56 protein-coding genes and 3 tRNA genes (1 of these 59 cut by a window edge) are annotated in these 55,317 nt (G+C 72.4%); 34 read left to right on the forward strand and 25 right to left on the reverse strand.

What is annotated here, in order from left to right:
- Window positions 1-633, reverse strand: partial view of a GntR family transcriptional regulator gene (locus tag O7619_RS02910; protein ID WP_282285505.1) — the 5' portion only. It extends 153 nt beyond the left edge of the window; the window shows 633 of its 786 coding nt (coding positions 1-633); it begins with the start codon at window positions 631-633; its stop codon lies off the left edge, out of view.
- A gap of 205 nt (window positions 634-838) precedes the next feature.
- Between O7619_RS02910 and O7619_RS02915 the strand changes: the two genes are divergently transcribed.
- From O7619_RS02915 to O7619_RS02975, 13 genes are all read left to right on the forward strand, one after another.
- Entirely contained in the window at window positions 839-1,237 is a 399-nt protein-coding gene (locus O7619_RS02915; RefSeq protein WP_282285506.1) for a transcriptional regulator, read from the forward strand.
- Window positions 1,237-1,452, forward strand: a complete 216-nt coding sequence (locus O7619_RS02920) for a hypothetical protein (protein WP_282285508.1) — start codon at window positions 1,237-1,239, stop codon at window positions 1,450-1,452. The genes O7619_RS02915 and O7619_RS02920 overlap by 1 nt, the downstream gene beginning before the upstream one ends.
- A gap of 594 nt (window positions 1,453-2,046) precedes the next feature.
- On the forward strand, window positions 2,047-3,693 hold the full coding sequence (locus O7619_RS02925; protein WP_282285509.1) for an FtsK/SpoIIIE domain-containing protein: 1,647 nt from the start codon (window positions 2,047-2,049) through the stop codon (window positions 3,691-3,693).
- A complete protein-coding gene (locus O7619_RS02930; RefSeq protein ID WP_282285510.1) occupies window positions 3,690-4,001 on the forward strand; it encodes a spread protein in 312 nt (103 codons plus the stop codon). Before O7619_RS02925 ends, O7619_RS02930 begins: the two co-directional genes overlap by 4 nt.
- 25 nt (window positions 4,002-4,026) lie before the next feature.
- A complete protein-coding gene (locus O7619_RS02935; RefSeq protein WP_282285511.1) occupies window positions 4,027-4,215 on the forward strand; it encodes a hypothetical protein in 189 nt (62 codons plus the stop codon).
- Window positions 4,212-4,469 carry a hypothetical protein gene (locus tag O7619_RS02940; protein ID WP_282285512.1) on the forward strand — a complete coding sequence of 86 codons (258 nt, stop codon included), beginning with the start codon at window positions 4,212-4,214 and terminating at the stop codon, window positions 4,467-4,469. Before O7619_RS02935 ends, O7619_RS02940 begins: the two co-directional genes overlap by 4 nt.
- Window positions 4,451-5,059 carry a hypothetical protein gene (locus O7619_RS02945; protein ID WP_282285513.1) on the forward strand — a complete coding sequence of 203 codons (609 nt, stop codon included), beginning with the start codon at window positions 4,451-4,453 and terminating at the stop codon, window positions 5,057-5,059. The genes O7619_RS02940 and O7619_RS02945 overlap by 19 nt, the downstream gene beginning before the upstream one ends.
- A complete protein-coding gene (locus O7619_RS02950; protein ID WP_282285516.1) occupies window positions 5,056-5,202 on the forward strand; it encodes a hypothetical protein in 147 nt (48 codons plus the stop codon). Before O7619_RS02945 ends, O7619_RS02950 begins: the two co-directional genes overlap by 4 nt.
- Window positions 5,203-5,283: 81 nt before the next feature.
- Window positions 5,284-5,730, forward strand: a complete 447-nt coding sequence (locus tag O7619_RS02955) for a hypothetical protein (RefSeq protein WP_282285517.1) — start codon at window positions 5,284-5,286, stop codon at window positions 5,728-5,730.
- A 6-nt stretch (window positions 5,731-5,736) separates the two neighbouring features.
- Window positions 5,737-5,958, forward strand: coding sequence for a hypothetical protein (locus O7619_RS02960; protein ID WP_282285519.1), 222 nt, complete (start codon window positions 5,737-5,739; stop codon window positions 5,956-5,958).
- Entirely contained in the window at window positions 5,955-7,715 is a 1,761-nt protein-coding gene (locus O7619_RS02965; protein ID WP_282285520.1) for a replication initiator, read from the forward strand. Before O7619_RS02960 ends, O7619_RS02965 begins: the two co-directional genes overlap by 4 nt.
- A complete protein-coding gene (locus O7619_RS02970) occupies window positions 7,712-7,918 on the forward strand; it encodes an excisionase family DNA-binding protein (protein WP_184680303.1) in 207 nt (68 codons plus the stop codon). Before O7619_RS02965 ends, O7619_RS02970 begins: the two co-directional genes overlap by 4 nt.
- Window positions 7,918-9,150, forward strand: coding sequence for a site-specific integrase (locus tag O7619_RS02975; RefSeq protein WP_282285525.1), 1,233 nt, complete (start codon window positions 7,918-7,920; stop codon window positions 9,148-9,150). Before O7619_RS02970 ends, O7619_RS02975 begins: the two co-directional genes overlap by 1 nt.
- Before the next feature lie 76 nt (window positions 9,151-9,226).
- On the opposite strand, the gene O7619_RS02980 is transcribed toward O7619_RS02975, so the two are convergent.
- Together O7619_RS02980 and O7619_RS02985 are read right to left on the reverse strand one after the other, a co-directional pair.
- Window positions 9,227-9,299 (reverse strand) — tRNA-Arg (locus O7619_RS02980).
- 36 nt (window positions 9,300-9,335) lie between these two features.
- Window positions 9,336-9,426: transfer RNA gene (locus O7619_RS02985), tRNA-Ser, on the reverse strand.
- A 134-nt stretch (window positions 9,427-9,560) separates the two neighbouring features.
- Here O7619_RS02985 and O7619_RS02990 point away from each other — a divergent pair.
- Window positions 9,561-11,132 carry a hypothetical protein gene (locus tag O7619_RS02990; protein WP_282285527.1) on the forward strand — a complete coding sequence of 524 codons (1,572 nt, stop codon included), beginning with the start codon at window positions 9,561-9,563 and terminating at the stop codon, window positions 11,130-11,132.
- On the opposite strand, the gene O7619_RS02995 is transcribed toward O7619_RS02990, so the two are convergent.
- The gene (locus tag O7619_RS02995; protein WP_282285529.1) at window positions 11,093-11,866 is read right to left on the reverse strand and encodes a CPBP family intramembrane glutamic endopeptidase; all 774 of its coding nucleotides are present in this window, start codon (window positions 11,864-11,866) and stop codon (window positions 11,093-11,095) included. The two genes, O7619_RS02990 and O7619_RS02995, sit on opposite strands and share 40 nt — an antisense overlap.
- 121 nt (window positions 11,867-11,987) lie before the next feature.
- On the opposite strand from O7619_RS02995, the gene O7619_RS03000 reads away from it, so the two are divergent.
- Complete coding sequence (locus O7619_RS03000) at window positions 11,988-13,109, forward strand: globin domain-containing protein (RefSeq protein WP_282285531.1); 1,122 nt, start codon at window positions 11,988-11,990, stop codon at window positions 13,107-13,109.
- A gap of 116 nt (window positions 13,110-13,225) precedes the next feature.
- On the opposite strand, the gene O7619_RS03005 is transcribed toward O7619_RS03000, so the two are convergent.
- Window positions 13,226-14,758 (reverse strand): peptide deformylase, encoded by a 1,533-nt coding sequence (locus O7619_RS03005; protein ID WP_282288654.1) that lies wholly within the window; start codon window positions 14,756-14,758, stop codon window positions 13,226-13,228.
- Window positions 14,759-15,076: 318 nt separating this feature from the next.
- On the opposite strand from O7619_RS03005, the gene O7619_RS03010 reads away from it, so the two are divergent.
- Window positions 15,077-15,853 (forward strand): ferric iron reductase, encoded by a 777-nt coding sequence (locus O7619_RS03010; protein WP_282288655.1) that lies wholly within the window; start codon window positions 15,077-15,079, stop codon window positions 15,851-15,853.
- Window positions 15,854-15,860: 7 nt separating this feature from the next.
- Here the strand turns inward: O7619_RS03010 and O7619_RS03015 are convergent, their stop codons facing one another.
- Window positions 15,861-17,630, reverse strand: coding sequence for a hypothetical protein (locus O7619_RS03015; RefSeq protein WP_282285532.1), 1,770 nt, complete (start codon window positions 17,628-17,630; stop codon window positions 15,861-15,863).
- 208 nt (window positions 17,631-17,838) lie between these two features.
- Between O7619_RS03015 and O7619_RS03020 the strand changes: the two genes are divergently transcribed.
- Window positions 17,839-18,543, forward strand: a complete 705-nt coding sequence (locus tag O7619_RS03020; RefSeq protein ID WP_282285533.1) for a class I SAM-dependent methyltransferase — start codon at window positions 17,839-17,841, stop codon at window positions 18,541-18,543.
- Window positions 18,544-18,627: 84 nt separating this feature from the next.
- Here O7619_RS03020 and O7619_RS03025 read toward each other — a convergent pair whose 3' ends face one another.
- The 3 genes from O7619_RS03025 to O7619_RS03035 form a co-directional block, all read right to left on the reverse strand.
- The gene (locus tag O7619_RS03025) at window positions 18,628-19,161 is read right to left on the reverse strand and encodes a YbhB/YbcL family Raf kinase inhibitor-like protein (RefSeq protein WP_282285535.1); all 534 of its coding nucleotides are present in this window, start codon (window positions 19,159-19,161) and stop codon (window positions 18,628-18,630) included.
- Window positions 19,162-19,206: 45 nt separating this feature from the next.
- Complete coding sequence (locus O7619_RS03030; RefSeq protein ID WP_282285537.1) at window positions 19,207-19,545, reverse strand: DNA alkylation repair protein; 339 nt, start codon at window positions 19,543-19,545, stop codon at window positions 19,207-19,209.
- A gap of 128 nt (window positions 19,546-19,673) precedes the next feature.
- Window positions 19,674-19,760: transfer RNA gene (locus O7619_RS03035), tRNA-Ser, on the reverse strand.
- Window positions 19,761-19,832: 72 nt separating this feature from the next.
- Between O7619_RS03035 and O7619_RS03040 the strand changes: the two genes are divergently transcribed.
- Window positions 19,833-20,807, forward strand: coding sequence for an NAD(P)H-quinone oxidoreductase (locus O7619_RS03040; RefSeq protein ID WP_282285538.1), 975 nt, complete (start codon window positions 19,833-19,835; stop codon window positions 20,805-20,807).
- A gap of 4 nt (window positions 20,808-20,811) precedes the next feature.
- Here O7619_RS03040 and soxR read toward each other — a convergent pair whose 3' ends face one another.
- Window positions 20,812-21,255 carry a redox-sensitive transcriptional activator SoxR gene (gene soxR, locus O7619_RS03045; protein ID WP_282285539.1) on the reverse strand — a complete coding sequence of 148 codons (444 nt, stop codon included), beginning with the start codon at window positions 21,253-21,255 and terminating at the stop codon, window positions 20,812-20,814.
- A 46-nt stretch (window positions 21,256-21,301) separates the two neighbouring features.
- Between soxR and O7619_RS03050 the strand changes: the two genes are divergently transcribed.
- Both O7619_RS03050 and O7619_RS03055 read left to right on the forward strand, forming a co-directional pair.
- Window positions 21,302-21,985, forward strand: a complete 684-nt coding sequence (locus tag O7619_RS03050) for a transketolase (protein WP_282285540.1) — start codon at window positions 21,302-21,304, stop codon at window positions 21,983-21,985.
- A 10-nt stretch (window positions 21,986-21,995) separates the two neighbouring features.
- Window positions 21,996-22,880, forward strand: coding sequence for a transketolase (locus O7619_RS03055; protein ID WP_282288656.1), 885 nt, complete (start codon window positions 21,996-21,998; stop codon window positions 22,878-22,880).
- Window positions 22,881-22,966: 86 nt separating this feature from the next.
- On the opposite strand, the gene O7619_RS03060 is transcribed toward O7619_RS03055, so the two are convergent.
- The 6 genes from O7619_RS03060 to O7619_RS03085 all read right to left on the reverse strand — a co-directional run bounded on the left by O7619_RS03060 (window position 22,967) and on the right by O7619_RS03085 (window position 28,379).
- Complete coding sequence (locus O7619_RS03060) at window positions 22,967-23,671, reverse strand: glycosyltransferase family 2 protein (protein ID WP_282285541.1); 705 nt, start codon at window positions 23,669-23,671, stop codon at window positions 22,967-22,969.
- Between the two features lie 79 nt (window positions 23,672-23,750).
- Complete coding sequence (locus tag O7619_RS03065; protein ID WP_282285542.1) at window positions 23,751-24,350, reverse strand: hypothetical protein; 600 nt, start codon at window positions 24,348-24,350, stop codon at window positions 23,751-23,753.
- Between the two features lie 56 nt (window positions 24,351-24,406).
- The gene (locus tag O7619_RS03070) at window positions 24,407-25,855 is read right to left on the reverse strand and encodes a HAMP domain-containing sensor histidine kinase (RefSeq protein ID WP_282285543.1); all 1,449 of its coding nucleotides are present in this window, start codon (window positions 25,853-25,855) and stop codon (window positions 24,407-24,409) included.
- Window positions 25,848-26,534: a response regulator transcription factor gene (locus O7619_RS03075; protein ID WP_282285544.1), complete on the reverse strand. Its 687-nt coding sequence runs from the start codon at window positions 26,532-26,534 to the stop codon at window positions 25,848-25,850. Before O7619_RS03075 ends, O7619_RS03070 begins: the two co-directional genes overlap by 8 nt.
- Window positions 26,535-26,603: 69 nt before the next feature.
- Complete coding sequence (locus tag O7619_RS03080) at window positions 26,604-27,116, reverse strand: hypothetical protein (RefSeq protein ID WP_282285545.1); 513 nt, start codon at window positions 27,114-27,116, stop codon at window positions 26,604-26,606.
- 90 nt (window positions 27,117-27,206) lie between these two features.
- On the reverse strand, window positions 27,207-28,379 hold the full coding sequence (locus O7619_RS03085) for an acetyl-CoA C-acyltransferase (protein ID WP_282285546.1): 1,173 nt from the start codon (window positions 28,377-28,379) through the stop codon (window positions 27,207-27,209).
- 98 nt (window positions 28,380-28,477) lie between these two features.
- On the opposite strand from O7619_RS03085, the gene O7619_RS03090 reads away from it, so the two are divergent.
- The gene (locus O7619_RS03090) at window positions 28,478-28,912 is read left to right on the forward strand and encodes a PH domain-containing protein (RefSeq protein ID WP_282285547.1); all 435 of its coding nucleotides are present in this window, start codon (window positions 28,478-28,480) and stop codon (window positions 28,910-28,912) included.
- Between the two features lie 386 nt (window positions 28,913-29,298).
- Here the strand turns inward: O7619_RS03090 and O7619_RS03095 are convergent, their stop codons facing one another.
- A complete protein-coding gene (locus O7619_RS03095; protein ID WP_282285548.1) occupies window positions 29,299-30,240 on the reverse strand; it encodes a rhomboid family intramembrane serine protease in 942 nt (313 codons plus the stop codon).
- A gap of 25 nt (window positions 30,241-30,265) precedes the next feature.
- Window positions 30,266-30,796, reverse strand: coding sequence for a peptidylprolyl isomerase (locus O7619_RS03100; RefSeq protein ID WP_281585929.1), 531 nt, complete (start codon window positions 30,794-30,796; stop codon window positions 30,266-30,268).
- A 59-nt stretch (window positions 30,797-30,855) separates the two neighbouring features.
- Here O7619_RS03100 and O7619_RS03105 point away from each other — a divergent pair, with 59 nt between their 5' ends.
- Window positions 30,856-31,701, forward strand: coding sequence for a hypothetical protein (locus O7619_RS03105; protein ID WP_282285550.1), 846 nt, complete (start codon window positions 30,856-30,858; stop codon window positions 31,699-31,701).
- A 90-nt stretch (window positions 31,702-31,791) separates the two neighbouring features.
- Here O7619_RS03105 and corA read toward each other — a convergent pair whose 3' ends face one another.
- Both corA and O7619_RS03115 read right to left on the reverse strand, forming a co-directional pair.
- Window positions 31,792-32,940: a magnesium/cobalt transporter CorA gene (gene corA, locus O7619_RS03110; RefSeq protein WP_282285551.1), complete on the reverse strand. Its 1,149-nt coding sequence runs from the start codon at window positions 32,938-32,940 to the stop codon at window positions 31,792-31,794.
- 291 nt (window positions 32,941-33,231) lie between these two features.
- Entirely contained in the window at window positions 33,232-34,326 is a 1,095-nt protein-coding gene (locus O7619_RS03115; RefSeq protein ID WP_282285553.1) for a PLP-dependent aminotransferase family protein, read from the reverse strand.
- A gap of 194 nt (window positions 34,327-34,520) precedes the next feature.
- Here O7619_RS03115 and O7619_RS03120 point away from each other — a divergent pair, with 194 nt between their 5' ends.
- From O7619_RS03120 to O7619_RS03130, 3 genes are all read left to right on the forward strand, one after another.
- Window positions 34,521-35,399, forward strand: a complete 879-nt coding sequence (locus tag O7619_RS03120; protein ID WP_282285556.1) for a 3'(2'),5'-bisphosphate nucleotidase CysQ — start codon at window positions 34,521-34,523, stop codon at window positions 35,397-35,399.
- 104 nt (window positions 35,400-35,503) lie between these two features.
- Complete coding sequence (locus tag O7619_RS03125; RefSeq protein WP_282285558.1) at window positions 35,504-37,144, forward strand: hypothetical protein; 1,641 nt, start codon at window positions 35,504-35,506, stop codon at window positions 37,142-37,144.
- A 259-nt stretch (window positions 37,145-37,403) separates the two neighbouring features.
- Window positions 37,404-37,805, forward strand: coding sequence for a hypothetical protein (locus O7619_RS03130; protein ID WP_282285561.1), 402 nt, complete (start codon window positions 37,404-37,406; stop codon window positions 37,803-37,805).
- Between the two features lie 86 nt (window positions 37,806-37,891).
- On the opposite strand, the gene O7619_RS03135 is transcribed toward O7619_RS03130, so the two are convergent.
- Genes O7619_RS03135 through O7619_RS03150 form a run of 4 tightly spaced genes read right to left on the reverse strand, consistent with a single transcriptional unit; the run spans window position 37,892 to window position 40,876 of the window.
- A complete protein-coding gene (locus O7619_RS03135) occupies window positions 37,892-38,806 on the reverse strand; it encodes a glycosyltransferase family 2 protein (protein WP_282285562.1) in 915 nt (304 codons plus the stop codon).
- A complete protein-coding gene (locus tag O7619_RS03140) occupies window positions 38,803-39,804 on the reverse strand; it encodes a sulfotransferase (protein ID WP_282285563.1) in 1,002 nt (333 codons plus the stop codon). Before O7619_RS03140 ends, O7619_RS03135 begins: the two co-directional genes overlap by 4 nt.
- Complete coding sequence (locus tag O7619_RS03145) at window positions 39,801-40,379, reverse strand: glycosyltransferase (protein ID WP_282285564.1); 579 nt, start codon at window positions 40,377-40,379, stop codon at window positions 39,801-39,803. Before O7619_RS03145 ends, O7619_RS03140 begins: the two co-directional genes overlap by 4 nt.
- On the reverse strand, window positions 40,379-40,876 hold the full coding sequence (locus tag O7619_RS03150; protein WP_282285565.1) for a UDP-N-acetylglucosamine--LPS N-acetylglucosamine transferase: 498 nt from the start codon (window positions 40,874-40,876) through the stop codon (window positions 40,379-40,381). The genes O7619_RS03145 and O7619_RS03150 overlap by 1 nt, the downstream gene beginning before the upstream one ends.
- A 479-nt stretch (window positions 40,877-41,355) precedes the next feature.
- Between O7619_RS03150 and O7619_RS03155 the strand changes: the two genes are divergently transcribed.
- From O7619_RS03155 to O7619_RS03195, 9 genes are all read left to right on the forward strand, one after another.
- Window positions 41,356-43,170, forward strand: a complete 1,815-nt coding sequence (locus tag O7619_RS03155; protein WP_282285566.1) for a Wzz/FepE/Etk N-terminal domain-containing protein — start codon at window positions 41,356-41,358, stop codon at window positions 43,168-43,170.
- Complete coding sequence (locus O7619_RS03160) at window positions 43,167-44,174, forward strand: DUF3048 domain-containing protein (protein ID WP_282285567.1); 1,008 nt, start codon at window positions 43,167-43,169, stop codon at window positions 44,172-44,174. The genes O7619_RS03155 and O7619_RS03160 overlap by 4 nt, the downstream gene beginning before the upstream one ends.
- Complete coding sequence (locus tag O7619_RS03165; RefSeq protein ID WP_282285569.1) at window positions 44,171-45,658, forward strand: O-antigen ligase family protein; 1,488 nt, start codon at window positions 44,171-44,173, stop codon at window positions 45,656-45,658. Before O7619_RS03160 ends, O7619_RS03165 begins: the two co-directional genes overlap by 4 nt.
- Window positions 45,658-46,863 carry a hypothetical protein gene (locus O7619_RS03170; RefSeq protein ID WP_282285570.1) on the forward strand — a complete coding sequence of 402 codons (1,206 nt, stop codon included), beginning with the start codon at window positions 45,658-45,660 and terminating at the stop codon, window positions 46,861-46,863. Before O7619_RS03165 ends, O7619_RS03170 begins: the two co-directional genes overlap by 1 nt.
- Window positions 46,864-46,880: 17 nt before the next feature.
- Entirely contained in the window at window positions 46,881-47,744 is an 864-nt protein-coding gene (locus O7619_RS03175; protein ID WP_282285571.1) for a sulfotransferase domain-containing protein, read from the forward strand.
- Window positions 47,732-49,324 carry a polysaccharide biosynthesis C-terminal domain-containing protein gene (locus tag O7619_RS03180; protein WP_282285572.1) on the forward strand — a complete coding sequence of 531 codons (1,593 nt, stop codon included), beginning with the start codon at window positions 47,732-47,734 and terminating at the stop codon, window positions 49,322-49,324. The genes O7619_RS03175 and O7619_RS03180 overlap by 13 nt, the downstream gene beginning before the upstream one ends.
- A 31-nt stretch (window positions 49,325-49,355) precedes the next feature.
- The gene (locus O7619_RS03185; RefSeq protein ID WP_282285573.1) at window positions 49,356-50,288 is read left to right on the forward strand and encodes a sulfotransferase; all 933 of its coding nucleotides are present in this window, start codon (window positions 49,356-49,358) and stop codon (window positions 50,286-50,288) included.
- Window positions 50,289-50,432: 144 nt separating this feature from the next.
- Window positions 50,433-51,473: a glycosyl hydrolase gene (locus O7619_RS03190; RefSeq protein WP_282285575.1), complete on the forward strand. Its 1,041-nt coding sequence runs from the start codon at window positions 50,433-50,435 to the stop codon at window positions 51,471-51,473.
- A gap of 215 nt (window positions 51,474-51,688) precedes the next feature.
- On the forward strand, window positions 51,689-54,745 hold the full coding sequence (locus O7619_RS03195) for a malectin domain-containing carbohydrate-binding protein (RefSeq protein ID WP_282285577.1): 3,057 nt from the start codon (window positions 51,689-51,691) through the stop codon (window positions 54,743-54,745).
- Between the two features lie 68 nt (window positions 54,746-54,813).
- Here O7619_RS03195 and O7619_RS03200 read toward each other — a convergent pair whose 3' ends face one another.
- Window positions 54,814-55,206, reverse strand: a complete 393-nt coding sequence (locus tag O7619_RS03200) for a CBS domain-containing protein (RefSeq protein ID WP_282285578.1) — start codon at window positions 55,204-55,206, stop codon at window positions 54,814-54,816.
- Window positions 55,207-55,317 lie beyond the last annotated feature (111 nt).

Genomic DNA, 55,317 nt, shown 5'->3' on the forward strand with positions numbered 1-55,317 from the left:
GGCTCCCGTCGGCAGCTCCAACGCTGCTGCCTCTTCGGCCGTGGGAAGCCGGGAAAACCAGTGGTCGCGGGCGGTGGCGTAGCGCTTGCCGCTCAGCTCTTCGATGCAGAGGAACAGGGCTTTCGGCACCACCTTGGGCTCTTCGAGGTAGGTACCGCCGGCAACCTCGGTGAGGATGTAGCTAGCGCCGATCTCCTCAGGCCGACCGGTCTCGCGGTCGTAGAGGTGCCGACGACGGACCACTACCTCTGTGCCGGCTGGCAGATCCATCGCTGCGGCAATCTCACCTACGACCGGCGCCCGGCCTGCAAACACGATCTCGTGACGCAGATGAGCAGTGAGCAGCTTCTGATCGCTCCTGGCCCGTCCGTACCGGTGCCGCGAGCGGCGTTGAAGGCGCCGGCTTTCACGCACGAACGTGCCGACCCCATGCCGGGACTCGATCAGCCCTTCTGCTCGAAGAACGCCAATGGCGTTACGCAGAGTGATCGGACTGACTCGGAAGCGCTCGGCCAATGCCGTCTCGGCCGGCAGACGTTCCCCCGCCTTGATCTGGCCATCGCGGATACTCCGCCGCAGCTCTGCTGCGATCTGTAGATATTTAGGCGCTTTAGCGCCCAGGTCGTCGGTCATCGCCGTCCTAACTCGGTCCGTCCTCTCAAGGACAACCCCTCTACTTCACTCTACGTGCGTTGAACGTCTAACGCATCGACCCTTCTCGCACCTCACGCCAAACACACTCCTATAGAGGACTTGTGAAGGTGCCATCGCTGCGCTACGGTCCTCTATAGGTCTACATGAGTAGACGAAGCGTCCCGACGCATGGAGGTAAAGAGCGATGGCTCTCCGTGGTGGTACTCGGTTCTCGGTTCCGTTCGAGGCGGTCTTTCCGCATGGCGCGGTGTTCGTGCCGGACTCGATCGCGGAGGCGCAGGACTTCAACGAGGTGACTCGTCAGCGGACGCCGGCGAAGGACAAGGTGACGGGGCAGCGGGTGTGGCAGTGCCGGGTGATGGACATGGACCCGGAGTTGGGGTCGCGGTCGCGTGAGGTGGCAATCAAGATCCTGGCCGATGTGCAGCCGGTGCCGCCGGTGGGTCCGTTCGAGCGGGTGGAGTTCGAGGGCCTGAACGTGACGCCCTACGTGGGTAGCAACGGTCGGCTCGCGTTCTCGTACCGGGCGACCGGACTGGTGGCGCCGAAGACGCTGGCGGAGTCGCGTGGGAAGGCCGCCTGATGGCCGGCGGGGCGCACATCACGGCGAACGTGCACGTGAGGCCGGACACGGAGTTGTCGTTCTCGCTGTATCCGACGCAGGAGCGGGTGACGGTGCAGATCGGCGGTGCCGATGGTGACGTGACCCTGTTCCTGCCGCGCAGCGAGATCGACCGGTTGGCCGGTGTGCTCGCTGACGCCGGTGAGTCCTTGTCGGTCGGGCTGGCCGCGGCCTGACCTGCTGGCGGGGTGACTGGTGTCGCCGCACGCCGGGCTTCGATTTCGGTTCGGCGTGCGGGGCGAGGTCAGTCAGCCGACTGGCTCAAAGGGTGGTCCGCCGAGAGTTGCAGCTCCCGGCGGACCGGTCGGCAGGACACGGGAGGTCCCACCGATGGCTAAAGGTACTCGCCCGCCGTCGTGTACGTGCGGCAACTCGGGTGCGTGTGGCTACTGCCCGCAGATCGCGGTGATCGCGACCCGGCAGGGTCAGGTGTCGGGCTCGGGTAGCGCTGGCAAGGCCAGCCGTGACGCGGCGGCTCGCATCGAGCGGCGTCACCGCTGACAGCAACTGAAATTGATGGCGCGGGGCGGTCTCGGCCCTAGGAAAGCTTGACCGCCCCGCTGCCCTCACAAAACCCTCTCGGCCTGGAAGGGCAGGTTCATCATGCCTGTTGTCCTGGACTGGACGCGTGGTGCGGGTGCCGGCGATCCGGTTCCGTGTGTCATCTGCGGTAAGCCCGCGATCTGCCGGAGCCCGTCGGGTAAGCCGGTGCACAAGGGCTGCGCTGAGGCGTGGATCGAGCAGCGCAACAGCCGTCGGGCGGTGGCGTGATGGTGCGCGCTCCGCTGGTCAACTTCCGCCGGTTCCAGATCACCGCGCCGTGGCCGCTGCTCTGGACCGTCACCGCGCTGTTCCTCCTGTTCCGCCTCCTCACCGCCGTGGTCCGCCTGGGCGTGTTCGTGCTCCGGCACTGGCGGGCGTGGCCGGCTGTCGCCCTGGTCCTGTTCGCCGTCGACACCTACCGGGCGCACGGGTGGTGGCCGCACCTCCTGGTCGCTGTCGTCCTCAGCACGGCCGGCGGCTGCTGGTGGTGGCGTGGTCGGGACTCGTTCCACCGCCACGTCGTCCTGCGCGGCGTCTCCATCTGGCGGCGGTTGTGGGTGTATCGGCGGCAGTGGCACGAGGTGATGTCGCTGTGCGGGCTGGTGAAGAAATACGACGGCGGGGAAGTCGTGCCGCGGCTGTTGTCGCTGCGCTGCTCCTACGCCACCGACGAACTCGTCCTGCGGATGCCCAAGGGCCAGAACCCGGAGGTGTACCACAAGGCCGCCCGCGACCTGGCGTACTCGTTCGGTACCCGGCACTGCCGGGTCTTCTCCACCCGCCGCCACCCCATCCCCCACCGTGCTGGTCGTCTCGCGTTCGTGCTGCGGCTGATCGACCGGGTGCGCCTGCGGGACCGGCCCCGGCACGTGTGGCTGGTGTTCATCCGCCGCGACCCGCTGACCCGCATCGTCGCCCCGCTGCCGGTGCCCGCTCGCCCGGACTTCACCGCCCTGCCCCTGGGGCTGCGGGAGGACCTGGCCGTCTACGCCTTCCGGCTCCTCGCGACGCACGTGCTCATCGGCGGCGCCACCCGGATGGGCAAGGGCTCGGTCATCTGGTCCCTGCTCCGGGCACTGGCGGCGGGGATCCGGTCGGGGCTGGTGCGGGTGTGGGCGATCGACCCGAAGGGCGGCATGGAACTGGCGATCGGCCGGCCGCTGTTCTCCCGCTACGTCGACGACGACTGGACCCGCATGGCCGACCTCCTCGACGACGCGGTGGCCCGGATGCGCGCCCGCCAGCAGATCCTGCGCGGCAAAGCCCGCGTCCACACCCCGACCGTCGATGAGCCGCTGATCGTCGTCGTCATCGACGAAATCGCCGCCCTCCTGGCCTACCTGCCCGACAGCGAGATCCGGACCCGGATCACGCAGGCGCTCGGGCTGCTGCTGTCGCAGGGTGCCGGCCTCGGCGTCCTGGTCGTCGCCGCCACCCAGGACCCCCGCAAGGAAGTCGTCTCCGTCCGCGACCTGTTCCCCACCCGCATCGCCCTCGGCCTGACCGAACGCGGCCACGTCGACCTGCTCCTCGGGGACGGCGCCCGCGACCGCGGCGCCCTCGCGGATCAGATCCCCCTGTCCGGCAAGGGCGTGGCCTACGTCCTCCTCGACGGCCAGCCCGAACCGGCCCGGGTCCGGTTCTCCTACCTCTCCGATGACGTGATCCGGGAGATGGCCGCGACCTTCCCGGCTCCGCCGGAGACGCAGCCGGAACCCGTCATGCAGCCGGCGGCGCCCATGCCTCGCGCGAGCACTGGCAACGGTCGGCACATCTACCGACCCACCCCGAAGCAGGGTGCGCCGCTGCTGCCGTCGTCGCTGCTCAACGCCCTTGACCTCAACGGCACCACGAACGGGAGTGACCCCCGATGACCCACGAGCAGATCCCCGAGGGCGCTGCGGTGCGGGTGCCCTACGCCGACGAACCCGACCAGCAGACCCCGGAACCGCGCCGCTTCTACCGGCTGCGCGCCCCGCACGTCGACAAAGCCTCCGTGCCGGTCACGGTCCGGGTCACCCCGGACGCCGACCTCTACGTCGCCGTGGGTGCCGGCCGGCGGCGGATGTACCTGACGCCTGCGGAGGCGTGGGCGCTGTGGCGCTGCCTGTCCGAAGCCGTCGCCTCCACCGGCGAGCCACCGGAGTGGATCCGCGTGCACGTCAACCCCACCACCCGCTAACCCGCCTGCCTCCTTGGAGATCCCGATGGCTACCCGTCGTCTCAACCTTCGGCCGATCCGCCGGACCTGCCTCGACCTGCTCCACGTCGACCCCGACCAGACCTGCCCCTACTGCGCACCCGACCCCGACAGCACCGACGTCATCGCCGCCGCGCTGCGCCAGCACGCCGAGATCGCCGCCGAAGACGCCGAAGCCTGGGGGTGGGCGGCATGACCGGCCGTTCCGGACGCGGTCCGTTCGCGCTGCCGGTCGCGGTGTTCGTCGTCGGCTGGGGCGGCCCCTTGCAGCTCGTCACCGACCCGGATGACTGCTCGCTGTGCCAGCAGCGCGGCGAGGTGCAGATCTGGAACCCCGAGATGACCGACGGCCTGACCTACGAACTGACCTCGCCGGCTCACCGCATGTGGAAGGTCCCCTGCCCGGTCTGCCGGCACGCCGACTTCACCCGATGGGAGGCCCCGAAGTGAGCGCCACCCGACTGAACACGAGCCGACTCGAAGCCCTCGCCCTGGTCCTCATCCTCCTCATCGTCGCCGGGACCGCCGGGTGGGCGTCGTTCTCCCACGTCCACGACTGGACCATGCGCCACGTCCCCGACGGCACCCCCGACGCCTTCGGCTGGGCCAACGCCGTCCTGTCCGACCTCGTACCGGTCGCCTGCCTGCTCGACATCCGCCGACGCCGACGCCATCGGGACCCGATCGGCTATCCGGTGTTCCTGATGCTGGCCTTCGCCGCGTTCTCCCTCGCCGCGCAGCTCGCCGTGGCCGATGCGAGCCCGTCGGGGTGGCTGCTGTCCGCGCTGCCCGCCCTGGCGTTCATGGCCCTGACCAAGCTCGTCTTCACCGGCACCCCCACCCCAGCAACCGCCCCCGCCCGGCCGACCCCGGCTCCCGCGCCGGGCCGGGAGCCCGTCGACGCCGAACCCATCGACGTGCCCGCCGCCGCGGCACCCGTGTTCACCCCGCCGACTCCCGCTCCGGTTCGGTCGGCGCTCGTGTCGTCGGTCGTTCAGGCCCCGCGCAACGGCCACATCGTCTCGGAGGTCACCCGATGAACCAGCCCACGCAGCCACCCCTGATGGACACGTGCGCCGTGTGCAACGGCCCCATCGAGTACGTCGACGTCAAGGACCCCTACTGGCGGCACACCGACATGCGCAACCTCGCCAAGCCCCACGGCGCCCACCCCCGCCGCTAGCCACCGACCACCGCTGCGGCGCGGCCGACCCACCCACGACCGCGCCGCAGCACCCCACCGAGCCAGAGCAGGAGAACCCTGATGCCGTCGCCCACCCGCACCGCTCTCGCCCACCGCACCGGCCCCACCACCCTGACCCGCCGCGTCATCGGCACCCCCGCCGAAGTCGCCGCCGCCCTCGCCGTGCTCCGCGACTCGGGCCGGCTGATGTTCGCCGACCGCCCCCGCCAGCACCCCGACGGCCGGGTCACCGTCACCGTCCGGTTCCTCGACACCGCCCGCACCAACCCGCCACCGGTAGTGCGTCGGCTGCGCCGCGGCCGGGTCATCGCCGCCACCGCCATCACCGCCACCGCCGTCGGCGCCCTGGCCGGCATCGGCTACCTCGCCGCCCAGGTCGCCCACACCGTCCAGCGCCACGCGCCCACCGCCGTCGGCGTCGTCCTGGTCCTCATCGTCCTGGCCGTGTTGCTGCTGCGCCGCAAGACCACCTGCGCCGGGCTGCACTGCTCGGGATGCCGGCACTGACCGCCCATGAACACCGGTCGGCCCACCTACTGCGCCCGCTGCCACAGGTGGGCCACCGCCCTCATCGAAGCCGGCCACCCCGGCACCGGCCGCTACCGCGCCGAAACCGCCTGCGCCCGCCACGAACCCACCGCCCGCCGCTGGGCCAGCCACGCCGGCTCACCCCGCACCACCCCTATCGGCGGCGCACCCGCTGTCCTGTTCGAGCTCCCGGAGGTGACCCGATGACCGCCCCGACCCTGCCCGGCCTCACCCCCGACCCCACCCCGCCGACCGCCGGCCCGGTCGCCCCCGTTCCCCCCGACCTCACGCCGGCGCCCGGCACCCGTGCCGCTCGCCTCGCGCTGCCGATGTCGCGGAAGATCGTCACGGAGATGGCCGCCGAGTACGGCGTGTGCCTACACCCGGTCACCCTGCGCCGCACCGACCTACACACCGGCCACACCGAAGTCGTCGACCTGCCCTGCGGCTCCACCCGCGACGACAAGTGCGAACCCTGCGCCAAACGCGCACGCCGGCTACGCCAAACCCAGATCCGGGAAGGCTGGCACCGCACCGACGAACCGGCGCCCGGACCGAACCCGGCCACTGATGCGCAACGGGAGCTGATCCTGCTGCGCGCCCATTTGGAGTTCGCCCGCGACGAAGCCCAACGCGCCGCCCAGTTCGACCAGCTCCCCGACATCGACGACGCCATCAGCGAAGTAGAGGAAGCCATCGCCGCCGAAGGACTACGCGGCGCCGTCGCCCCCACCCACGACCAGGACGACGACGACAACCACGGCCGACGCAAGCGCTCCACCCGCCGCCGCCAAGACGCACCCGACCTACCCCGCAAGAAGGTCGAGCCCCGCACGGTCGGGAAGGTCTACACCGCCCCCGACGGCACCGAACACCGCCCGTCCATGTGGCTGTCGCTCACCCTCGACACCTACGGCCGGGTCCTACCCGACGGCACCCCCGTCAACCCGGACACCTACGACTACCGGCACGCCGCGTGGGACGCGGTGCACTTCGCCCGGCTCCTCGACCGGTTCTGGCAAAACCTCAGGCGGTGCGCGGGCTGGAACGTCCAGTACGCCGGCTGCGTCGAGCCCCAACGACGCCTCGCCCCACACGCACACTTCGCCATCCGCGGCACCATCCCCCGCGCCGTGCTGCGGCAGGTCGCCGCCGCCACCTACCACCAGGTGTGGTGGCCCGCCGCTGATGAACCGGTGTACTCCTTCGACCGGCCTCCGGTGTGGGACGCCGACCGCGCCGAGTGGATCGACCCCGACACCCGCGAACCGCTGACCGCGTGGGCTGACGCCCTGGACCTCATCGACACCGACCCCAACGCCCAACCCGCGCACGTGGTCCGCTTCGGTCCGCAGGTCCATGCCGAAGGCGTCACCCCCGGCACCGTCCACGCCAACCGCACCATCGGCTACATCACGAAGTACATCACCAAGAGCGCGGCCGACTGCCACAAGCCCGACACCGACCGACAGCGCGACCACCTCGACCGGCTCTGGCACCAACTCCGGGTCACACCGTGCAACGAGCGGTGCGCCAACTGGCTGCTCTACGGCATCCAACCCAAGAAGGCACACGGACGCCTGCAAGCCGGCCGCTGCAAAGGCAAAGTCCACCAACGGGCCACCCTCGGCATCGGCGGCCGGCGCATCCTCGTCTCCCGCGACTGGTCCGGGAAGACCCTCGCCGACCACCGGGCCGACGCCCGCGCCTGGGTCCGCAACCTCCTCGGCGTCACCGTCGGCGCCACCGACGCAGACGCCGTCGATCAGGACGACCCACCCGCCTACGCCTGGGAACTCGCCCGACCCGACGACCCCGACCTACCGCCCCTGCAACACCGACTCCTCAAAGCCCTGTCGCAACGCGCCCAGTGGAAGGCGGCACTGCTCGCGGCGAGAGACAGAGCGTCAACAGGTTCCGCCTACCCGCCGAACAGACCGCCTGACGGAGAGAGGACACCATGAGCACCCGTTCCCAGCTCTTGGCCCCGAAGTGGTACTCGCCCGCTGAGGTTGCTGCCTTGCTCGGCTTCGGCTTGTCGAAGGTCAAGATGAAGATTGCCACCGGTGAGCTGCGCTCCGTGAAGGACGGCAAGTACCGCCGGATCCTGCCGGAGTGGGTCGACGAGTACATCCGGGATCAGGTCGAGCGGCAGGAGGCGGCCTGATGACCGGACGCACTCGCGCCAACGGCGAAGGATCGATCTTCCCCTACCGCAACGGCTACGCCGCGTACGTCTGGGTCAACAAGCCGGACGGCAAGCGCGATCGCAAGTACGTGTACGGGCAGACCCGGGAGATCGTCCACGAGAAGTGGCTGAAGCTGCATCACCAGGCCAAGGCCGGCCCGGTGGCCACCCGCGTGCCGACTCTCGCTGGATACCTCGGCTACTGGCTGGAAGAGATCGTGAAGCCGAACCTCGCGCCGGCTACCTACGTCTCGTACGAGGGTTTCACTCGCCTCTACATCGTGCCGGGCATCGGGGCGAAGCGGCTCGACCGTTTGCAGGTCAAGGACGTGCAGACCTGGATCAACAAGGTGGCGCGGACGTGCCAGTGCTGCGCTCAGGGCAAGGACGCCGCCAGGCCGCTGACCAAACGACGCTGCTGCGCGCTCGGCGCCTGCTGCAACGCCGTCCCGTCCGACAGTGCGATTAAGGGGCTGCGGGCGACGCTGCGAGCCGCGCTCTCTCAGGCCGTGACCGAGGAACTGATCAGTAAGAACGTGGCGGCATTGGTCAAGCTGCGCACCACCCGCAAGAGGCCCGGCACGGCGTGGGACAGCGACGAGGCACGTCGATTCCTGGAAGCGACACGGGCTGATCAGGACCCGATGTACGCGGCATGGGCGTTGCTGCTGGTGCTCGGGCTGCGTCGCGGGGAACTGCTCGGCCTCGGCTGGGACGACGTCGACCAGGCGGCCAGCGAAATCAACGTCGCCTGGCAGCTCCAGCGCATCGGCGGACAGCTCGTGCGCCGGGAGACCAAGACAGCGGAATCCGATGCCTCTATCCCCTTGCCCGACATCTGTCGGACCGCCTTGGCCATCCGACGCGCGGAACAGGCGGCGGACCGGAGAGCGGCCGGCGAGGTGTGGCAGAAGTCGCCGCTGGTGTTCACGACCCGCTTCGGTACGCCGATTGAGCCGCGGAACTTCAACCGGGCGTGGGACGCTCGGGTCCACCGCTACGGCCTGCGGAAGATCACTCCGCATGGCGCCCGGCGGACCTGCGCGAGCATCCTGGCGGATCTCGACGTGCATCCACGGGTGGCGATGCAGATCCTGCGGCACGCCGATTTCAAGGTCACGATGGAGATCTACACGCGCGTCAGCTCGAAGCAGACGCGGGAGGCGTTGAAGCGCCTGGGCGACCGGATGAACGGCACGGAATCGGCATGACCGCTGCTGTACTTTGCTGCTGTACGGCACGGAAAAGGGGCCGTATCGGCTTCCCGAAACGACCCCTGACCTGCTGTGCGCCCGAAGGGACTCGAACCCCTAACCTTCTGATCCGTAGTCAGATGCTCTATCCATTGAGCTACGGGCGCTCAGTGCTCGGCCAGTCTACACACCCGGCTTTTGCGCGGAGACTCCGGGATTCGAACCCGGGAGGGGCTTTAAGACCCCAACCGCATTAGCAGTGCGGCGCCATAGACCAGACTAGGCGAAGTCTCCCCGGTGCCCCGAAGGCCACCGCGCCCGAGGATACAGGTCCGCCCCCACCGGGAGCAAAGCGACTACCGGCGCCCGGCCGGGCCGTCGTGTTTCCACCGTGTGCCAGGTCACCTCCGCGACTACGCTCCATCGATATGCAGGAGCAGCCGCCGAGCGATCCCCCCGCCGCCAAGGCCCGGCGGAGCCGCTCCCCCCGACCGACCTTCAGCCCGCCGCCCGCGCCCGAGCCGACGCCGCCCGACGCGACGGGCGACATCCCGCCACGGAAGCGGGCACGCCGGGCCGCACCGACCGTGCTCTTCCAGCCGCCCGCGCCGGCCCCGGACGACGCGCCGGCCCTCGACGGACCGCCGGCTCCACGCCCGCGTCCGGCCGCGGAGACGTCCACCACCGATCCGGGTACGCCAGCCGGCGCGCCGCCCGCAGAGCCGTCCGCGTCCGGTTCCGGCGCGCCTGCCGCGGCGACAGGTACGACCAAGCCACCCGCGTCCGCCGACGAGGCAGCCTCGAAGCGGGCGGCCCGCACTCCCGCCGAGAAGAAGGCCGCTCCGAGCGCGCGGAAGGCCGCACCGGCCGCCCGGAAGGCCGCACCGGCCCGGAAGACTCCCGTCTCGCCGGACATCGCCGCACCGACCGGCGGGGAGCCGGATGGGCCCGACGGCGCGTCGGAGGAGGCCGGAACCGCACCTCGGGCGACCCGGGCCCGCCGGACCACCAGGAGTGCCCCGGCCGCGAAGACCAACCCGGCGAAGCGCGCGACCAAGCGGACGCCCGCCGGGTCTTCACCGGACACGGCGGCTGGCGACGACCACGAGCCCGCGGCAGCCGCCGGCGTCTCCCCCGGGCTGGACACGGAGGCGTCCACCGGACCCGCCGTCACCTCTGGGCCGGACGCGCAGGCGTCCACCGAACCGGCCACCACCACCGAGCCGGACGCCAAGACGTCCACCGGGTCGGCTGTCACCACCGGGCCGGTCCCGGCACCGACGACACCCGAGCAGGGCAGCGTCGCGCTGAGGAGCGCGGCGGATGCGCGTACCCCGGTGGCGGGTTGGCGGGCGGTGGGGCCGCGCCTGCGCGACCACCCGGGGCTCGCGCCGGAGCTGCTGGCCCTGGCCGCGGTGGACGCGCTCGGGCCACGGGCCCGGAGCTGGGTGGAGCAGGTCCGGCGGGCCTATCCGCTGGCGGACGCCGACGGGGTGGCCCGGCTGGCGACCCGGCGGTTCGTCCGGATGGCCGGTACGGGCGGCGCGTTGGCGGCGGGGGCGGGGGTGTTCGCGCCGGCGGCGGAGCTGGCGGCGGTGCTCTGGACGCAGGCGAACCTCGTGCTGCACGTGGCCGCCGCCTACGGCCACGACCCGGCGGATCCGGACCGGGCGGCGGAGTTGCTGGTGCTGACGTCGATGCACCCGGACGAGGGTGTGGCGCGGGCGGCGCTGGCGGCGGCCCGGGAGGTCGGCGAGCCGGCGGACGGGCCGTGGGGCCGGGTGGCCGAGGCGGCCTGGCGGCTGGCCACGCCGGTGACCGCGCAGGCGGGCGGTTGGCTCGGGTTGCGGCTGGCCGCGCGGTTGCTGCCGGGTGCGGCGGTGCTGGCGGCCGTGACCGGCGGCACGGCGGCGGCCGAGCGGGTCGCCGGCCGGGCGGTCGGCCGATACCGGTCGACGGGTCAGAGCCAGCCGAACCAGGATCTGGGCAGCAGCGCGTAGCCGACGAAGGCGACCACGTCGAGCAGCGTGTGCGCGACGATCAGCGGGGCCACCCGGCGGGTACGCAGGTAGAACAGCCCGAAGACCACCCCCATCACGGCGTTGCCGACGAACGCGCCGAAGCCCTGGTAGAGGTGGTACGAACCGCGCAGCACGGCGCTTGTCGCGAGCACCGCGCCGATCCGCCAGTTGAGCTGCCGCAGCCGGGTGACCAGGTAGCCGACCACGATCACCTCCTCCAGCACGGCGTTCTGCACGGCGGCGAGGATCAGCACCGGCACCGCCCACCACAGGTGCGGCAACCCGGCCGGCACCAGTGTGGCGTTGGCGCCGATCTGGGCGGCCACCCAGACCAGCCCCAGCCCGGGCAGGCCGATGAGCGCGGCCAGGCCCGCGCCCCGGACCAGGTCGGAGCCGGGTCGACCGAGGTCGACGCCGAGCGTCCGCGCCGGGTCGCCGGGGTCACGGGCCAGCAGGTGTACGGCGAGCAGCACCGGCAGCAGCGCGAAGGCGATCCCGAGCAGTTGGTAGGTGAGGTCGAGGTACGGCCGGGTCGAGGCGGACGTGTTGAGCGCGGCGGTCTGCTTCGACAGCCCGCCCGACGCGGTGAGCTTCGCGATCAGCGAGACCAGGGCGTACACGGCCGACTGGCCCAGGGAGAGACCGAGCACGAGCAGCGTCTCGGTGCCCAGCACCCGGCGGGAGACCGGGCGGGCCAACTCGTCGACAGTCACCGGACCATGAAACCACTTCGACGGTCAGGTGAGCCGGTCGCACATTCTGTGCGACCGGCGGACACGCTCCGTGGACATTCTGTCCGGGCCGATCCGCCGCCCGGAGAAGGAGCGTGCCCCTGTGGAGAACGTCGCGCGGCTGCTGAAGGAGAGCTGGGCCCTGGTCGAGGAGCGCGGGGAGCGGCTCGCCGGCCACTTCTACGCCCGGCTGTTCCTGCTCGACCCGGAGCTGCGCAAGCTCTTCCCGGTGCAGATGAGCGGGCAGCGCGACCGGCTGCTGGAGGCGATCGTGACGGCCGCCCAGACGGTGGACGATCCGGAGACGTTCGACGAATATCTGCGCGCGTTGGGGCGGGACCACCGGAAGTACCACGTGTCGGCCGACCACTACGGGACGCTCGGCGTCGCCCTGCTGGACGGGTTGCGGACGGTCGCCGGGGACCGCTGGAGCCTGGAGTACGACCAGGCGTGGCGGGAGGCGTACGCGAGCATCAGCGCGCGGATGCTCGCCGGCGCGGAGGCCGACGTTAATCCGCCGTTCTGGCACGCGGAGGTGCTGACCCACGAACGGCTCGGCCCGGACACGGCCGTGTTGACCGTGCGGGCGCTCCAGGACCCCCTGCCCTGGCAGGCGGGCCAGTACGTGAGCGTGGAGGTGCCGCGTCACCTCCCGCAGACGTGGCGGACGTACTCGGTGGCGAACGCCCCGAACGAGGAGAACGTGCTGGAGTTCCACGTCCGCACGCCGGCCGGGGGCGCCGGTTGGGTGTCCGGCGCGTTGGTCCGCCGGACCAGGCCGGGCGACCTGCTGCGGCTGGCCGCGCCGATGGGCTCGATGACGTTGGACCCGGACTCCACCCGGGACATCCTGTGCGTGGCGGGCGGGGTCGGGCTGGCCCCGGTCAAGGCGCTGGTCGAGGAGCTGACCCGGGTCAACCGGACCCGCTGGGTGCACGTCTTCTACGGCGCCCGCCGCCCGGACGAGCTGTACGCGCTGCCTGGGCTGGAGGAGTTGGTGACGACCTATCCGTGGCTGTCGGTGACGCCCTCGGTCAGCGACGACCCGGACTTCGCCGGTGAGCACGGTGACCTCGCCGAGGTGGTCGCCAGGTACGGGCCGTGGACCACGCACGACTGTTACGTCTCCGGGTCGGCCGCCATGGTCCGGGCGACCCTGCGGGCGCTCGCCGCCGACGACGTCCCGCCGGACCACATCCGGTACGACACCTTCGGCACCCTCTGAGACCTTGCTCCCCCCAAGCCGGGTCGCGTGCCCCCGCCCCCTGGGGCACGCGACCCGGCCCCCCGTTTTCCGGCGCGCGGGTCGGTCCGGCAACCGGCCCGTGCGCCGGAGCCGTGTCAGTAGCGCCAGGGGGTGCCGGTCTCGCGGTATTCCTCCACGGGCACCAGCGGCACGCCGGGTGCCATCCGGTCGACGTAGAGCCGCCCCTCCAGGTGGTCGATCTCGTGCGCGACCAGCCGTGCCATGGCGTACTCGAACGACGTGATGACCCGGCTGCCGTCCCACTGGGCGTGTTCCACGTCGATCCGCAGCGGGCGGGGCACCAGGCCACGGTGGTCGAAGAAGGAGAGGCAGCCCTCGTACTGCTCGTCGGTCTCGGTGGCGGCGTCCACCACGCGGGGGTTGAGCAGCACGACCGGCTCGGCCGCCCGGTCGGCGGGCCGGACCAGCGCGGCGGCCCAGCCCAGCCCGAGCTGCGGCGCGGCGAGGCCGACGCCCTTGCTGAACGGGTGCAGCTCGTCGAGGCGGGCCAGCATCCCGGCGAGCCGGTCGACCACCTGCCGGGCGTACCCCTCCTCGGCCGGCAGGTCGAACTGGCGGGCGGGTTGCCGGAGCAGGTCGTCGCCGCGTTGCAGGATGCCCACCGCGCGCATCCGGTCGCTGGCGCGGACCCGGGTCTCAGCGGCGGGCGCGCTGTCCGGTTCGGCGTCCGGTTCCGGGTTGCGGAACCGCCACTGCAACCGGTAGCGGGCGTTCAGCGGCGGGTCGTCGGTCCCCCAGTCGTAGCTCACCCGGTCGCCGTCCACGGTGCGCTGGATCGGGGTACGCAGCGGCCCCTCCTCCGCCGACAGCGAGGTCTCCGCACCCCACACCTTGGGGTCGAGGTCGGCGGGCAGGTCGAGCCGGACCGCGAGGTGCCGGGTGGGCAGTCGTACGGCGCGCTGGAACCAGGGACCCCACTTGTCCCGGCCGACGCGGTACGCGTACTCGATGGTGACCCGGTCGCCCGGGTAGAGCGGGAAACGGCCCTCGTCGTTCTCGAAGAGCAGCCAGATCTCCTTGAACGCGTCCCGGTCGTGCTTGGCCCGCCAGTGCATCGGCTCGCGCCCGCCGCCGTCGTCCCGGAAGGCGGCGAGTTGCAGCTCGGCGAAGGTGAGCGGGTGCTCCCGGTGGTGCCGGTTGGAGCGGCCCGGGTCGTTGGGGTAGCGGTCGACGGCGACCCGGACCAGGTAGCGGCTGACCGGCTCGGTGCCGGCGTTGTAGAGCTCCCGCCGGATCGCGCAGTGGTAGCCGTCGCCGGTGTGGGTGAGCGTGGCGACCTCGCGTTCGACCACCAGCCCGGTGCCGGGTGGCAGCCACTGGCCGGGTACGGGTGGGTCCCGGTGCGCCCCGGTGCCGCGGCTGTGCCGCAGTTCGTCGTACTCCCGGAAGCGCTGCCAGATCGCGCCGCTGGCCTCCAGGACGGCCTCGGCCCGGCGGGCGAAGTCCTCGGTGGGCCGGTGCCGGCGTCCTTCGACGTGGCTGACGTAGGACGGGTCGAAGCCCATCAGCGTCGCCAGTTGCTTCTTGGACAGCCCTCGGCCGGTCCGGTGCCGGGCGAGTTCGGTCGCGAACGAGTCGGCGGCACGCTCGATCGGTGAGGTCATCAGCTTCCTCGCACGCGGGAAGACCATTTTCACGTTTCGTGGCCGAGCGTGTACGGAAACTGCCTCGTATTCGACACTCACCTTGACATTTCAACGGTGAACGTCGATGCTTGCGCGCGCCTGGCGGTGCTCCGGCCGGCGTTTTCCGCCCACCCCGCCGGGTAGTACGGACGGCGACGGAGTGACCGGGACCTCCCTACACCGATCCGTGGCACCACTTTTCCTCCACCCGGTCCTGTGGTTAGGCTAGCCTTAGCTTCGGTCGACGGCACGCGCCGGCCGACGGGCGACCAGACAGGGGACGGCCAGGTGACTGCGGTGATGCCGGCGCGCGACGTCGCCAGCCCGTTCGCCCCGGTGACGGCCACCCTGCGCGCCATGTTCGGCACCGACGACCTGCCCGGGCTCGCGCCCGGCCTGCTGGTCCGCGACGAGCTCGACCGCTGGGCGCCGGCCACCCACCTGATCGACGGCACCCTGCTCCCCGCGTTCCTGACCGCCGCCGGCCGGCGCTGGGGTGGCACCCCGCACGCCTGCGCCGCGCTCGCCTGGAAGTCCTACAGCTACTGGACCGCGTTGCCGGCCGTGCTCGGCTGGGCCTCGGCGCGGCGGGTTCCGCTGCTCGACCCGGCGACCGTGCTCGTGCACTTCGAGGACCACCACCAACTGCTCACCCTGGGCCTGCGCGCCGGCACCCCGGTGGCCGTCCTGCCCGGCGACCCGCTGGCGCTCGCCGGCGCGCCGGGCGTCCGCGTGGTCGCCGACGAGGCCGCGCTGCTCGACGCGCTGCGCGCCACGCTGCTCGACGCCCACTTCGCCCCGCTGATCGCCGCCATCCAGGGTGAGGTGCGGATCGGCACCCGTACGCTGCTCGGCTCGGTCGCCTCCGGCATCGCGCACGGCATCCTGCGCGCCGCGGACGTGCTGCCCGGTCCGAGCGCGGCGGCCGTCGGCGCGCTGCTCGACGCGCTCGACCTGGCCGACCTGGTCGAGTTGGTGCCCGGCCCGACCGGCGAGCCGACCGTGCAGCGGCGCACCTGCTGCCTCGCCTTCACGCTGCCCCGGCCGAAGGTCTGCCAGGGCTGCTGCGTCCGCTGACCGTCGGTCAGTCGAGGAGTGGGCGCACGTCCCACAGCCAGATTCCGCCGGTGCGGGTCGGGGTGATCCCGGTCAGTGCGGTCATCGCCCGGCGCAGCGACTCGGCCTGCCGCAGCCGGGGGTCGAGGATCACCGCCCCGGTCCGCCACCAGCGCAGGTCGTCGACGGCGGCCAGCCGGTCCGCCGGGGTGATCGGCGGGACCGCGTCGGTGCGTCGTACCGTCTCGAAGAACATGCTCGTGGGGCGCGGCGGCGCGGTGAAGAGCGCGACCCGGTCGGCGCCCGGACGGGTGTCCGGATAGAGGAAGTAGCCCCGGGCCAGCGGCATCTCCAGGCGGGTCTCGGCGGACCAGCGCAGCGGGACCGCGTAGGTGGTGTCGGGCAGCGGCAGCGTGACGATGCTCCGCCCGCCGGCCACGTAGGGCCGCCATGCCCCGGAGGTGACGAACGCCGGCGTCGGGTCCAGGCGCGTGGCGGGCAGCGGGGTGGGCAGGATCGGCAGCAGCGCCATGGCGAGCACGGTGCCGGTGGCGAAGCGGATCTGGCCCCGCGCGGCCGGATGCCGGTGGGCCAACCGCCGCGCCCGCTCGGCGCCGAGCGCCAGCAGCACGCCGATGATCGGGGTGAGCGCGAGCGACCAGCGGGTGGGCACCACCGAGTGCAGGACCGGCAGGTTCTCCAACGCGGCCCAGGGGCCGGGAACGCCGGTGTCCCGTCCGTCGAAGTGGATCTCCCGACCGAGCGAGAAGAGACCGAACACCACCCCGACCGCGGCCAACCCGAGCACCACCGCGTTCCGGCGCAGCCACCAGACGAGCGCGGCGACGAGCACCACGAGCGGCCAGCCGAAGAAGGCGTTCTCCTCGGTGGCGTTCTTGACGAGCGGGGCGCTGCCCCGGGCGTCGCCGGCCACCGACTCCCGGGACCACGCGAGGTAGGCGGCGAGGTCGGTGGAGTAACCCCGGATCAGGGTGGAGAGCCCGGAGTACGCGCCGGGGCCGGCGAACTGCACGTGGAGCGGGTACGCGAGCAGCGCCCCGGCCACCACGGCGGCCACCCCGAGGCCGGCGGCGAAGGGTCGGGCCGCCGACCGCAGCGCGGGCCGCCCGAGGGCGAGCGCCAGCACCACCACGCCCAGGCCGATGGCGGTCATCAGCAGGATCTCCAGGTTGAGGAAGGACTGCCAGACGATCACCAGGCCGAGCAGCAGCCCGTTGCGTAGCCAGCGGCCGGGCTGCGCCAGTCGGAGCGTCCGCCAGATGATCAGCGGCACCACGAACTGGCTGACGATGTTGGGGTGGGCGTTGGCGTGCGACACCATGGCCGGCGCGAACGCGCAGAAGCCGGCACCCAGCCAGGCCGGGCCCCGGGCGCCGACGACCACCCGGGAGAGCAGGAAATACCAGGCGGCTCCGGTGGCGGCGAGGCCGAAGGTGAGGAAAATGAGAAACGACCAGCGCGGTCCGCACCACACCGTGACCGGCGACAGGGGCAGCGAAATGGATAATACGGACGTATTCGCCATCAAATTGACGACGTCCGGCACATTCATGCGGTCGGAGGTAAAGGGATAGGCGAAATCCGTGACGACGCGCGCACCGTGCGCCATCATCCATTCGAACTGCGCCTGATCGGTGCGATTGTCCCGTACGCCGTTCGCCGGGTCCGCCCAGAGCCGGGCCGTCACCCAGAACGCGAGCAGCACGAAGCTGAGCACGGCGAGCACGTCGGCACGCCGCCCCGGCCGAGGATCCGCGCCCGATTGCGGAGTAGTCATAACATTTCAGAGCGTAGTCAGTTTATGACGGCCCCGTGACATTTTCCGAGGACTCACGTAGTATGTGCCGAGTTCGCCGACCGCCGATCACGTGCCCCACCCGACCGCAATTCGGCCACCCCCGGTGCCCCGATTTTCGCCTCAGCCATCCAGATGGTTGACTCTGACGGTCCAGGCGCGGGTCAGGAATATCGTGAGGAATCGACGCATGGCAGAAATCACTGGGGATCAGCGCGTCCAGGCGGAGGTGCTCGAAGGCCTGGCCACAGCCGTCAACCACCGTCGCTGGTTCGTCGAGCTGGCCCTGCCCTACCTCGGTGACAACCCCATCGAGATCGGCAGCGGCCTGGGCGACTACGCCCTCGAATGGATCGAGCGCATCCCCCGGATCACCGCCACCGAGGCCGACCCGGACCGACTCGTCAAGCTCAAGGAGCGGCTGGCCGAGCACCCCGGCGTCGAGGTCCGGCAGATGCTGCTGCCCCACACCGAGCGCGGCGACTACAGCGCCGCCGTGTCGTACAACGTGCTGGAACACATCGACGACCACGTGGGCGCGCTCCGCAGCATGCGCGACCTGGTCCGCCCCGGCGGCGCGGTGATCATCATCGTGCCGGCGTTCCAGTTCGCCATGGGCCCGGCGGACATCGCCACCGGGCACGTCCGGCGCTACACCAAGAAGACGCTCGCCACGGCGATGACCGACGCCGGGCTCACCGTCGAGAAGATCCACTACGCGAACGCGCTCGGCCTGATCGGCTACTTCATGGCCACCAAGGTCTTCCGGCTGATGCCGAAGGAGGGCCCGATGGTGAAGGTCTACGACACGCTCGTGCTGCCCGCCACCAAGGCCGCCGAGCAGCGGCTGCGCCCCCCGTTCGGCCAGTCCGTGTTCGCGGTGGCCCGGGTGTAAGGCGGGGGCCCCGCTTAACGTTTTCGGTATAGGCGGGGGCCCTTCTTAACACCTACCTGTTAAGAAGGGCCCCCGCCTTACACCTCAGTCCTTGAGCTGGTACGTCGGGCGGATCACGGCTCGGGCCAGGGTGTGGAACGCGAGGTTGAAGCCGACGTAGGCCGGGGTGGCCTCCCCGCCCACACCGAGGCGCTCCACGTCGACCGCGTGCACCGCGAAGACGTACCGGTGCGGGCGGTCCCCCGGCGGCGGCGCGGCGCCGCCGTAGCCGGTGTCGCCGTAGTCGTTGCGGATGCTGAACGCGCCGCCGAGGTCGGCCTCCCGCACCGAGGTGGGCAGCTCGGTGACCGAGGTGGGCACGTCCACGAGCACCCAGTGCCAGAAGCCGCTGCCGGTCGGGGCGTCCGGGTCGAAGCAGGTGACCACGAAGCTCTTCGTCTCGGCCGGGAAACCCGACCAGGACAGGTGCGGCGAGACGTTCTCACCGCCGGCGCTGTCGTGCGCGTACCGGGCGTCCATCGGCTCGCCGTTGTGCACGTCGTCGCTCGTCAGGTCGAACGACGGCACGGTCGGCAGCAGCTCGTACGGGTCCGGGGCGATCGGTCGTTCCAGGGTCATCGAAACGGGTCCTTCCGGGTGCGCGGGAAAATGTCCTGCGCCCCTTCATACCCCGCTGTCGTGCTGCCGGCGCACCATCTCGGTGATCCAGACCGGCGCGTACGGGGACGTGCAGCCCGGCGGCGTCGGATAGTCCCTGAGCACCGCCAGGCGCTCCCCGATGTCGACCGCCCGGGCGCGCAGCGCCGCGTGCTCGATCCCGATCTGGGCCAGGCAGTGGTTCATCGCCCACTGGAGGCGGTCCGGGGCGTCCCGCATCTCCGCCTCGATGACGTCGAGCAGGCCGGGCAGGTCGAGCCCGGCCGGTCTCCGCGCCACCCGTTCCGTGGTCAGTGCCCAGCCGGCGCTCGCGACCAGCGGATCCGGGTCGGCGAGCCACGCCACCGCAGCGACTCGGCGTGCGGGCTCTTCTTCACCAATTGACCACGCGGACCTTCGGCTCGTTGAGGCCGGCTCGGCCGTCAAGTCGGCCACCGCCGCGTCCGTCACCGCTGCCTCCTGGGTGTCGCGGGCGGAGGGTGTGGGATTCGAACCCACGAAGACATCGCTGCCTTACCGGTTTTCAAGACCAGCGCCATCGGCCACTAGGCGAACCCTCCCGGCGCGCTCCCACGAGGGGTACGCGACCGCGCCTAGTCTGCCATGAACCGCGGATCGGGTAAGACTGTGCCATGCGTGCGATCACGATCAGCGAACCCGGCGGACCCGAGGCGCTCGTCTGGGCCGAGGTCCCCGATCCCGAGCCCGGCCCCGGCGAGGTGGTGGTCGACGTGCGGGCCAGCGCGGTCAACCGGGCCGACCTGCTGCAACGGCAGGGCCACTATCCGCCGCCGCCGGGCGCGCCCGCGTACCCCGGGTTGGAGTGCTCGGGGACGGTCCGGGCGCTCGGCGCCGACGTGACCGGCTGGTCGGTGGGGCAGGAGGTCTGCGCGTTGCTTGCCGGCGGCGGCTACGCCGAGCAGGTGGCCGTGCCGGCCGGGCAGTTGCTGCCGGTGCCGGCGGGGGTGGACCTGGTCGACGCCGCCGCGTTGCCGGAGGTGGCCTGCACCGTCTGGTCGAACGTGGTGGACCTGGCCCGGCTGGCGGAGGGGGACACGCTGCTCGTGCACGGCGGCGGCAGCGGCATCGGCACGTTCGCGATCCAACTCGGGGTGGCGCTCGGCGCGACGGTGGTGGTGACCGCGCGGGCGGCGAAGCACGAGCGGCTGCGTGCACTGGGTGCCGCGCACACCATCGACTACCGGGAGCAGGACTTCGTCGAAGAGGTACGCCGGGTGACCGGCGGGCGCGGCGCGGACGTGATCCTGGACATCATGGGCGCGTCCTACCTGCCCCGGAACGTGGCGGCGCTGGCGACCGGCGGGCGGCTCGTGGTGATCGGCATGCAGGGCGGCCGGAAGGGCGAACTCGACCTCGGGATGCTGCTGGCGAAGCGGGCCTCGGTGCACGCGACCGCGTTGCGCTCCCGGCCGCTCGCCGAGAAGGCGGCGATCACCCGGGGCGTACGCGAACAGGTGTGGCCGCTCGTGGCGGCGGGCCGGGTCCGGCCGGTGGTGCACGCGCGGGTGGGCCTGGCCGACGCCGCCGACGCGCACCGGCTGGTGGAGACGAACGACCACCTGGGCAAGGTGCTGCTGGTGCGGTGACGCCTCAGTCCCGGGGCAGCACGAGACGCGCGCCGGGTCCTTCGGCGGCGAGCGAGTCGGCGGGGTTGTAGAGCGTGCAGCGCTGCAACGACAGGCAACCGCAGCCGATGCAGCCGTCCAGGTCGTCGCGGAGCTTGCCGAGCAGCCGGATCCGCTCGTCCAGCCGGTCCCGCCAGGCCCGGGACAGCGCGGCCCAGTCCTCCGGGGTGGGGGTACGCCCGGCGGGCAGCGAGTCGAGCGCCTCCCGGATCTCGTCGAGCGAGACGCCGACCTGCTGGGAGATCCGGATGAAGGCGACCCGGCGCAGCTCGGTGCGGGCGTAGCGGCGCTGGTTGCCGCCGGTGCGCGCGGCGTGGATCAGGCCGAGCCGCTCGTAGTAGCGCAACGCGGAGGGGGCCACGCCGCTGCGGTCGGCGAGCTGGCCGATGGTCAGGGTTGCCTCGTGCATCACAGGACCTTGAGGTGAAGTTCGGTTGAGGTTCGAGGCTATCGGCATGACGACGACCACCGCCACCGAGTTGGCCACGCTGCTGGATCGGGTACGCGCCGGCCGCGAGTTCGGCCCGAACGTGTACTCGACGCTCGACGTGCTCCAGGTCCTCTACGACCGGGTGCTGCGGATCACCCCGGCCACCGTGGACGATCCCGACCGGGACCGGTTCCTGCTCTCCAAGGGGCACGCGGTCGCCGGCTACTACGCGCTGCTCGCCGCCCGGGGCTTCGTACCGGTCGAGTGGCTGGACGACCAGGGCGGCCCGGCGAGCCGGCTCGGCGACCACCCGGACCGGACGTTGGTGCCCGGCGTGGAGGTGGGCTCCGGCTCGCTCGGCCACGGGCTCGGACTGGGCGTGGGCGTCGCGCTCGGCCTACGCGCCCAGGGACGCACCGACCCCCGGGTGTACGTGCTGCTCGGCGACGCCGAACTGGACGAGGGCGCCAACCACGAGGCGATCGCCTACGCGGGCGCGACCGGGCTGGGCAACCTGACCGCGATCGTGGTGGACAACCGCTCCGCCACGTACGGCTGGCCCGGCGGCGCGGCCAGCCGGTTCACCGTCAACGGGTGGACCGCCGCCACCGTCGACGGCCACCACCACGACGCCCTGCACGCCGCCCTGACCGGGCACGACCACCACCGGCCGCACGTCGTCGTCGCGGCCGTCGCCGACGGGAAGTGACGCCATGACCATGCGCGACGTGTTCGTGTCGAGCGCCGAGGAGGTGCTTGCGGATCCCCGCAGCGTGCTCGTGCTGGCGGACATCTCCGCCGCCGCGTTCGCCCCGGCCGCCACCAGGTACCCGGGCCGGGTGGTGAACGTCGGGATTCGGGAACAGCTCATGATCGGCGTGGCCGGCGGGCTGGCGTTGACCGGGCAGCGGCCGATCGTGCACAGCTACGCACCGTTCCTGGTCGAGCGCGCGTACGAGCAGATCAAGCTGGACCTCGACCACCAGGGCGTCGGTGCGGTGCTGGTGAGCATCGGCGCCTCGTACGACCGGGCGGCGGCCGGACGCACCCACCTCGCGCCGGCCGACGTGGCACTTGTCGACACGCTCGACGGGTGGACCGTGCACGTGCCCGGCCACCCCGACGAGGTACGCCCGCTGCTGCGCGACGCGGTGTGCGGGCGGGACCCGGCGTACCTGCGACTGTCCACCGCCCGCAACGCGCTCGCGTACCCGGAGGCGGGTGGCCTGCGGGTGGTCCGCGACGCCGGGCCGGGGGCGGCGCTGCTGGTGGCGGTCGGGCCGGTGCTGGACGCCGCGCTGCGCGCGGTGGCCGACCGGCCGGTCACGGTGGCCTACACCCACCGGCCGCGGCCGTTCGACACCGCCGGGCTGCGGGCGCTCGCCGGCGCCGAGGTGATCCTGGTCGAGCCGTACCTGGCCGGCACCTCGGCCCGGGTGGTGGCGGAGGCGCTTGCCGACCGGCCGCACCGGCTGCTCTCCCTCGGCGTGGGCCGGGCGGAGTTGCGCCGCTACGGCACTCCGGAGGACCACGACCGCTGGCACGGGCTGGACGAGAGCGGCCTGCGACGCTCGGTCGACGCATTCCTCGACCCGACCGGCTGACCGCCGACACGACAGGAGACCCCACACCGCTCGCGACACGACAGGACCCCGCACCGGCGACGGTGCGGGGTCCTCGGTCGTGCGGGTCAGCGGGTGGCGGCGGCCGGGCGGCGGCGGGCGCGCTCGCGGGCCAGGATCCAGATCGCCTCGACGCCGTCCTTCCAGGTGATCTTCTTGCCCTCCTCGCGACCCCGGGCGCGGTAGCTGATCGGCACCTCGTAGGGGCGGATGCGCCGGCGGAGGAGCTTGCCGGTGACCTCGGCCTCCATGCCGAAGCCCCGCGAGCGCACCTGGAGCGAGCGGTAGAGCTCCAACGGCATCAGCTTGAAACAGGTCTCCAGGTCGCCGATGTAGGAGTTGTAGAGCATGTTGGCGGCCAGCGTGACGCCCTTGTTGCCCATCACGTACCAGAAACTGTAGGAGCTGTGGCTGCCGAAGGTGCGGTTGCCGTAGACCACGGTGGCGTGCCCGTCGAGCACCGGTTGCAGCAGGCGCGGGATGTCCTGCGGGTCGTATTCGAGGTCGGCGTCGAGGATGACCATGTACTGGCCCTCGGCGTTGTCCACGGCGGTCTTGATGGCCGCGCCCTTGCCGGCGTTGCGCTGGTGGGTGATCACCCGCAGCCGGGCGTCGTCGACCCGGCCGAGCACCTCGCCGGTGCCGTCCCGGCTGCCGTCGTCCACGACGACGAGCTCGATCTCGCACGGATAGTCAACCGCCAACGCCTGCTTGAGCGCATCCGCGATGCGTTCTTCCTCGTTGTAGACCGGCATGAGGATCGAGAGCTTCACGGGTTCTCCACGGAGGCGATGGCAAGTCGGGGCTTAGCGTAGCCTGGCGGGCTCGTCAGGTCACAGCAGCCCGCCCACCCTACTGCTGCTTGAGGGGCACCACGATGAGCCGGGCCTTCCCTTTGTCGCCCTCCTTCGTCCCGGCCACGCCGACCGTCGTCCCGACCTTCACGTCGGTCGACCGGATCGTGGCGCGGTGCTCGACCACCCGCAGCTTCTCGTCGAACGTCCACGTCATGGTGAAACCGTCGGTGGACTTCACGGTCACCGACGTCGCGTCGATCGCGGTCACCGCCCCGCGCTGGACGGCGACGGTCTTCGTCCCGTTCTCCTTGGTCTGCACCACGACCTCGCCGTGCAGCCGGTTCTTGCGCAGCAGCACCCGGGCCCGGTGCCGCTTGCGCCACTCCTGGGCCCGGTCCCCCTTCCGCTTGGGTCCGGCCTCCGGCGTGGCGGAGCCCGACGGGGCCGGGGCCGCGACCGGGTCGACGTCCAGGTCGGCCGGGTCGACGCCGAGCGCGGCCAGCGCCTGCCCGTCCACGCCCATGGCGGCGGCCACCTCGACCGCGCTCTCCCCGGCCGCGCCGACGCCGGACTGTGCCGCGCCGCAGCCGGCGAGGCCGAGCGCGGCGGCGGCGAGCAGTGCGGTGGCGCCGGTGACGATTCGCTGACGTGCCATCGGTGTTCCTCTCGTCGGTGGTGACGTCAGCATCCCCCGGCGACGCGCGCGCAGCGTCAGGCCGATGTTCGGGCCAGGTAAGGATCCGCGGGCAGCCGGACGGCGAAGGCCGCGCCGCCCTCCGGAGCGTGCCCGGCGGCGATGTCGCCGCCCAACCGGCGCACCAGCCCGGCGGCGAGCGCCAGCCCGAGCCCGCTGCCCACCTTGCGCACCCCCCGGTACCGCTGGTGCAGCGCGCCGCGTTCGAACGCCACCGCCAGGTCGTCGTCGGTGAAACCGGGCCCGCCGTCGCGGACCTCCAGGACCCCGCCGGCCGCCGGGCCCGCGCCCGCCGGCCGGACCGCGAGCACCACGGGCGCCCCCGGGGGTACGACGCGCAGCGCGTTCTCCAACAGCCCGTCCACCACCTGCCGGATCCGTCCCGGATCGGTGTACGCCGGCACCGGCGCGCCCGGCGTCTCCACCCGGAACGGCACCCCGACCGCCGCGCACCTGTCGAACCAGGTGCGCTCGGCGTCGGCGACGACCCGGGTCAGGTCCACCGGACCCGGTTCGAGCGGGAAGTCCGCGGCCTCCAGCCGGGCCAGCGCGAGCAGGTCGCTCACCAACCGGTCCAGATGCTCGGCCTCGGCGAGCACGGTCCGGCCGGTCGCCGGCACCGCGTCCGCGCCGATGACGCCGTCGGCGAGCGCCTCGGCGTAGCCGCGGATCGCGGTGAGCGGGGTCCGCAACTCGTGCGAGACGGAGAGCAGGAACTCCCGCTGCCGGCCCTCGCTCGTGGCGAGCGCGGCGGCCAGCCCGTTGAGCGCGTACGCCAGATCGGCCACCTCGTCGGGCGGCTCGACCGGCACCCGGACCGCCCGGTCACCGGCGCGCAGCCGTCCGGCGGCGTCGGCCGCGACCCGGATCGGCCGGGCCAGCCGGCGGGCGAGCAGCAGCCCGGCGGCGGCCCCGGCGGCGAGGCCGGCCAGCAGCGGCAGCCACAGCCCGCGCAGCACCTGCCGCCAGGGTCCGGCGGTGACCGCCCGGGTGAGCACCACCCCGTCGCCGCCGGGCAGCGCCCGCGCCTCGACCAGCCGGCGTTCCCCGTCGACCAGCCGCCGGCCGGAGACGTTGCCGCCGGCGGCCACCCGGGCGACGAGCGGCGCGGGCAGCCCACTCCGGTCGACCTGGCCGCCCCGGAGCACGTACACCTCGATCTGCTGCTGGCGGAGCTGCCGGATGAGCCGGTCCCCGGCGCCGTCGCGCTGGCGCACCGTGCGGACCCGCAGCACGTCGGCGGCGAGCCGGGCCTGCGCGGCGAGCGCGGCCTGATCCCGGCGCTCCACGCCGCGCACCGCCAGCGGGACCGCGACAAGCGCGGTGACGAGCACCGACACCAGCGCGACCGCGCAGGTGACGAGCACCGCGCGGGCGGTCAGGGTGTGGCCGTACCAGCGGCGGGCCGGCGGCGCGGCGGGGCCGGGCCGGACGATCGGCAACGCCACCGTGTGCTGCTCACGCATCTGCCGCGTACCCGACGCCACGGTGGGTGCGGATCACGCTGACCGGGCCGAGCTTCGCCCGGACCTGCGCCACGTGCACGTCCACGGTCCGGGTGCCGCCGTGCGCCACGTAACCCCAGACGGCGGCCAGCAGCTCCTCCCGGGTGAAGACCCGGCCGGGACGGGCCATCAGGTGGGCCAGCAGGTCGAACTCGGTGGAGGTGAGCTGCACCGGAACCCCGCCGGCGGTCACCGCCCGGCGGGCCGGGTCGAGCGTCACCGCGCCGAGCACCCGCGGCTGCTCGGGCGGCGTGCCGGCGGTGCGGCGCAGCACGGCCCGCACCCGGGCGACCAGCTCACGCGGGCTGAACGGCTTGGTGACGTAGTCGTCCGCGCCCAGCTCCAGGCCGACCACGCGGTCCACCTCGTCGTCGCGCGCGGTGAGGAAGATGACGGGCGTCCAGTCACCGGCCGCGCGCAGCCGCCGGCAGATCTCGGTGCCGGCCAGGCCGGGCAGCGCGATGTCGAGCACGCAGGCCACCGGGCGCAGCCGCCGCGCGGCGGCCAGCCCGGCCGTGCCGTCCCGTTCCAGGTGTACGCCGAAGCCGTCCCGGGTCAGGTAGAGCCGGACCAGGTCGGCGATGGCGGGTTCGTCCTCGACCACGAGGACGAGCCCGCGCTGCGCGTCGGCGGCGGTCACCGGCCCATGATGACCGACCGGCCGCCCACCGGACCGTCAGGGACATGTTCGGGTTCGGTAAGGAGAATGTCAGCGGGCCGGCGCCGGGCGGAACACGGCGGGCCGGTTGCCGGCCGGCGCGTCACCGATGGTGGCGACAAGTCGTTCCGCCGGCGTCCGCAGCCGGGTCCGGAAGGCGTGGTGGAGCAGCGCGTCGAGCTGCCACACCCCCCTGGGGTGGTGGGTGTGGATGAGAAACCGCTCGCGTACCCCGTCGATGGCGGTGGCCGCCAACTCCAGCCGGTGCGCCCGCGGGTCCGGGCTCCACGTGACGTTGCTGAGTTCCCGCAGCTCGGTGTTGAGGTGCAGGCGCAGCCGGTGCAACACCCGGGTCTGCCGGGTCACCACCAGCCGGCGGTGGGTGAGGAGCATCAGGTATTCGCCGCCGGCCGGATGCTCCGGTCGGCGGCACCGGGTGACCAGGATGGTGGCGTCGCCGGAGCCGACGCACCGGCGGAACACCGGCATGTGGCGGGTGGCGGTCTGGAGCGCCAGGCCGGTCTCGGCGGCGGCCGGAAGGAACGTACGCGAGAACACGTCCATACCCGGTCCAACGAGCGGTTGACCTGGGGTGATATGGGTCACGCCCGACTTCTGGAACTTCCACCCGGGCCGCGGGTGTCGGCTCCTCGCTCAGAGCAACTCGACGATCGTGGCGTTGGCCATGCCGCCACCCTCGCACATGGTCTGCAGGCCGTAACGGATGCCGTTGTCCCGCATGTGCTGGAGCATCGTCGTCATGATCCGTGCGCCGGACCCACCGAGCGGATGGCCGAGCGCGATCGCCCCGCCACGCGGGTTGAGCCGCTCCGGGTCCGCCTCGGTCTCCGCGAGCCAGGCCAGCGGCACCGGGGCGAACGCCTCGTTCACCTCGTACACCCCGATCTCCTCGATGCCCAGCCCCGCGCGGCGCAGCGCCTTCGCGGTGGCCGGAATCGGGGCGGTGAGCATGGTGACCGGATCGTCGGCGGCGACCACGGCGGTGTGCACCCGGGCCAGCGGGCGCAGGCCGTGCCGGCTGGCCCACTCGGCGGTGGTCACCGCGAGCGCGGCGGCGCCGTCGGAGATCTGCGACGCCGACCCGGCGGTCACCACCCCGTCGGCGCGGAACGGGGTGGCCAGCTCGCCGAGCTTGGCCAGCGACGTGTCCCGGCGGATGCCCTCGTCGGCGGCGAACTTGCCGCCGTCGGCGAGCGGCACCGGGGCCAGCTCGGGGTCGAACGCGCCGGCATCCTGCGCGGCTGCCGCCTTCTCGTGGCTGGCCAGCGCGAACTCGTCGAGCTGGGTGCGGGAGAAGCGCCACCGCTGCGCGATCAGCTCGGCCCCGACGCCCTGGTTGAACGGCAACGCGGAGTCCTCGGCGACGCCCTCCACCCCGCGGTAGCGGTCCAGGATCGCGGCGCTGAACGGCATCCCGCCGGCCACGCTGGACCCCATCGGCACCCGGGTCATCGACTCGACGCCGCCGGCCACGACCAGGTCGGCCTGCCCGGAGAGAACGGTCGCCGCGGCGAAGTGCAGCGCCTGCTGACTCGACCCGCACTGCCTGTCGACGGTGGTGCCGGGGACCGACTCCGGCCAACCGGCGGCGAGCACCGCGTTGCGGGCCACGTTCCACGACTGCTCCCCGACCTGCGACACGCAGCCCCACACCACGTCGTCCACCTGGCCGGGATCGATGCCGGTGCGCTCGGCAAGCGCGCGCAGCACGTGTGCCGACAGGTCGACCGGGTGCACGCCGACGAGGCTCCCCTTGCGCCGCCCGACCGGGGTACGAACCGCGCCGACGATGACCGCGTCACTCATGTCTACTCCTGGGTAACCTCGCTTGCTCCGATCCTACGTGCTGGCCGACCGGTCGTCCTCCCCCGCGCTCCCGCGGTCACGGCTGGCATGCTGGGCGGATGGATCCACAGCCGTCACCGGCCCGGCAGTGGCGGGTGCCGCGGGCGCTTCCGCTGGTCAAGGCGCTCGGCGCGCTCGCCCTGGCCGCGCTGGGCCTGCTCCTGGCCGCCGGGGACCCGGTCCGGCCGGCGCTGGCCGGGGCGGTCGCCGTCGGCCTGCTCGCCTGGGCGCTGCGCGACATCGTCGCGCCGGTCCGGCTGGCCGTCGACCCGGACGGGCTCACCGTGATCCGCGGATATGCCGGCCGTCGCCGGTTGCCGTGGGCCGCCGTGGAGTCGATCCGGCTGGACCGGCGCAGCCGTCGCGGGTTGACCGCCGAGACGCTGGAGATCGACGCGGGCGAGTCGCTGTACCTGTTCGGCCGCCGCGACCTGGACGCGCCACTGGACGAGGTGGCCGCCGAACTCACCGCCGCCCGCCCCGCCGCGCACTGACTCCCCGCCCCGCTGGGCCCCGTCCCGTCGTGCCGCCCCCGGTGGCTCGGGTGGCCGGGGTGGCCCAGGTGGCCGGACACCAGTTCGGTGAAGTGGCGGTATCAGACCACCGTCGATGCCACCACTTCATCGAACTGGTGTCGATCATCGGCCTACGATCGCCGCTCACCCCTTCTGCGCCCGAGAATCGCCGGAGAGCCGACCATCTTGCACCTATTTATCCGCAAGAAACGAGGCAACTCGAAGGAGAGGGCCACCTGCCTGCAAGGTCTCGGACGGCAAAACCGATCTTGGACTTGTGGCACCTCCGATAACGGTCCCAAACCGACATCCCATGGCACCACAAGTCCAAGATCGACGAAACGACCGACCAAACCGGGGCGGGATCAGCCGGTGAGCGCGGCCGTGCGGACCAGGGCCATGCCGATCAGAGCGACGAGCACGATCGCGCCACCCGCCACCTGGAACGCGGTCCGCCGGGACCGTGGGGCGTACGCCAGCACCAGCGCCACCACCGCGCCGACCACCAGGCCGCCGAGGTGCCCGGCCACCGAGATGCTCGGCACGGTGAACGTGAAGATCAGGTTGATCACCAGGATCGGCACGATCGCCGAGGTGTCCCGACCCATCCGGCGCATGATCACGAAGATCGCGGCGAACAGGCCGAAGATGGCGGTCGACGCGCCGGCGGTGAACCGGTTCGGCTCGGTGAAGACGTAGGCCGCCACGTTGCCGCCGAGCCCGGCGAGCAGATAGAGCGCCAGGAAGCGCAGCGGCCCGAGCACCGCCTCAAGCGTCCGGCCGAGCACCCAGAGCGCCCACATGTTCAACAGCAGGTGCAGCACGCCGTAGTGCAGGAACATGGCGGTGACCAGTCGATACCACTGGCCGTCGGCCACGCCGCCGACACTGTCGTCGGGGAAGCGCGCCAGGCCGAGCACCGCGCCCCACTCGGTCAACGGCGTCCCGCCGCCCATCAGGCCGCCGAGGCCGCCGCCGGCGATCGCGTTCCCGCTCCGAGCGGAGATGACGGAGAGCACCATCACCAGCACGTTCAGCCCGATGAGGGCCTTGGTGACATAGCCCTCGCGGCCGGCGGCACCGCCACCGAAGGCGGTACGCGCCGGCCGCACGCTGCGGCGTCCCTCGGCGACGCACTCCGGGCACTGGTGTCCGACGGAGGCGTCGCGCATGCACTCGGGGCAGATCGGCCGATCGCAGCGGGTGCACCGGAGGTAGGTCTCCCGGTCGGGGTGCCGGTAGCAGACCGGGGTGGTCGGCACCGGCCCCTCGGTGGCGTCGCCTGCCGGCCCGGAGCGCTCAGTCATGCGAGCAAAGGTACCCGCGCGACGCTCAGGACTGCTGCCGCTCGATCTCGACCCGCTCGATCACCACGTCCTGGAGCGGCCGGTCGCTCGGCCCGGTCGGGGTGTTCGCGATCGAGTCGACGACCTTCACCGACTGCTCGTCGGCCACCTGACCGAAGATGGTGTGCCGGTTGTTCAGGTGTGGCGTCGGCGACACCGTGATGAAGAACTGCGAGCCGTTCGTGCCCGGCCCGGCGTTCGCCATGGCCAGCAGGTACGGCCGGTCGAAGCGCAGCTCGGGGTGGAACTCGTCGGCGAACTTGTAGCCCGGGCCGCCGCGACCGGTGCCGGTCGGGTCACCCATCTGGACCATGAATCCGCTGATCACGCGGTGCGAGATGGTGCCGTCGAAGTATGGCCCGCTACCGGGCTGGCCGGTACGGGGGTCGATGTATTCGCGGTTGCCCTCGGCCAGTTCCACGAAGTTGCGGACGGTCTTCGGCGCGTGGTTCGGGAAGAGCTCCAGCCGGATCGGGCCGGCGTTGGTGTGCAGGGTGGCGTAGACAGCCTCGGCCACGGGTACTCCTCACTCGTTGGTCAGTTCCTTGCGGATCCTCCCATGTGCCCGATCTGGCCATGCGGAGGCATCCGAAGGTGGAGGATGACGAAGGACAACTCCCAGGAGGTGGGACCGTGTTTCGAATCGGGCGGCGCAAGACCCAGGGCCAGCTCGCCAGGACCGAGTTGAACCAGGGCATCGATCACCTGAGGCAGGCCGCCTCGTACGCGGCGAAGGGTGCCGGTGCCACGGTCGGCCCGCGGGTCCAGGCAGCCCGGGTCGCCGTCGCGCCCACCGCGGTCATGGTCCGGGACCGGGCGTCCAGCGGCGTCGCGTCGAGCGCCGCCGCGCTCGCCCCGGTGCTCCTGGCCGTGCGCCAGGCGCGGGCGGAGGCCGCGGGCAAGGCGCTCTCCGGTCGCAGGGTGGCGGCGGCGAAGCAGGCCGCGATGACGAAGAAGGCGAAGAACATGAAGCCCGGAAAGAAGAAGCAGCGCAGGTCGCGGGGCATGACCGCCGGCCTGCTGATCGCCGGCACCGTCGCCGGCCTGGCCGGCGCGATGGCCGTGCGTCGCCGCCGCGAGCAGCAGGAGTGGGCCGAGTACGACCCGACCGGCACGCTCGGCGCGACCGGTCAGGGCACGCTGGAGCCGATGCGGGAGGACGTGGACACGATCGTGGTGGAGACGCCGGAGCCGACCGCGAAGGTGACCCAGGCCGGCCCGACCGGCGTCGGCAGTTCGGCCGTGGCCGACGGCAGCAGCGCGTCGACCACCCCGCCGGCCGGTGACCCGGTGATCCACCCGAACAGCGAGGTTCCCTCGGTGGCCGAGGGTGCCCGGGACGTCACCGGCCGCCCGGCCGACGACGTCACGAAGGCCGCGCAGAACGGCCGGAGCGCCGCGAAGGCCAGCGGTCGCCGCTGAGCCGGCACCGGCCGGCCGTCGGAGCAGCGCCGGTCACGCGGGTACGCCCCGCGTGACCGGCGCTTCCGCGCCCCGCCGGTCGGCTCGCGGTCAGAGCCAGCCGTTGCGGCGGAACCAGCGGTAGAGCACGAACGACAGGACCAGGTTGACGGCCCAGATGCCCGGATAGCCGTACGTCCATTTCAGCTCGGGCATGTTGTCGAAGTTCATGCCGTAGATGCCGGCGATCGCCGTCCACACCGCGCCGATGGCGGCCCAGGCGGCGATCTTGCGCATGTCGTTGTTCTGGTCGACGGTGACCTGGGCCAGCCGGGCCTGGAGGATCGAGTTGAGCAGGTCGTCGTAGGAGTTCACCTGCTCGACCGAGCGGCTGAGGTGGTCCTGCACGTCCCGGAAGTAGCGCCGCACCTCGTGGGGCACCGTGCGGTTGGCCTGGGAGGTGAGGGTGAGCAGCGGTCGCTGCAACGGCACCACCGCCCGCTTGAACTCGACCAGTTCCCGCTTCATCTGGTAGATCCGCTGGATCCGGCCGCTGCTCTGCCGGTCGAAGACGTCCGCCTCCAGCACGTCGAGGTCGTCCTCCAGCCGGTCGGCGACCTCCAGGTAGAGGTCGACCACCCGGTCGGTGATCGCGTACGCGACGGCCCACGGCCCCTGCCGCAGCAGGTCCCGCTTCTCCTCCAGGTCGGCGCGGACCGGCGACAGCCGGCAGGCGTCCCCGTGCCGCACGCTGATCACGAAGTTCGGCCCGATGAAGAGCATCACCTGACCGGTCTCCACCACCTCGGAGTTCTCCGTCAGCTCGGTGTGCTCGCAGTAGCGGGCGGTGCGTACCGCCAGGAAGGCGGTCTCGCCGAAGTGTTCGAGCTTGGGGCGCTGCTCGGCCTTGACCGCGTCCTCCACGGCCAGCTCGTGCAGGCCGAACGTGGCGGCGATCTCGGTCATCTCGGTCAGGTCGGGCTCGTGCAGGCCGAGCCAGACGAACCCGTCCCGTTCCCGGCGGGCGGCGGCCAGGGCTTCGGCGTACTGCGGGTGGCCGGGGCGGCGCTCGCCGTCGACGTAGAGCCCGCAGTCGACGATCCCGCTGCGGCCGGGGCGGGCCGGCTGGGGCGTACGCGGGGAGCCGTCGGCGTTGAGGATGCGGGACATGGCGCGTACCGGCGCGGCCCAGGCGCGTGTCCTGGATGCCCGGTCGCCGGCCTGTCCGGCGCCACGGTCGCGTGCCACCCGGTCCGTCATCTCTCGCCTCCTCCCCACGAAGCTGCGGCTTGCAGGCTACGCCGGTCGGAGCGAGCGCCGGGCGGGCCGGCCGCGTCAGGGGGGTGAGGGGCGACGCGGCCCACCCGGCACCCCTTGGGGGCGGGAGTGATGCTGGGCACGCCGCCGGCCCGGCCGGACGGCTCGGCCACCCGGGGTGCGGGCCGAACACCGGAAAGGTGAGCGGCGCTCGCAGCATTGTGGGCCGCGGGCCGGCCGGGCGGGAGACCCGGGCCAGCCCACAGAGCAGTTCTGTCGGATTTCCGACAGAAATCAGCCGCGGACGGCCGCCATCGCCTCGGCGAGCCGCCGGACGCCCTCGTCGATCCGGTCCGCCGTCACCGCGGAGTACGCCAGCCGCAGCGCGTGCCGGCCACCGTCGACCATGAAGTCGCTGCCCTTCACCACCGCGACGCCCCGCTCGGCGGCGGCCGGGGCCAGCCGGTCCACCTCGACGTCCGCCGGCAGTTCGACCCAGAGGAAGTAGCCGCCGTCCGGCTCGACGAACCGGGCCTCGGGGATGTGCCGGCGCAGCGACTCGGCCAGCACTGCGGCGCGCTCGCCCAACGCCGTGCGGACCGTCTGGATCGACCGCTCGATCGCCCCGGACACGCAGAACTGGTGCACGATCGACTGCGCCACCATGCCGGGCGAGATGTAGAGGTTGGTGGCGCGCTTGGCGATCGCCGCGATCAGCTCCGCCGGGCCGACCAGGTAACCGACCCGGACCCCCGGGCAGACCGTCTTGGTGAAGCTGGAGGCGTGCACCACCACGCCCCGGCTGTCCATCGACAGCATCGAGGGCAGCGGCTCGCCCCGGAACCGGATGTCCGCGTACGGGTCGTCCTCGAAGATCGTGAACTCGTGTTCCGCAGCCAGGTCCAGCAGCTCACGGCGCTTCTCCAGGGAGAGCGTCACGCCGGCCGGGTTCTGGTAGTTCGGGATCACGTGGGCCAGCCGTGGCCGGACCCCGGACTCCAGCAGCTTGCGCAGCTCGGCGGTGTCCAGGCCGTCCGGCTGGATGGTCACGCCGTGCACCTCGCCGCCCATCTGCTGGAGGTTGAGCAGCGTGCGGTCGTACGTCGGGCGCTCGACGACCACCGCGTCGCCGCGCCGCACCAGGTGGTCGAAGAGGAACGCGTCGGCCTGCAACGAGCCGTTCGTGACGAGCACCTGGTCGGCCTCGACGCCGTGCTTCTCGGCGATCCACTTCCGCAGGGGCGGGTAGCCGACGGACGTGCCGTACGCCGTGACCCCGGCGGGATCGGCGTCGAAGGCGCGGACGGCGGCGGCCTTGAGCCCCTCGACATCGACGATGTCCAGCGAGGGAGCCCCACGGGCAAAGGAGATCAGCTGCTCGGCGGTCATGCGCAGAGCCTAGGGCCTGGCCCGGCGGCTCCGACCGCGATACACGCGAAGTTCAACATGCGGGCGGTCACCGGCGTCGACGAGGGTCGACGGGAAACCGAGGCCGACTCGCGGCTGTCTACGATCCGACCGGACGCTGGCGCGGGTGACACCGCCGCCGCAGGATGACGGGTCGGCAGACCCGCGAGACAGGGATGGGGCTCGTGACCGAGGACGAAACGGGACGACTCGACGACCAACGGTTCGCGCAGTGGCTGGCCGCCGAGGCCGGGGTGGCGCTCACCGCGCTGCGGGACCGGCAGGGCTTCGCCGACCCGAAGGCGCTCAAGGATGCCGGCGACCGCGCGTCGCACGAGTTGATGACCGCGGCGCTGGCCCGCTGGCGGCCGGCGGACGCGGTCCTCTCCGAGGAGGAGGCCGACGCGCGCCGGGCCTGGGCGGACGGGGAACGCGCGCCCCGGCACGAGGCGGACCGGGTCTGGATCATCGACCCGCTGGACGGCACCCGCGAGTTCTCCGAGGAAGGGCGGGACGACTGGGCGGTGCACGTGGCGCTCTGGCAGCGTTCCGCCGGGCCCGACGGCGTGCTCGTCGCCGGGGCGGTCGGCATGCCGGCCCGGACCACGGTGGACGGTACGCCGGTGGTCCTCGGCACCACCTGCCCGACGCCGAAGGCGACCGAGGGGCCGATCCGGATCGCGGTGAGCCGCAGCCGGCCGCCGGCGTTCGTGGGCGAGCTGGTGGAGATGCTCGGTGCCCGGGCCGTGCCGATGGGTTCGGCCGGGGTCAAGGTCTGCGCGGTGGTGACGGGCGAGGTTGACGCCTACGTCCACGCGGGCGGACAGTACGAGTGGGACAGTGCCGCCCCGGTGGCGGTGGCGCTGGGCGCGGGCATGCACGCTTCCCGGATCGACGGGTCGCCGCTGCGCTACAACCGCGCCGACCCGCGCCTGCCCGATCTGCTGGTCTGCCGCCCCGAGTTGGCCGACCGACTGCTCGACGCGATCGCCCGGACCGGGGTCGAGATGCCCGCTTCGGCCGTCACCGGTGACCGGGGTGAGGCGTTCGGCTGAGAGTGACGGTACGTACGGCCGGGGTGAATGCGGGTTATCGTCGGATGGCAATGCGCGTCCGACCTGAGCCCGACCACCCGGGCCGCCGACAGCCAGGGAGGGCCATGCCGGCCGACCGAGACCCGCACACTGCCTTCGGGCAGCCTACCGGCCTGTGGCCGGGGCAGGACATTTCGCGCCAGTCGGGCAGCCCCACGCTGCCCTGGCCCGACGCCGAGGCTTCGCCAGCGGCCCGGGCCGATTTCCGCGGTGACCTGCCCTGGCCTGATCGGGAGCTGCCCGGCCACAACCATCCGGAGCACCCCTGGTCGGGCCCCGACCAGGGGTGGCCGGGGCCCGACCGGGCCGGTGCCGACTGGGCGCCGGACGGCCCCGGGTCCGCAGCCGGCTGGGGCCCGCCGGCCGGGCCGGCACCCCACGACGGCGCCGGCTGGACCGGACCGGCCGACACCACCGGCTGGACCGGACCGACCGACAGCACCGGCTGGACCGGACCGACCGACGGCACCGGCTGGACCGGTTCGGCCGACGGCGCCGCCTGGGGCCAGGGAGCGACGGCGACCGCCACGCTGACCGGGCCGCCGCTCGTGGACGCCCCGGCCGAGCCGCGGCCGGCCGGCGGCGGCCCCGGCCGTCCGCCGCACCCGCCGGTCGCCCCGGGCCCGCCGCCCGGTGGTTCCCGGCCGCGCTGGCGCATGATGGTCGCGGCGGCCGTGACACTGGCCGTGGCGAGCGGCGGGGTCGCGGTGGCCGCGCTGCGGCCCGACGCGACGAACCCGCAGGCCGGCGAGGTGCCGGCCGCTGGCAGGCCGAAACCGTCGGCCGGCCTGGGCGCCCCGGCCAAGCCCGGGTCCGCGCCCCCGAGCGCCGCACAGGGCCTCGGCGGCAAGCCCGACGCGAAGGCGTCGGCGTCCGCCGTCCCGGGCGCCGGCAGAGGCTTCAGCGGTACGCGGCTGACGCTGCCCGGCGCGTCGATCGGCGTGCAGAACGGGGAGAGCTTCGGGCAGGCGCTGAGCCGTTCCGACCGGACCTTCGGCAAGCTCCAGATGGCCCGGATCTTCTTCCCCGGCCTGCCGCCGGCCTGGTCGGGCAGTCGCGCCGACGTGGTGGACCGCACCGTGGTGGTGTCGTTCAAGGCCGCACCCCAGGAGATCAACTCCGGCAAGCACGACTCCCGCCTGGCCTCCTGGTTCGCCTCGATCCCGCGCGACCACAACGTGTACTGGTCCTACTTCCACGAGCCGGAGGACGACGTCGAGCGCGGCTCGTTCACGCCGGACGCGTACCGGACCGCGTGGAAGCGGGTCGCCGGTCTCGCCGCCCGGGCGAACAACCCGAAGCTGATCAACACGCTGATCCTGATGTGTTGGACGCTCGACCCGAAGTCCAAGCGCAGCTTCGACTCGTACTACCCCGGTGGCGACGTGATCGAGACGCTCGGCTGGGACTGCTACAACTGGGGCAAGAAGTGGAATCGGTACGCCTCGCCGCAGGAGATCTACGGCGCGATGATCAGTAAGTCCAAGGCGCTGGGCAAGCCGTGGGGTGTCGCGGAGACCGGCAGCGACCTGGTGCCCGGTGACTCGGGCGCCGGGCGGGCCACCTGGATCCGCTCCATGACCGGCTATCTCAACGGCCAGCGGCCGGAGTTCGTGGCGTACTACAACCAGACCGTCAGTCAGGGTGACTTCCGGCTGCTCGACCAACCGAGCATCCAGGCGTGGAAGGCGTTCTGCGTGGCCTGAGCGGGTGTACTGACATCCGGACGTGATCTCCGCCGACCTGCTCGGCGGAGATCACGTCCGTGTCGGGGAGAGGACCAGACTGCCCGACATCCGACTGAACTCGTGACAACGAAATTGTGCTCCCGAAGAAATCGGAGGTCAACGCTTGATCGATTTCGAAGATCATATAGCGGGGCCGTCCGAATAAAAATAGCGGCGTAGATTCCCCGGCATAAAGGCCTTACCGCCCGGTGAGGCAATGCGCAGAGAGGAACGGGGAATGCGCACACTTTCCAGAAGGACCGGGCACCTGACGGTGGCCGTCGCGACCCTGCTCGTGCTGATGTTGGGCCTCAGTGGACCGGCCCACGCCGAAACGGCGAAAGGCAACGGCTCGCCCACCACGGCGTCGGCATGCAGCTATGGCCACCACAATTACTCCGACGAGTCGGGCTACGTCACCGCGTCCAGTCTGGCCCGCCGATCCGGGCCCTACACGAGCTGCGACGCCTACGACTACGTCAGCCGAAACACCATGATCTACTACCACTGCTGGACGTACGGAAGCACGGTCAACGGGATCACGACGTGGACGTACGGCCGGGTTGCCGGGACTAGCCGGGAAGGCTGGTTCAGCGACGCCTACCTGAGCGGTGGGGGAGCCCACGGGTCAATATGCTGATCGGCCCGTACGGCGTACAACGGATCCAGCAGGAGTGAGCACCGCCGGGGCTCCCCGGGGCGACTGCCCCCGGGAGCCCCGCCCAGTCAGATGCCTCGGCCGCGCTTGTGCAGCGTGCGCAGCACCCGGTCGGCCTGCACCGCCCGACTCGCCACGGCCAGCGCCAGGTACGCGCGTGGCTCCTTCGGATTGCGCGCCAGCGTGCGCCGGGCCCAGCGGACCGCGTCCCGCCGGTTGCCCATGGCCGCCTGCGCGAAGGCGATCTGGCCGGCCACCCGCGCCTCGCCGTGCGGGACGGTGGCGAACTCGGGATAGCGGCGCAGCAGCCACTGCAACGCCGTCGAGATCGTCTCCCAACGCTGCGCGAAGTAGGACCGCTTGTGCCAGCGGACCAGCACGTACGGACTCTCCACGTTGACCAGCGGGGCGTATCGGGCGGCCCGGAGCAGGAACTCGTAGTCCTCCGCGTAGCTGCCCGGGATCTGCTCGTCGACCAGGCCGATCGCGTCGACGAGCGCGGCCCGGCGGATCAGGAAGGTGGACGGGTGCAGCTCGGTGAGCCGGTCCCGCAGCAGCGCCTCGAGCGTGATCCGGGCCCGGTCCAGCGAGCGGTCCACCGTGCGGTCGTCGTAGCTGACCCGGATGCCACAGCTCACCAGCGCGCCGTCGGGGTGGGCGTCGAGCGCGCCGAACTGGGCGGCCAGCTTGCCCGGCAGCCACTCGTCGTCGTCGTCGCAGAACGCCACCCAGTCGCCGGTGGCCGCCTCGATGCCGGTGTTGCGCGCCCCGGCCAGGCCGGCGCTGTGGGTGTTGGTGATGACCCGGATCCGCCGGTCGCCCCGATCCGTCTCCAACGACCGGTCCGGCTCGGACTGGTCGTAGACCACGATCGCCTCGATCAGGCCGGGATGCGCCTGGCTGAGGATGGCGTCAAGCGCCGCGCGCAGCAGCTCCGGACGGTCCCGCGTCGGTACGACCACCGAGATGCTCGGCCCACTCATGATCTCTCCACGGAATCGTCGGAACCCCGCTGGCCCAGGTAGCCGTAGCGGACTCGGAGGGGCAACGTGGCCAGGCTGACCACGGCCCGGCTGCGGCGCGGCAGGCGGTCCCGCCACGCCTCGTCCCGCCGTACCGTCAGCGGACCGCCGCTGAACCGCAGCGGGTTGCCCGCGACGCTGTGCGCCCGGAACGGCGCGGCCGGCTCGGTGGCGGTGTCCGCCGCCGGGCCGCCGGCCAGGATGCGCAGCGCCGCCGGGTCGTCCGGCAGGTCGGTGAACTCACGCAGCCGGCGTACGGTGCCGGCCGGGTCGGCGGTGAAGTCCTCGTAGCGCAGCCGCAGCACCTTCGCCCGCGCGGCGAGCAGGTGGAACGCGGCGTTCTGCGCGGTCCACAGCTTGCTCACCTCGAACGGGGAGAAGGTCGGCATGAAGTCCTCGCCGTCCACCACCTCGGGCCGGCGCACCTGCTTGCCCCAGGAGTATGCGACCGCCCGGCTGTCCCGGACCAGGTGCAGCACCCGCAGGTCGAGCCCGTCGGCCCAGCTCAGCGCGAACGCGAGCGAGGCGTGCTTGCTGGAGTCGACCACCACCCGCGCCCCGGTCACCGCGAGCGCGGCGCGGTAGATCCGGGTGTAGAGGTCGCCGTAGCGTCGGACGTCGGCGAGCTGCTCCGGGGCGAGCGTGTTCTTCGCCAGCCGGGGGATGTGCCGGGTCCGGTCGACCCGGTCCTTGAGTGCCAGCACGTCGTCCCGGTCGACCGCGGACCAGCCGCCGAAGGCCTGCTCGCCGACCTCGTGCCAGAACGGGCAGGCGGTGAACCGCTCGCCGCAGCCGCACCGCTCGTCGGCGCCGAGCGCCCGTTCCCAGAGGTGCACCACCTCACCGACCGCGCACACGTCGGGGCTCTGTGCGAGCAGCAGCTCCAGCAGGGTGGACCCGCTGCGGCCGAGACCGCCGACGAACAGGACGCGCGGCTGTGCCGGTGCGGGGGCGCTCATCCGCGCCGCCCGCCGGCCCGCTGGCGGACCCGGCGGGCCACCAGGTCGTCGATCACGGCGCCGACCCGGGCGACCGCCTCGGCCCGCGGGTCGGGGCGTCCCGGGTCGGCGGCCAGGGCGAACCGGCCCGGATCGGCCAGCCCTTCGTCGAGGGCGGCGCGCAGCTCGGCCTCCGACTCGCAGAGCCGGACCATGCCGGCCGCGCCCAGCCGCCGGGAGAACAGTTGCTGGTGGTTGTCGACGTGCTCGTCGTGCGCCGGGTCGCGGGGCACGACGATGGGCAGGTGGCCGGTGCGCCGGGCCTCGGTGATGGTGGCCGGGCCGCCGTGGCTGACCACGAGCGTGGACTCGGCCATCGCGCGTTGCAGCTCCTCGTGGCCGAGGAACGGGGTCGCCTCGGGCAGGGCCGGCGTGCGGCTGTGCCCGTACTGGAGGACCAGCCGGACCTCGGGCCGGGCGGCGTGCCAGCGCTCCAGCCAGCCCACCAGGCGGTCGAAGCGGTGCACGTCGGTGCCGACCACGACCAGCACGTAGGGCGCGGACCGTCGGTCCCGCTGCTGCGGAATGTGCCCCATCAGAGGAGGTTCCCCACGACGGTCGCCTCCGGGTACATCCGGCGCTGCTCCTCCCACTGCACGAGCATCGCGCTGAGGAAGGGCCGGCAGAGCCGGGCGGTGAGCGTCGCGCTGTCGATCCGGTCGTACACCTCGATGTAGACCGTCGGGATCCGGCGCAGCCGGGCCGCCACCACGAACGGGAGGGCGACTCCGGCCCCGGTGGTGACCACGGCGTCCACCCGGCGGCGGCGGATCACCTGTAGCGCGAGGAAGGCGTTGCGGACCAGGTTCTTGACGTTGCGGGTGGTGGGGTGGTGCGCCCAGACCACCTCCTCGCCGTCGAGCAACGACCGGGCGTCCGGCGTGTCGAACGTGACCCACGCCCGGCGCCGCTCCCGGTACCAGGGCTCCAGGGCCAGGAGCTGGGCCAGATGCCCGCCACTGGATCCGACCAGCAGGACCTGCCCCGAGCCTTCGGTTGACCCGCTCACCACAACGTTTCCTCCCGTACGCATGCGACCGCGTCCGGATTTACGTGAATGCCCCTCGGACGCGCCATGACAACCTACTGGCGTGCCCATGGACAACTGAAGGGCCTGTTGGACGGATCCCGGCCACCGGTCGGGTCGCCCCGGGAATCCCGTCGCCGGGATCCGGTCGGCGGTGCGACTCGGCAGGTCAGCGCCCATGACGCCGCCGGGCCGGGCCGGGCCGACCGCGCCGCGACGGATGTGTCAGGATTCCGTCACCGCTCCGTACGTGAGCCGGCGGCGACGTCGACTACCCGCGGGCAGGTCGGGCCCACCGCCGGGTACCCGCCCGAATGGCCAGTTCCGATCGGCCATCTCTACGCGGGCTGCCCACACCCGGGCAGGCTTACCGGAACGTGAGCAGACTTTCCCTCAACGTTCGGATCGGGGACACTCGAAGTCACGGTCAGTTCCAGCTGTGCCGTGGACTGCCCGGCTCGGTCGAAAGGGAGCGACAGACTCTGATGCCCTCACCCCATTTGGCCGAGAGCGACGCCGACGGTCTTGCCCTGATGGCCTACCTGGGCTGGTTGCGCCGCCGCTGGTGGATCCTGCTGCTCGCCGCCGTCCTCGGCCTGGGCGGTGGCCTGGCGGTGAGCTCGCTCCAGGAAGCGCGCTACACCTCGACCACGTCGCTGCTGGTGCGCCCGCTCGGTTCCGGAGCGGAGAGCAATCCGAACGCCAAGGTCAACCTTGACACCGAGGCGCAGGTGGTCCGCTCACTCGTGGTGGCCGAACGGGCCAAGGGTCTGATGAAGGTCGACACCGGCGGCGACGTGCTGGTCAAGTCGGTGACCGTCAACGTCCCGCCGAACAGCCAGATCCTCCAGGTGGCATACGAGGCGGGCAGCCCGGCCCAGGCACAGGCGGGCTCGCACGCCTTCGCCCAGGCCTACCTCGACCTGCGCAAGGCCACCGCGCAGAAGGCGCTGGAAACCGAGACGAACGCGCTCAAGCAGCAGATCGCCGACGTGCAGAAGCAGCTCAGCGCGGTCGCCGGTCGGATCGCCGCGTCCCCGTCCAACTCGCCGGAGCGGGAGCGCGCCGAGGCCGACCGCAGCGTGTTGACCAACCAGCTCAGCGGGCTCAACAACCGGCTCAGCCCGCTGGTCGCCACCGACTCCGACCCTGGCGAGATCATCTCCGACGCCCGGCTGCCCGAGCGGCCCAGCTCGCCGAACCGCACCCTGAACCTGGCCAGCGGCATGGGGGCCGGCCTGCTGCTCGGCATCGTGCTGGCGCTGGTGCTCGACCGGCTCGACACCCGGATCCGGCGCGGGCGCGACATCTCCGACCGGGTCGGCCTGCCGTTGCTGCTCGAGCTGACCTCCCGGGTGCCGTCGCTCTCCGTCCTTCCCGCCACCCACCGGGCCTCCCGCGAGCTGGGCCGGCTGCGCAACGTGCTGCTCTCCGCCGTCCCCGAGCCGGCCCAGGCCGGGCGCGGCCGTCAGCTCCTGCTCTGCGACGGTTCGGCCGGCACCGCCGCCGGGTTCGTGGCGGCCAACCTGGCTGCCGCGTACGCCCGCACCGGCGCGCAGGTCGCACTGGTCACCACCAAGCCGGACTCGGCGTTGAGCGGCATCACCGGGGTGGCCGAGGGGCGGCACAGCCTCGCCTCGGTGCTCCGCCGCGACGTGCCGGCACTCAAGGCGCTGGCCCCGGTGCCGGGGCTCGGCCAGCTCCGGGTGCTCGTCCCGGGCGACCTGGACGCGGAGGTCGAGCTGCCGGTCGCCGGCCTGCTGGAGATCCTGCACGAGCTGACCGCGCGCTTCGACCACGTGCTGATCGAGACGGCGCAGCCGACCCACGCCGTGGAGGCCCAGGCCCTGGGCCGGTACGTCGACGCGGTGATCGTGGTGGCCGAGGCCGGCAAGACCCGCAGTGGTGAGATCACCGCGGCTCTCCAGCAGTTCGAGCAGGTGAACGCGCCGGTGATCGGCGCCGTGCTGGCGCCGCGCCTGCCCGCGCCGACCGGCGGCGCCACCCGCCCGGCGGCACCGGCCGCGTCGACCGGCTCGACCACTCCGGCGAACCAGGCCGACCGGAGCAAGCCCCGCCCGAGTCCCGGCCCGTCCGCCGAGTCGACCATGGTGCTGCCGCGCATGCAGTCGTCCCGCTCGGGCCCGGCCGCCGGGTCGGCGAAGCCGGCGACCCCCGGCAAGGGGGCCGCTGCGGGCAAGCCGACGCCGGTCAACGGCGCCGGCGGCACCTACCGTTCCCGCGGCGAGGGCGGCGACGGCCGCAGCTACGCCATCGACTCCGGCGAGGACCTGGGGTGAACCGCCGGCAGATGCTCCGCGCCACCCTCGCACCGGCCGTCGTCCTCGGCGTCGGCGCGGGGTGCAGCGAGCCGCAGCCCAAGCCGGGCGGCGCCAACGTGGTGGACCCGGGCGACGTGACCACGTCGTCGGCCGCGCCCAGCCCGACGTCGAGCCTGCCGGCGGGCCCGTTGACCGGGGCGCCGGTCGGCACGGCGGCGGCGGCGACCCGCCAGGCGGTCGCGGTGCCGCTGCGGGTGAGCCCCGCCACCACCCCGGCCGGCCTGGACGCCGCCGACCTGGTCTACGCCGAGTTCGCCGAGTCGGACACGCTGCACCTGACCGCGGTGTTCCACTCCAGGGACGCTGCCAAGATCGGGCCGGTCACCGAGATCCGGCCGGTCGACATCCGGTCGGTCTCGGTGCTGCGCCCGTTCGTCGGCTACGACGGCGGCCCGACCGGCTTCCTCAGCCAGTTCGAGAACTCCGACCTCGACGGCGTGACCCCGGACGACGGAGGCAAGGTCTTCAGCGGCGACTACACCTCCACGGCCGCGCTGCTCAAGGCCGCCCCGAAGGGTGGTCAGCCGCCCACGCCGGCCCTGGACCACGCCACGAACGGCGACGCGCTCGCCGCCCGGGACCTCGCCCCCGCCGCCGAACTGTCCGTCACCGTCTCCGGCGGGCCGCCGATGACCTGGCGGTACGACAAGCAGAAGTCGCTCTGGGTGACCAAGGTCGGCAAGACGACGGTGACGGCGGTCTCGGTGATCGTGCTGACCATGGAATACCGCACGCTCGAGGTGCGGAAGCCGTCGTACCGCTCGCTGCCGTCGGCGAACGTCTTCGGCGAGGGCGCCGTGGTGGCGGTCTCCGGCCCGAACAGCGCCAAGGGCCGGTGGCGCAAGCCCGGCCTGGGGATGGTCTGCACGCTCGCGGACATCGGCGGCGACCTGCTGCACCCGCAGCCCGGCAACGCCTGGGTGGTCTACGCGCCGACCACCGCCAAGGTCACCGTGAAATGAGCACCGTCACCCCACCCCGCCCGGCGCGGGGGTCGGTGCCGCTCGGCGCGGTGACGCCGGCCGAGGGGAGTCGCCTCCCGCCGGTCCGGCTCCGGCCGAAGGGGTGGTCGTGGCGGCTGCCGACCGCGTGGCCGCTGATCTCGCTCTTCCTGCTCTGGCCGGTGTGGTGGGCGCTCGGGGTCTCCAGCTTCGTCTTCATCATCTTCGCGGTGCCGATGATGGTGCAGATGGCCCGGCGGGGTCCGGTCCGGGTGCCGCCCGGCTTCGGCATCTGGCTGATCCTGCTGCTCTGGCTGTTCCTGTCCGCGTCGACGCTCGGGCTCACCGCCCCGGACACGCTGCCGCCCGGTGGGGGCGGGGGCCGTTACATCGGCTGGGGCATCCGACTGGCCAACTTCGTCGCCATGACCGTGGCGATGCTCTACGTCTACAACCTCAGCGAGCGGGAGCTGTCCCGACAGCGGATGATCCGGCTCTTCGGGTTCATGGGCGTGGTGGTGGTGATCGGCGGCTGGATCGGCTCGCTGTTCCCGACCCTCGGCTTCGTCGCGCCGCTGCGTTTCGTCCTGCCGCACTCGATCGCCACCCATCCCTTCGTCGCCTCGCTGATGGACGTCAAGTTCGCCCAGGTCCAGCAGGTGATCGAGGGGGAGGCCAGCTCGCCCCGACCGTCCGCGCCGTTCACCTACACGAACTCGTGGGGGGAGAACACCGCGATCCTGCTGGTCTGGCTGGTCGCCGGCTGGGTGGTGCTGGGAAAGCCGCTGCGCCGCACCGCCGGGGTGGCGATCGCCCTGGCCGCGATCTTCCCGATCATCTACTCGCTCAACCGTGGGCTCTGGATCGGCGTCGGCATCGCCGCGGCGTACGTGGCGCTGCGGCTCGCGCTGCGTGGGCGGATGGTGGTGCTCGGCGGGCTCGCCCTGGCGATGGGGCTGATCGGCGTGCTGATCGTCGCCACCCCGCTCGGCCGCACCTTCGACGAACGACTCCAGAACGGGCACAGCGACGACATCCGCACCACCCTGTCCGAGGGCGCGATGAAAGCGGCCAACCACTCGCCGATCCTCGGCTACGGCGGCAACCGGGCGCTGATCGGCAGCAACCGCTCCATCGCCATCGGCAAGTCCGACGACTGCAAGCAGTGCGGTAACCGGGAGCTGGGCAGCAACGGCCAGCTCTGGGCGCTGCTCGTCGGTCAGGGCTGGGTCGGCGCACTTACCTACAACGGCTTCTTCCTCTACTGCCTCTGGCGATACCGGCGCGACCACAGCGCGATCGGGATCGCCGGTACGCTCGTGATCATTTTGATGCTCTTCTTCCAGTTCACCTACGGGGCACTGGAAGCCACCCTCGCCTACGCCCTGATCTCGGTAGCCCTGCTGGCCCGCAACGACCGGCAACGCCGGGCGCTCGCACCGGAGCCACCTCGGGGCACGATCGCCGGGCTACGGGCCCGACTGGAAGCTGCCGGTGACCGCTGATGGTGTTCCTCGTACCCCCGGACGGCGACGGCCGTTCCGCCTACCTCGGTGAGCTGGCCGGCCTGATCTGGCCCGAACCGGCCGAACCGGCCCTGCGCCGGGGCGGCGCCGGCTGGGTCGTGGTGCCGTCGGCCACCCGGCCGCGGTTGCTGGTGCCCACCGGCTCGGGCCGGGCCGCGGCCGGCGCCGTGCGGCACTCCACCGAGGCGGTCGGCCGCAAGGCCAAGCTGGTCCGGCAGGGGCTGGCCACCGCGTTCCGGTTCGGGCTCGGGCCGTTGGTGTTCCGCGACCGGCTGGTCGTCGACGGCGGCGGGCTGGACGCCTACCTGACCGAGGTGCTCGGCGAACCCGCGCTGGTCAGCCTGCACATCGGGCCGGCGCGGGCCAATCGCAAGCCGGTGCTGCAACTGCTCGCGCCGGACGGCCGCGCCCTCGGCTACGCGAAGCTCGGCGTCGACCCGCTGACCCGCGGCCTGGTGCACGCGGAGGCCGCGGCGCTGCGCCGCCTCGCCGGCGTGCCGCTCGGCCCGGTCGTGCTGGCCGGGGTACGCCACCACGGCGAATGGCACGGGCACGCGCTGTTGGTGCAGGAGGCGCTGCCGGTGCGGCTGCCCCGGGCCACGCCGGCCGTTGCGGCGGAGGGCGAGCGGGCCGCCATGGTGGCGGTCGCCGGCTGCCTCGGCGTACGCAAGGAGTCGTGGGCGGGCAGCGGGCACGCGGCGCGGCTCGGCTCGGCGGTGGACGCGCTCGGTGACCGGCCGGAGGCCGGACGGCTGCGCGCGGTGCTGGCCTCGGTCGCCGAGGCCGACCCGGTGGTGGCCTTCGGCGCCTGGCACGGCGACTGGAACGGCGGCAACAGCGCGGTGCTTGCCGACGGCCGGGTGCTGGTGTGGGACTGGGAGCGGTTCGAGTCCGACGTGCCGGTCGGCTACGACGCGCTGCACCTGGCGGTGCAGGGCGCGATGAGCCACGACGGGGTGGAGCCGGTCGAGGCCGCCCGGGCGCTGATCGCCGGCGCCGACCGGACGCTCGCGCCGTTCGGTTGCGGCGACGGGCGCGCCGACCTGGTCGCCGTGCTCTACCTGGTGGAGCTGGCGGCGCGTTATCTACGGGACCGGCAGGCGGAGGCGGGTGCACGGCTGGGGCATGTCGACACCTGGCTGCTGCCCGCCGTGGAGGAGCACCTGGCCCGCCGGGCCGGGTGAGAGTGAGGGGTGGGGACGTGACGGTGGCCAGGGAGCAGGCGCTCCGCGCGGTGAAGTCGGTGAGCCGGACGGTCGGTCGGTTGACCGCGGGTTCACGGATGGTGCCGGGATTCCTGATCGTGGGGGCGCAGCGGTGTGGCACCACCTCGCTGTTCAAGACGCTGTCGCAGCACCCCGGCGTGCTGCCGCCCGCCTACCACAAGGGCGTGCACTACTTCGACATGGACTACCGCCGGGGGATGAGCTGGTATCTGGGGCACTTCCCCACCACCGGCAAGGCGGAGGCGGTGAAGGCGCAGCTCGGCGTACGCGGGATCACCGGCGAGTCGAGCCCCTACTACATGTTCCACCCGCTGGCCGGGCAGCGGATCGCCAAGGACCTGCCCTCGGTGAAGCTCCTGGTGCTGCTGCGCGACCCGGTGGAGCGGGCCTACTCGGCGCACTCGCATGAGCTGGCCCGCGGCTACGAGACCGAGGCGGACTTCGAGCGGGCGTTGGCGTTGGAGGAGCAGCGGACGGCGGGCGAGCGGGAGCGGATGACCGCCGACCCGGCGTACGACAGCGAGCACCTGCAACACAACGCCTACCTGGCCCGGGGCCGCTACATCGAGCAGGTGGAGCGGCTGGAGGCGCTTGTCGGCCGGGACCGGCTGCACGTCATCGACAGCGACGACTTCTTCGCCGACCCGCGGCCCTCCTTCGACGCGGTCTGCGACTTCCTTGAGATTCCCCGCTGGGCGGACATCGCCTTCGGCAAGCACAACTCGCGGTCCCGGTCGCCGATGTCGGCCGAGCTGCGGGCCCGCCTGGAGGACCACTTCGCCCCGTACGACGAGCGGCTGGCCTCCTGGTGGGGACGAGTGCCGTCGTGGCGGCGGTGAGCCGGGCGGACGCCGACGCCACCGTCGTCCTACCGGCGGTCCGGCCGGCTCCGGGCGCGGGTCTGGGCGGCGTGGCCCGGCAGGGCTTCGCCAACCTGGTCGGGGTGGGCCTGGCCGCGGTGGCCGGCTTCGGCCTCAACATCGTCATCGCCCGGGGCTGGTCGGTCCGTGAGGCCGGCATGTTCTTCGCGGCCACGAGCGCCTTCATGATCGCCGCGTCGGCGGCCCGGCTCGGCACCGACGTGGGTACCGTCTACTTCGTCAGCCGACAGCGGACGCTCGACCGGCGGGACCAGATCCGGGGCACGATCCTGGTCGGGCTGTTGCCGGTGCTGGTGGTCGGTGTCCTGCTCGGCGCGGCCGGCTGGCTGGCCGCCCCGGCGCTGGCCCGGGCGACCATGCCGGAGGCCGGTCCGGACGCGGTGACCGCGCTGCGCGTCCTGCTGGCGTTCGTGCCGTTGGCGGCGCTGAACGACTACGCGCTCGCGGCCTGCCGCGGCTTCGGCCAGATGCGGCCGTTGCTGACGGTGGAGCGGCTCGGCCGCACCCTGGTGCAGTTCCTGGCCGTGGCGGTCGCGGCCTGGCTCGGGCTCTCCGCCACCGTCGCGCTGCCGCTGGCCTGGGTGGTGCCCTACCTGCTCGCCGCCGTGGTCGCGCTGGTGTGGCTGGGTCGGCTGGTCGGCCGGGCCGGGCGGCACGTGACCCGACCGGTCCCGGCGGGCGAGTTGCTGGTGCCGTTCTGGCGGTTCACCGGGCCCCGCGCGGTCAGCAGCGTGGCCGCGATCGTGGTGCAGCGGCTGGACATCGTGCTGCTCAGCGCACTGCGCGGGCCGGCGGACGCGGCCATCTACACGGCCGCGACCCGCTTCCTGGCGCTGGGTCAGCTCTCCAGCGTTGCGCTCTCCAGCTCGGTGCAGCACCGGCTCGCCGCCGCCTTCGCCCGCGACGACCGGGCCGAGGCCCGGCAGCTCTACCAGGCCGCCACCGGCTGGCTGGTGCTGCTCTCCTGGCCGGCGTACCTGATCTTCGCGGCGTTCGCCGTGCCCATGCTGGCGTTGTTCGGCGAGGGCTACGCCGACGGCCGCCGGGTCGTCGTCCTGCTCGCGCTGACCATGCTGGTGGCGACCGGGTGCGGCATGGTGGACATGGTGCTCAACATGGCCGGTCGCACCGCGTGGACGTTCTACAACGCGATGGGCGGCACGGTGCTCAACGTGGTGGCGAACCTGGTGCTCATCCCGCGCTACGGCATCCTCGGCGCCGCCCTGGCCTGGACCGCCTCCATCCTGGTCACCAACCTGGTGCCGCTGACCCAGCTCTGGTGGTCGATGCGGCTGCACCCGTTCGGCGCCGGCACCCGGGCCGCGATGGCTCTCGCGGTCGTCGCGTTGGGCCTGCCGCTCGGGGTGGCCAGTCTGCTCGGCGCCGCGCCGGCGCTGCTCGCGCTGGTGACCGCCGTCGGCGCGGCGGCCTACCTGGCCGGCGTGTGGCGCTGGCGGCGCACCCTGCACCTCGACGCGCTGCGGTCGATGCGCCGCGGCCGTAACCGGGCCGGGGCGGACCCGGCCGCCAAGTCCTGACCCCGTTTCCGCGTACCCGATGGGACCTTCGATGACAAGCGACTCCCCCCTCGCCCCGCACGCCGGGCTGTCCACTGTGAAGGCCGCGAAGCTCGCCGCGGTCGGTCTGCTTGCCGACCGCAAGGAACGCCGGGATCTGGAACGCCCGGTGGAGGCCGCCAACCGGAAGTTCACGCTGAAGGTGGAGCGGCCGATCTTCATCCTCGGCGCCCCGCGCTCCGGCACCACGTTCCTCGGCAGTTGCGTGGGGGCGCTGCCGGACGTGTCCTACCACTACGAGCCCCGGCTGACCAAGGCGGTCGCCCGCTGCGTCTACGAGGGAAGCTGGACGCCGCAGCGGGCGGCGCGCTACTTCCGCGGCTACTACGGCGCGCTGCTCGCCGCGTCCGGTCACGGTGGGCTGCGGTTCGCCGAGAAGGACCCGGAGAACTGCTTCATCGTGCCGTTCCTGGCCGAGGTCTTCCCGGATGCGGTCTTCCTGCACGTCTACCGGGACGGTCGGGACGTCGCCGTGTCGCACGCGGAGCAGCCCTGGTTGAACGCCGCGTCCACGGGCACCGGGCGCAGCGGCCGGGGTGGCACGCCGTGGGGCGCGGCGCCCCGCTTCTGGGTGGAGCCCGACCGGCGCGACGAGTTCACCCGGGTCTCCGACCTGGGCCGGTCCGCCTGGATGTGGCGGCGTTTCACCGGCAGCGCGCTGACCCAGCTCGCCGAGCTGCCCGCGGACCGGGTCCGGCACCTGCGCTACGAGGACGTCGTGCACCGTCCGGCCGAGGCGGCCGAGGTCGTCGCCGACTTCCTGGAGGTGGGCGACCCGGCCGGGCGGGAGGCGTTGCACGCCCGGTTCGCCAAGGCCCGGCCCAACTCGGTGGGACGGTGGCGGCAGCGACTGACCGAAGAGGACCTGGCCGACGTGCTGGCACAGGCCGGCCCGCTCCTGACCGAACTCGACTACCACACGTGAGCGCGCGTCCACGGGTAGAGTGCCAGGAGTCGCCAGCCCGACCCGGCGTGCTACTCCGCTGAGGTGGAGCTCCTCGGGTCGACGACCGTGCGCCGGCGACCATCCTGGGGAGAGGTTGCGGTGGTACGAGGGTTTCGACGGACGATGGCGGCCCTGATCGCGTTGGCCTGTCTGGCGCCGGTGGTCGCGGCGTGCGACTCCGGGTCGCCGGACCCGGCGGCGACCTCGGCGGTGCCGCCCCCGCCCACGGTGACGCCGCGCAAGGGCGCGGTCCAGACCACCGGGCGCGGGCCGGAGCTGCCCGAGAAGGGCGCCTGGGTGGGCGCCTGGGTGAAGCCCGAGTTCCACAACGCCTCCGGCCGCGCGTCGGCGTGGGACGACTTCAACCGGGCAGCCGGCGGCCAGCTCGCCATCGCGCACATGTTCCACGAGTGGAACGAGCCGTTCCCGGGCGCGACCGAGCGGGCGTTCCAGGCCCAGGGCAAGCTCCAGATGATCTCCTGGCAGGGCACCGACACCCGGTCGACGGTCAGCGGCGTCTACGACGCGCTGATCCGCCAGCGGGCGCAGGACGTCAAGGCGTTCGGCGTGCCGGTGCTGCTGCGCTACCGGTGGGAGATGGACCGGCCGAACCTGGCCGCCAGCATGCACTCGCCGGAGGACTACGTCGCCGCCTGGAAGCATGTGCGTGCCATCTTCACCGAGGTCGGCGTCACGAACGCGGCCTGGACGTGGTGCCCGCACGCCGACGGGTTTGCCGAGCCCGAACGCCGGGCCGCCGACTACTACCCCGGGGACGACCAGGTCGACTGGCTCTGCACCGACGTCTATCCGAGCCCGGAGTGGAACAGCTTCAGCAACCGGATGGACCACTTCATGGCATTCGCCAAGAAGCACCCGCGGCCGGTGGTGATCGGCGAGTACGGGCTCACCCAGGACGGCCGTCCGGGGCAGCGGGCCGAGTGGATGCGCGAGGTCGGTCCCTATCTGAAGAAGCACCCGCAGATCAAGGCGGTGCTCTATTTCGCGGCCCGGCAGACCCAGAAGCCGCTGTACGACAGCACGTTCGGCGCCGACCCGGAGAGTCAGGCGGTGTTCCGGGAGATGGCCACCGACCCATACTTCAACCCACCCATGCCCGACCTGAGTGTTTCCGCCGCGCCACCCTCCGTAGGCAATCGGTGATCTTCCCTCGTCTTTTCGTGCGGCCCGGCCCGCTTCCTCGGCCAAAAAGACCGATCCCGGGTGGACGTGCGGTGGCCGGATGCGAGAAAGTATTGCTCTCACGTCTGCGGTCGGCCGGGTAACCCCACCTCACGTCGGCACCGGCCACGACCGCAGCGACTCCGACGTTCCCCCCGGAGCAGCCTGTGCCTTCCTCGTTCCTGAGACACCGCTCGGTGTCCGCCTTCGGCGCCGCCGTGCTCGGCATCGCCACCCTGTTCACACCGGTGCCGGCACTTGCCGCGCCCGGGGCCACGGTCGCACCCGACCACAGCACGCTCGTCGGTGAGATGACGTCGGACAAGACGCCGAACATCAACGACGGCAACGTCGTGGCCATCTACGACGCCGGTAACAAGGTGATCGTCGGCGGTTCGTTCACCAACGCGCAGAACCGCGGCTCGTCGCCCACCCCGGTCGACCGTCGCGGCGTGCTCGCCTTCGACAAGACAACCGGCAAGATCGACAACGGGTTCGCGCCGGTGCTCGACGGCGACGTGACCGCGGTGATCGCCGGGCCGACCCCCGGCACGGTCTACCTCGCCGGCACCTTCAACAAGGTCGACGGCAAGAGCTTCCGCAAGCTCGTGCTGCTGAACGTCGCCGACGGCACGCCGGTCGCCGGCTTCAAGGGGCCGGCGTTCAACGGCACGGTCAGCGACCTCGCGCTCGTCGACGACCACCTGCTGGTCGGCGGCATCTTCAGCACGGTCACCGCGACCACCGACCGCGCCGGGCTCGCCTCGCTCAACCCGACCACCGGCGCGGTGGACGACTATCTCACGGTGTCGCTCACCGAGCACCACAACTGGACGGCGACCAACGGCGGCGCCTCGGCCGGCGTCGGCGTCGAGAAGATGACCGTCTCGCCGAACGGCAAGCACCTCGTGGTCATCGGCAACTTCAAGAAGGCCGACGGCGTCGTGCACGACCAGATCGTGCGGATCGATCTGGGGGCGAGTTCCGCCACCGTCGCCGACTGGAACACCGACAGCTACTCCGGCGCCTGCAAATACAGCGCGTTCGACTCGTGGGTGCGGGACGTGCAGTTCTCGCCGGACGGCAAGTACTTCGTGGTGGGCACCACCGGCGCCTCCTTCCCGGGCACGCTCTGCGACTCGGCGGCCCGCTGGGAGACCGACGCCACCGGTGCCGACCAGAAGCCGACCTGGACCAACTTCAGCGGTGGCGACACCTTCCTCTCCGTCGGCATCAGCGAGAAGGCCGTCTACGTCGGCGGTCACTTCCGCTGGTCGAACAACCCGCTCGGGCGGGACAAGGCCGCGCCGGGCGCGGTGCCGAGGGCGAGCATCGCGGCTCTCGACCCGGCCAGCGGCCTGCCGCTGTCCTGGAACCCGGGCCGGCACCCGCGCGGCTACGGCGTCACCGAGATGCTGGTGACCCCGGAGGGCCTCTGGCTGGGCAGCGACCAGGAATACATCGGCAACCGCGAATACCAGCGGAAGCGGCTGGCGTTCTTCCCGCTCGATGGCGGCAACGCGCCGCACTCGACCAGCACGAAGAGCCTGCCCGGCGACATCTACCAGGCCGGTCGGGCGGCGCAGACCGAGGTGCTCTACCGGGTCAACGCCGGTGGCCCGGCCATCCCGGCGACCGACGGCGGGCCGGACTGGGCCGCCGACAGCGCCACCGCGCCCAGCCCGCACCACAACAGCGGCAACAGCGCGTCGACGTACAGCACGAACGCCACGTTCGACGACACCGTCCCGGCGAGCACCCCGACGACGCTGTTCAACAGCGAGCGGTGGGACGAGGCCACCGCGCCGGACATGCAGTGGGACATCCCGGTCGCGGCCGGCACCCGGGTCGACGTCCGCCTTTACCTGGCCAACCGCTACTCCCGGACGGGCACGGTCGGCAAGCGCAAGTTCGACGTCAGCATCGACGGCGTACTCAAGCTGAACGACTTCGACCCGGTCGCCGTCGCCGGTGGCACCGACCGCGGCACGATGCAGTCCTTCTCGGTGGTCAGCGACGGCGTGGTCGACGTCGACTTCGGCCGCGAGCTGGAGAACCCGCTGATCCAGGGCATCGAGATCGTCAAGACCGCGCCGACGCCGGACGCCTCGGACGTGCTCTACCGGGTCAACGCGGGCGGCGCCGAGCTGGCCGCGCCGAGCGGTCCGGCCTGGGCCGGCGACAGCCCGACCGCGCCGAGCGGATACCACAACGCCGGCAGCCAGGTCCTGACGTACGGCACGAACGCCTCGTTCGACGCCACCGTACCGGCGGGCACGCCGGTCGAGGTGTTCAACAGCGAGCGCTGGGACGAGTCGCCCGCACCGGACATGCAGTGGGACTTCCCGGTGCCGGCCGGCACTCCGGTGCAGGTGCGGCTCTACCTCGCCAACCGCTACAACGGCACCTCCACCGCCGGGAAGCGCAAGTTCAACGTCAGCGTCGACGGCGTGCTGAAGCTGAGCAACTTCGACCCGATCGCCGCGATCGGCGCCACCAACAAGGGCACCATGCGCGCCTTCGCGGTCACCAGCGACGGCAACATCGACGTCGACTTCGGTCGGGTTCTGGAGAACCCGCTGGTGCAGGGCATCGAGATCGTCAAGCTGCCGCCGGTGCCGCCGGCCACCACGATCGACAGCGTCACCAAGCGGTCGTACGACGGCGCGGGCAAGATCGGCACCGCGATGTCGGTGCCGAACCCGGACGACACCCGCTGGTCGGGCGTCAAGGGCGCGTTCTGGGTCGGCGGTGACCTGTTCTACGGCGTCGGCGGCAACCTCTACAAGCGCTCGTTCGACGGCACCGAGTTCGGCACCCCGAAGAAGCTCGACCCGTACCACGACGAGAAGTGGGACCTGATCGAGACCGGCTCCGCGCCCGAGGGCTCGACGTACGCGGGCATGACCGTCAACTTCTCCGCCGAGCTGCCCAACGTGACGGCCATGTTCTACTCCAAGGGCCGGATCTACTACACGCTCGCCGGCCAGCGCACCCTGTTCTGGCGCGGGTTCGCACCGGACACCGGCACGGTCGGCGCCGAGCGGAACACGGTCGCCGGGACCACCGCCTTCGCCGACGCGGGCGGCCTGATCCTGGACGGCGACAAGCTCTACGTCGTCTCCCGGAGCACCGGCAGCCTGTCCTCGATGGCGTGGTCGGACGGCGTGCCGACCGACACCGCCACGGTGCTCAGCGGTCCGAGCGTCGACGACGTGGACTGGCGCGGCACCGCGGTCTTCGTCGGCCCCTGACGGGACGGCACGACCGCGACACCCCGCACGACGATGGCCCGGCCGGTATCGGCCGGGCCATCGCCCGTTCAGGCGCGGGTCGGTGCGTGTTCCCCCGCCCAGACCCGCATCAGGTCACGTACCGAGATCACCCCGGCCACCTCCCGGCCGTCGAGCACCACCAGGTGGCGGAAGCCGCCGCGGGCCATCGCCGCCGCCGCCTCCTCGACCGTCCAGTCCGGGCCGGCGTAGACGACGTCCCAGGTCAGGTGGGCGCCGGTACGTTCGACGTCCGGGTCGAGCCCGGCTCCGATCGCCTTCAACACGTCACGTTCGGTCATGATCCCGACCCCCTCGGAGTCCGGATCGATCACGACCGCCGACCCGACACCGCGGGCCGACATCATCCGGGCCGCCTGGCGGAGCGTGTGCTCCGGGCCGACCACGAGAACCTCGTTGGACATCGCTTCCCGTACCTGCATCACACATCACTCCTGTGGGACGGCGACTGGGTACGGACATAGTGGGCCACCGATGCGTACCGGGACAAGAAGGGGCATCGCCCGAGACGGCGCGGACGGCTACGGTCGGAG

Origin of the sequence: Micromonospora sp. WMMD998 (assembly GCF_029581235.1) — a bacterium.
Taxonomy (GTDB): Bacteria; Actinomycetota; Actinomycetes; order Mycobacteriales; family Micromonosporaceae; genus Micromonospora.

Coding starts and splice junctions, on each gene's coding strand:
- O7619_RS03015 (WP_282285532.1), bottom strand. CDS start 17,630: ATGACTACTCCGCAATCGGGCGCGGATCCTCGGCCGGGGCGGCGTGCC.
- O7619_RS03145 (WP_282285564.1), bottom strand. CDS start 40,379: ATGGGGCACATTCCGCAGCAGCGGGACCGACGGTCCGCGCCCTACGTG.
- O7619_RS03190 (WP_282285575.1), top strand. CDS start 50,433: ATGGCGGCCCTGATCGCGTTGGCCTGTCTGGCGCCGGTGGTCGCGGCG.
- O7619_RS02965 (WP_282285520.1), top strand. CDS start 5,955: ATGACCGCCCCGACCCTGCCCGGCCTCACCCCCGACCCCACCCCGCCG.
- O7619_RS03165 (WP_282285569.1), top strand. CDS start 44,171: ATGAGCACCGTCACCCCACCCCGCCCGGCGCGGGGGTCGGTGCCGCTC.
- O7619_RS03010 (WP_282288655.1), top strand. CDS start 15,077: ATGCCGGCGCGCGACGTCGCCAGCCCGTTCGCCCCGGTGACGGCCACC.
- O7619_RS03155 (WP_282285566.1), top strand. CDS start 41,356: ATGCCCTCACCCCATTTGGCCGAGAGCGACGCCGACGGTCTTGCCCTG.
- O7619_RS03125 (WP_282285558.1), top strand. CDS start 35,504: ATGCCGGCCGACCGAGACCCGCACACTGCCTTCGGGCAGCCTACCGGC.
- O7619_RS03065 (WP_282285542.1), bottom strand. CDS start 24,350: ATGGCACGTCAGCGAATCGTCACCGGCGCCACCGCACTGCTCGCCGCC.
- O7619_RS02920 (WP_282285508.1), top strand. CDS start 1,237: ATGGCCGGCGGGGCGCACATCACGGCGAACGTGCACGTGAGGCCGGAC.
- O7619_RS02970 (WP_184680303.1), top strand. CDS start 7,712: ATGAGCACCCGTTCCCAGCTCTTGGCCCCGAAGTGGTACTCGCCCGCT.
- soxR (WP_282285539.1), bottom strand. CDS start 21,255: ATGCACGAGGCAACCCTGACCATCGGCCAGCTCGCCGACCGCAGCGGC.
- O7619_RS03040 (WP_282285538.1), top strand. CDS start 19,833: ATGCGTGCGATCACGATCAGCGAACCCGGCGGACCCGAGGCGCTCGTC.
- O7619_RS03070 (WP_282285543.1), bottom strand. CDS start 25,855: ATGCGTGAGCAGCACACGGTGGCGTTGCCGATCGTCCGGCCCGGCCCC.
- corA (WP_282285551.1), bottom strand. CDS start 32,940: ATGACGGACCGGGTGGCACGCGACCGTGGCGCCGGACAGGCCGGCGAC.
- O7619_RS03130 (WP_282285561.1), top strand. CDS start 37,404: ATGCGCACACTTTCCAGAAGGACCGGGCACCTGACGGTGGCCGTCGCG.
- O7619_RS03140 (WP_282285563.1), bottom strand. CDS start 39,804: ATGAGCGCCCCCGCACCGGCACAGCCGCGCGTCCTGTTCGTCGGCGGT.
- O7619_RS03150 (WP_282285565.1), bottom strand. CDS start 40,876: ATGCGTACGGGAGGAAACGTTGTGGTGAGCGGGTCAACCGAAGGCTCG.
- O7619_RS03090 (WP_282285547.1), top strand. CDS start 28,478: ATGGATCCACAGCCGTCACCGGCCCGGCAGTGGCGGGTGCCGCGGGCG.
- O7619_RS03200 (WP_282285578.1), bottom strand. CDS start 55,206: ATGCAGGTACGGGAAGCGATGTCCAACGAGGTTCTCGTGGTCGGCCCG.
- O7619_RS03055 (WP_282288656.1), top strand. CDS start 21,996: ATGCGCGACGTGTTCGTGTCGAGCGCCGAGGAGGTGCTTGCGGATCCC.
- O7619_RS02945 (WP_282285513.1), top strand. CDS start 4,451: ATGGGAGGCCCCGAAGTGAGCGCCACCCGACTGAACACGAGCCGACTC.
- O7619_RS02975 (WP_282285525.1), top strand. CDS start 7,918: ATGACCGGACGCACTCGCGCCAACGGCGAAGGATCGATCTTCCCCTAC.
- O7619_RS02950 (WP_282285516.1), top strand. CDS start 5,056: ATGAACCAGCCCACGCAGCCACCCCTGATGGACACGTGCGCCGTGTGC.
- O7619_RS02915 (WP_282285506.1), top strand. CDS start 839: ATGGCTCTCCGTGGTGGTACTCGGTTCTCGGTTCCGTTCGAGGCGGTC.
- O7619_RS02960 (WP_282285519.1), top strand. CDS start 5,737: ATGAACACCGGTCGGCCCACCTACTGCGCCCGCTGCCACAGGTGGGCC.
- O7619_RS03020 (WP_282285533.1), top strand. CDS start 17,839: ATGGCAGAAATCACTGGGGATCAGCGCGTCCAGGCGGAGGTGCTCGAA.
- O7619_RS03025 (WP_282285535.1), bottom strand. CDS start 19,161: ATGACCCTGGAACGACCGATCGCCCCGGACCCGTACGAGCTGCTGCCG.
- O7619_RS02940 (WP_282285512.1), top strand. CDS start 4,212: ATGACCGGCCGTTCCGGACGCGGTCCGTTCGCGCTGCCGGTCGCGGTG.
- O7619_RS02990 (WP_282285527.1), top strand. CDS start 9,561: ATGCAGGAGCAGCCGCCGAGCGATCCCCCCGCCGCCAAGGCCCGGCGG.
- O7619_RS03120 (WP_282285556.1), top strand. CDS start 34,521: ATGGGGCTCGTGACCGAGGACGAAACGGGACGACTCGACGACCAACGG.
- O7619_RS03080 (WP_282285545.1), bottom strand. CDS start 27,116: ATGGACGTGTTCTCGCGTACGTTCCTTCCGGCCGCCGCCGAGACCGGC.
- O7619_RS03050 (WP_282285540.1), top strand. CDS start 21,302: ATGACGACGACCACCGCCACCGAGTTGGCCACGCTGCTGGATCGGGTA.
- O7619_RS03115 (WP_282285553.1), bottom strand. CDS start 34,326: ATGACCGCCGAGCAGCTGATCTCCTTTGCCCGTGGGGCTCCCTCGCTG.
- O7619_RS02935 (WP_282285511.1), top strand. CDS start 4,027: ATGGCTACCCGTCGTCTCAACCTTCGGCCGATCCGCCGGACCTGCCTC.
- O7619_RS03105 (WP_282285550.1), top strand. CDS start 30,856: ATGCGGAGGCATCCGAAGGTGGAGGATGACGAAGGACAACTCCCAGGA.
- O7619_RS02925 (WP_282285509.1), top strand. CDS start 2,047: ATGGTGCGCGCTCCGCTGGTCAACTTCCGCCGGTTCCAGATCACCGCG.
- O7619_RS03185 (WP_282285573.1), top strand. CDS start 49,356: ATGACAAGCGACTCCCCCCTCGCCCCGCACGCCGGGCTGTCCACTGTG.
- O7619_RS03135 (WP_282285562.1), bottom strand. CDS start 38,806: ATGAGTGGGCCGAGCATCTCGGTGGTCGTACCGACGCGGGACCGTCCG.
- O7619_RS02930 (WP_282285510.1), top strand. CDS start 3,690: ATGACCCACGAGCAGATCCCCGAGGGCGCTGCGGTGCGGGTGCCCTAC.
- O7619_RS03095 (WP_282285548.1), bottom strand. CDS start 30,240: ATGACTGAGCGCTCCGGGCCGGCAGGCGACGCCACCGAGGGGCCGGTG.
- O7619_RS03170 (WP_282285570.1), top strand. CDS start 45,658: ATGGTGTTCCTCGTACCCCCGGACGGCGACGGCCGTTCCGCCTACCTC.
- O7619_RS03085 (WP_282285546.1), bottom strand. CDS start 28,379: ATGAGTGACGCGGTCATCGTCGGCGCGGTTCGTACCCCGGTCGGGCGG.
- O7619_RS02955 (WP_282285517.1), top strand. CDS start 5,284: ATGCCGTCGCCCACCCGCACCGCTCTCGCCCACCGCACCGGCCCCACC.